The sequence below is a fragment of the Paenibacillus artemisiicola genome (assembly GCF_017652985.1).
In the GTDB taxonomy this organism is placed as follows: domain Bacteria; phylum Bacillota; class Bacilli; order Paenibacillales; family Paenibacillaceae; genus Paenibacillus_Z; species Paenibacillus_Z artemisiicola.
Genome location: NZ_JAGGDJ010000014.1, coordinates 1 through 56,599, shown reverse-complemented (window position 1 = coordinate 56,599; position 56,599 = coordinate 1). Strand labels below are relative to the sequence as shown.

Genomic DNA, 56,599 nt, shown 5'->3' with positions numbered 1-56,599 from the left:
GTCGTGAGAGACATGGACGCTGCACGCGAGGACGATTATTTCGCAAGGCTGCGCGAGCTTCGCTCGGCGGGAGAGACCGAGGCGTTCGGCGAAGCGCTGCGCGAGGCGGGCTTCACGCCGCTGCGGCGGTTTCTGGACGCGTTCCGGCATTATTTGCGGACCTACGGGGAGGCGGAATGCGCCCAGGCGTCCGAGCTGCTGAAGCGGGCGAAGCAGGCCGTTCCCGAGCCGGGCCGGATGAGCCCGTCCTGGACGTACGTCTGGCGCGAATACGACGGGATCGTCCGTACGAAGGCGCAGGTGTTCCGGGACGTGCCCGCGGCGGACCGGGACGGCGAATGGCAGGTGCTGCTCGACAATCCGCATTCCAATCAGAACATCGCGGTTTATCCGGGGCTCGATTTTCTCGAAGCGGCGTACATGTTCGCGTATTTCCGGACGGAGCTGGCGAACAACGAGTATATCCGGCTGCAGAAAATCGCGACCGTGATGACGTTCACCGGCGCGGATTCCGACGGCCTGCAGCCGATCGCGAGCCTGTGACGCGGCCGGCGGCCAAAAAAAGGGTTTGATTCCCGCAGCGATCCGGCTGCGGCGGAATCAAACCCTTTGCGTTTAGCGGCCGGCGCGAATTTTGCCGGTCCGGAGCAGGTGCGCGGCGATCTTGCGGCCGTGGAAGCGCCCGGATTCGATGAAAATCTCGTTCGCCTCGTGGCGAGAAGCAACGACGCCGGCCAGGTAGACGCCGGGCACGTTGCTCTCCATCGTCTCGTCGTCGAACGTCGGATAGCCTTCGTCCTCCATCGTGACGCCGATGCCGTTCAGGAACGCGCGGTCGGGGCGGAAGCCGGTGAGCGCGAGCACGAAGTCGTTCGGCAGCGATTCGCGGACGCCGTCGCGCTCGACCGTCACGGTCCGCGGTCCGATCTCGACGACCCGGGAGGCGAAGCGTATGCCGATGCGGCCTTTGTTCACCAATCCTTCGAAGCCGGGCCGGACCCACGGCTTGATGTGCGACGAATACGTCTCCCCGCGGTAGACGACGGTGACGTCCGCCCCGACGCGCTCCAGCTCGAGCGCCGCGTCGATCGCGGAGTTGCTGCCCCCGATGATCGCGACCTTCATGCCGGTGTACGGATGCGCCTCGCGGAAGAAGTGGGTGACCTTGTCCAGCTCTTCGCCGGGGATGCCGATGAGGTTCGGATGATCGAAGTAGCCCGTCGCGACGATGACGGCGTCCGCGCGGTACTGCCGGCCTTCGCCGTAGCGGTCATGGCTGCGCAGGACGAAGCCGCCGTTCGGCTGCGGCTCGACGGCCGTGACCGTTTCGTAGGCGTGCATCCGAACGTTCTTTCGGAGCGCGATGCTGCGGTAATAGTTGAGCGCTTCGAGCCGGGACGGCTTCTCGTTCGCCGTCGTGAAGGGGATGTCCGCGATCTCCAGGTTGGCCGGCGTGCTGAAGAAGTTCATGTACGTCGGGTACTGCGAGATGGAATGCACGACGTTCCGCTTCTCGATGACGAGCGGGGACAGGCCGACCGACTGAAGCTCGACGGCGGCGGCAAGGCCGCACGGCCCCGCGCCGATAATGATGATTTGTTCGTCAGGCATAAGCATGATTCTATCAACTCCATTATTCATTTCAAGCCATCTGCGGGAATACGTATTATTTTAACACATCCTCGGGCGAGCGGCGCCTTATCCGGCCGCGGGTCGCGTCTCGCGCCGCCGCGGGGAACGGCGATACAAGCATTTGGCTCTGTGTCGCAGGAACAAATTGTTGTATAATAAGCTAACGCTGCTTGAAGGGGGAGATAGAATGCGACGGCGATTCGTTATCGAAGCCGTAATGGTTGCTACGTATGGTCAATTGCTCGTGCCAAGCCGGCCGGTCGATTTTGTCTTGCCATATTCGACGATCATGGAGCTTTACGATATGAAGGACGGACCGGAGCCGGTCATGGACGATCCGGAAGACGATAAGCACGTGAAAGGCAAAATCCAAGAGCTGATCGGATTCTTCGAAGATCCGTTCAACCGCAAGAAGATCGAGCGGGCCTTGCAAATGCCGTGGCGCGAAAGCTCGCCGCTGCTTCTGAACGACACGGTGCAGTTCACCGTCGTGCACGCGGTGGACAACGCCCAGTACGGCGAATATTTCGATCCGATCGAGACCGAGCTGCTGCTCACGTCCATGAAGCTCGGCGTGCCGCTGCTGTCGGACCAGTTCGAATTCCAGGATAAGCTGCTGGAAGCCGAGGTGCCGGTTCAGGTGTACGATATCGAGGACTACGAATTCGCGGTCGAACAAGGGATCGAAGCGTCGGACTTCGAATCGACCCGCGATCTGTAAGGCGAAGAACGACGCGACGCGATAGAGGCTGCGCCGGGGGCGGGGGACGAACGTCATCCTCCTCCGGTCGCGGCTTTTTTTCGTTCGCCCCTCTTGCGCAATGCTGGAAGGGATGATAAGATTTGGATGTTTAAGGCGGGCAAACCCACGAATAAGGAGGGCGATGGCTATGATTTTCATGAAGAATGCGTCGCGCATTTCGCATGGCAATCCAGTCCATCGGCCCGATTTCCCGCGCATGAGATGAGACGGCCTTGAACGGCTGCCCCTGTTCCGTGCGCCAGGAGACTTTGAGCCATGAGGCTCGGAGTCTCCTTTTTTGTTGCCGCCCGCCGGAACGGCTTCGAATCGAGGGAGGAATGCAGGCGATGAACGTCATGGTACGCTTGTTGAAGTATTTGCGTCCGAGCCTGAAATGGGTCGTGGTCTCGGCTCTGCTGCTGGTGTTCGGCACGTTCGTCGACTTGGTGGCGCCTTGGCTGCTCAAGCAAGTGTTCGACGAGGGCATCGCGGAGCGGAGCGGGAACAAGATTCTCTTCTTCACGCTGGCGCTCGCCGGCATTCAAGTGGCGAAGAGCGTCGCGATGTTCGTGCAAGGGAGATCGCAGGAGCTCGTCGGCCAGAACGTCGTCTTCAAGCTGCGGGAACAGATGTACGACCACCTCCAGCGGCTGTCCTTCGGCTATTACGACAAAGCGCAGACGGGCCAGCTGATGTCCCGGATGACCGGCGACATCGAAGCGGTCAAGAACTTCATCGGCTTCGGCGCGATGGCGATGTTCACGGGCGCGCTCACCTTCGCGGGCACGATCGGGTTCATGCTCGCCATGCAGTGGCAGGTGACGCTGCTCAGCATGGCAACCGTTCCCCTGCTGATGCTCGCGCTGCACCGGTTCAACAAGAAAGTCGGCCCGGCTTGGGGCCAAGTCCGCGAACAGATGGGCAAACTCACGACGACGCTGCAGGAGAACATCTCGGGCATCCGGGTCGTGAAGGCGTTCGCGCGCGAGAAGGTCGAGCAGACGAAGTTCGAGGCGCGCAACGAGGATAACTTCGGGACGAACATGGAACGCGCGAAGCTCGAGGCGAAGGCGTTCCCGCTCATGAATTTCTACGGCGGCATCGTGTTCGTCACGATGGTCTGGTTCGGAGCCTTATACGTCGCGAACGGCGGCATGACGCTCGGCACGTTCATGGCGTTCCAATGGTATACCTGGGGCATCATCTGGCCGCTGAACATGCTCGGCTGGCAGATTAACGTCATGCAGCAGGCGATCAAAGCCGCGCCGCGCGTCTTCGAGGTGCTGGATACGCCGGCCGAGATCGCCGCGAACGCTTCGAGCGTCGGCGCGGACCGGATCGCGGGCAACGTCGTCTTCGACCGCGTCGCGTTCCATTTCGCGGACCAGGATCCGGAGAGCGAAGCCGGCGTGCTCGAGGACATCTCGCTCGACGTGAAGCAGGGCGAGGTGATCGCGGTGCTCGGCGCCACGGGCTCCGGCAAGAGCAGCCTGATCGCGCTGCTGTCGCGCTTCTACGACGTCAGCCGGGGCGCGCTGACGATCGACGGCGTGAACGTCAAGGATTACGAGCTCGACGGCTTGCGCCGGAAGATCGGCATCGTGCCGCAGGAGACGTTCCTCTTCTCGGCGACGATCCGCGAGAACATCGCGTACGGCGTCCCGGACGCCACGCAGGAGCAGATCGAGTGGGCCGCGCGCAAGGCGCAGATCCACGCCTTCATCGAAGGCATGCCGTTCGGCTACGATACGATCATCGGCGAGCGCGGCGTCGGGCTCTCCGGCGGGCAGCGACAGCGCGTCGCGCTCGCCCGGGCGGTCTTGATGGACCCGCCGATTCTCGTCCTCGACGAAGCGACGGCGAGCGTCGATACGGCGACGGAATCCGCGATTCACGAGGAACTGCTCGAAGTGATGAAGGGGCGCACGACGTTCATCATCGCCCAGCGCCTGTCGTCGGTGAAGCGGGCCGACCGCATCGTCGTGCTGGACCGGGGCCGGATCGCGCAGCAGGGCACCCACAAGGAGCTGTTCGCGCAGGAAGGCTTCTTCCGCAGCCTGTTCGACATGCAGGAGGCGGCGGCTTCGCGCTGAGGCCGGCATTCGCAAACGACGCAAGGCGGGCAGAACCAATAACGAGCACGTCCGACTCCGATCGGACCGAAGGAGGGCAACGCGCGTGAGCCAAGTCGAGTGGGATTCCGGCGAAGAGATCGAAGAAAAGCCGTTTAACCGCGTGTATGTAAAACGTTTGTTCCGCTACGTGCTTCCCTATCGCCGCGTCATGGCGGCCGTCATCGTCATCGTGCTCCTGAACATGGCCCTGAGCCTGGCGGAGCCGCTGCTCGTGCGGTACATCATCGACGACGGCATCCTGAATCGGGATTATCGGCTCATCAATCTTCTCGGCGCCATCCTGCTCGGCTCCAAGGCGGCGGGCTGGCTGCTCGGCTACCTGCATACGAAGATGATCAATTTCACGGGACAGCGCATCCTGTTCGATCTGCGCCAGCAGCTGTTCAACCATCTGCAGACGCTGTCGTTCCGGTTCTTCGACGGGCGGCCCGCGGGCAAGATCATGTCCCGGATCACGAACGACACGAACGCGATCGGGGAGCTGATCAACGGCGGCCTCATCACGATGGTGATGGAATTCACCCACCTCGCCGGCATCGTCGCCATCCTGCTGTGGATGGACTGGGAGCTGGCGCTGATGTCCTTCGTGACGCTGCCGCTCCTCTATCTCATCGTCGGCTTGATGCAGCCGAAGATCGAAGGCTCCTGGTCGCATTCCCGCAAGACGATGTCCGCCATCAACGGCAACCTGAACGAGACGATCCAGGGCATCCGCGTCATCCAGGCGTTCTCCCGGCAGAAGGAGAACAGCCGGCGGTTCGAGCGGCTGAACGCGCGCAACAAAAACGCCTTCATGCGGGCGATCACGCTGGAATCGACGGTGTGGCCGTCGGTCGAGATGATCGGCATGATCGGCACGTGCATCGTGCTTTGGTTCGGCGCGCAAGCGGTGCTGGACGGCGACTTGACGCTCGGCTTCATCATGGCGTTCATCAATTACCTCTGGCGGTTCTGGGGTCCGCTCAGCGCGCTGTCCAAGGTCTACAGCCAAGTGCTCTCCGCCATGGCGTCGGCCGAGCGGATCTTCGAAATTCTCGACACGGAGCCGGAGGTGAAGGACCGGCGGGACGCGAAGGACATGAAACGGATCCGCGGCGAGGTCGTGTTCGAGGACGTGTCGTTCCGGTACGGGGAAGAGAAGCCGGACGTCCTGCACGGCGTGAACCTGCGCATCCGGCCGGGGCAGCGCGTCGCGCTCGTCGGGCCGACGGGCGCCGGCAAGAGCACCATCGTCAACCTGCTCATGCGCTTCTACGACGCGACCGGCGGCCGGATTCTGATCGACGGCCAGGACGTGAAGGCGGTGACGCTGGAGTCGCTCCGCCGGCAGATGGGCATCGTGCTGCAGGATTCCTTCATCTTCTCCGGCACGATCGAGGACAACTTGCGCTACGGCAACGAGGACGCGTCCGACGAGGCGCTGCGGCTGGCCGCGGAGAGCGTCCGCATCGACAAATTCGCCGCGCAGTTCCCGGACGGCTTCGGGACGCAGGTCGAGGAGCGCGGCTCCAAGCTGTCCGTCGGCCAGCGCCAGCTGCTCGCGTTCGGCCGCGTGCTGCTGTCCGATCCGCGCATCCTTATTCTCGACGAAGCGACGTCGAGCGTCGACACCGAGACGGAGCAGCACATTCAGGCGGCGCTCCAGACGGTGCTCGAAGGACGCACCGCGTTCATCATCGCCCACCGGCTGTCGACCATCCGCGACGCGGACGTCATTCTCGTCGTGAAGGACGGCCGCATCGCCGAGCAGGGCTCGCACGAAGAGCTGCTGCAGCAGGGCGGGCTGTACAAGAAGCTGTACTTGACCCAATACGACATGCAGCAATCGCTCGCGATGCAGACGGGCGCTTGACCGTCAAAAGGCAAAAAGGCAGGCCGCTTCCGGCATGGAAGGGCCTGCCTTTTTCGCCTTTGGTTGGCAAGCCGGCGATCGGGGCACACTGGATAAATGAATTGACATTCAGGCCTAAATTATATAAGCTTACAAAGAATTTTCAATTTCACGGAACGGGAGATCGATGATGAAATTCAACGTTAAAATTAAAGATTTTGCGGCGGCTGATATGAATCCGGAAGCGGGTCTTTATCATTTCGTCGTGACGATGTCCGACAATACGCAGTGCCGATTGATCTTCACGAAGAAACCGGACTGGAAGCTGATCGGCGTCAACCGTCTGCTGACCGTGCCTTGTCCGATCTGCAGAAGGGACTACTACTGCAACTGCATGACGAGCTATGTGGAACAATTCGAGCGCGAAGTGCTGGATAACGAGCTGATTTCTTCCGTTCTTTAATTTATGTATTCCCGAGCAGCCGCCTCTTGCGCAAAGGCGGTTGTTTTTGCTATACTTCAACCCAATACAGGAAACAGGCCGATGATGAGATTCCAACTCGGAGGCGTTGCGTACGGAAGAGCGGCACCCGGAGCCGGCTTCCCCAAGCAGTCCGGCACCGCGCCGTTACCCGCGGAACCGAGAGAGTCGGTCGCAAGATCGGCTAATTTGGGTGGCACCGCGAACGCGTTCTTCGTCCCATGGCATGGGGACGGGAACGCGTTTTTTTTGATCCCCCTTTACCATAAACAGGGAGTGATGGACATGTTGGACATCGGATTTATTCGGGAACGGGCGGCGGACGTGCAGCGCGCGGCGGATCGGAAAGGGATCAAGCTGTCGGTGGGGGAGCTGCTCGCGGTCGACGAGCGCCGGCGGGCGCAGCTGCGCGAGACGGAGGCGCTTCGGGCGGAACGGAACCGCAGCTCGAAGGCGATCGAAGGCTTGCTGCGGGAAGGACGCAAGGCGGAGGCGGAGCGCGAGAAGGCGGCGTCGGCGGCGGCGCTGGCGAAGCTGAAGGCGCTCGAAGAGCAGCTCCGGCAGACGGAACGGCTGTACGAGGTGCTCATGCTGCAGGTGCCGAACATCATCTCGCCGGATACGCCGGACGGCGCCGACGACCGGGACAACGTCGAGATCCGGCGCGTCGGGGAGCCGCCCGCGTTCGGGTTCGGCCCGCGCAGCCACGTCGAGCTCGGCGAATCGCTCGGCATCGTCGACCTCGCCAGAGGCGTCAAGATCGGCGGCGCCCGCCAGTACGTGCTGAAGAACGGGGGGCTGCTGCTCCACCGCGCCGTGCAGCAGCTGGCGCTCGATCTGCTGCATCGCAAAGGCTTCGACCTGCTCGACGTGCCGGCGCTCGTCAAGGAAGGGACGATGCTCGCGACGGGCTTCTTCCCCGGGGGACGCGATCAGAGCTACGCGGTCCAAGGCGAGGACAAATGGCTGGCGGGCACGTCGGAAGTGCCGCTCGTCTCGTATTACGCCGGCGAAATCATCGACTTGGACCGGCCGAAGCTGCTCGGCGCGGCAAGCGCCTGTTACCGGAGCGAGGTCGGCTCGGCGGGCCGGGACGTGCACGGGCTGTACCGCGTCCACCAGTTCGCGAAGGTGGAGCAGGTCGTCCTGTGCCGCGCGGAGCAAGACGAAGGCTTGGCGTGGCTGGAGCGGCTGACGGCGAACAGCGAGGAGCTGCTGCGGTTGCTGGAGCTGCCGTACCGCGTCGTGGCCGTCTGCGGCGGCGATCTCTCGGCCAAAAACCACAAGCAGTACGATATCGACACTTGGATGCCGAGCCGGGACGACTACGGGGAGACGCATTCGGCGTCGCTGCTGCTCGATTATCAGGCGAGACGGTCGAACATCCGGTACCGGGACGAGGACGGCCGCCTGCGGCATCCGTATACGCTGAACAACACGATGGCCGCCACGCCGCGCATCCTCATCCCGCTGCTCGAGAATCATCAGCGGGAGGACGGCTCGGTCCGCGTGCCGGAGGCGCTTCGTCCGTACATGTACGGCCTCGAGGCGCTCCGGCCGGAGACCGAAGCGTAAAAGGATGGCCCCCGAAGGGAAATGCAGGTATACTACTGGTGTAAGCACTTCCATTCGATGGGTAACGAGAGGAGCACGGCGAGATGAATCCGGGAAACATCGCGCAAACGGCGCAAGCCATTCGGACCAACGTCAGCAAAGTCATCGTCGGGAAAGAAGATATCGTGGATCAACTGATCATCGCCATTTTGACTTCGGGCCATGTCCTGCTGGAGGATGTGCCGGGCACGGGCAAAACGCTGCTCGCGAAGGCGGTGGCGAGGTCGATCGACGGCGAATTCAAGCGGATTCAGTTCACGCCCGACCTGCTGCCGTCGGATTTGACGGGCATCCATTTCTATAACCAGAAGCTGGCGGAATTCGAATTCCGGCCGGGCCCGCTGTTCGCCAACATCGTGCTGGCGGACGAGATCAACCGCGCGACGCCGCGCACGCAGTCCAGCCTGCTGGAGAGCATGGAGGAGCGCCAGGTCAGCATCGACGGCACGACGCATCAGCTGGGCCGCCCGTTCCTGGTCATCGCGACGCAGAATCCGGTGGAGCAGCAGGGGACGTTTCCGCTGCCGGAGGCGCAGCTCGACCGGTTTCTGTTCAAGCTGAAAATGGGCTATCCGACGACGGAGGAAGGCATCGCGATCATGAAGCGGTTCATGGCGGACAGCCCGCTGGAGCAGCTGGCGCCGGTCGTCGGCACCGCCGAGATCGAGGACGCGAAGCGCCATTACACGGGCGTGAAGGCGACGGACGAGCTGCTCGGCTACATGCTCGCCATCGTCGAGGCCACGCGCAAGCATCCCGACGCCGTGCTCGGGGCGAGCCCGCGGAGCAGCCAAGCGCTGCTGCGCGCTTGCCAGGCCCGGGCGGCCATCCAGGGCCGGGATCACGTGCTGCCGGACGACGTTAAGGCGATGGCCGTGCCGGTCCTCGCGCACCGGATCTCGCTGCGCAGCGTGCAGCGGATGCGCGCGGATGCCGCCGAGCACGTCGTCGCCGGCATTCTGTCGACCGTCCCCGTGCCCGCGGACGCGCCGCTCGTCGGGCGGGCGTAACCCCGCCGCGGAAGGGAGAGGGGATCCATGGGCATACAATGGTACATTTTGAGCGCGGTGCTCGTGATCGTGCTTCAGCGCTACCTGTTCCGGTATTTCGGCATGCGCAAGGTGAGTTATTCGCGCGCGTTCAGCACGGCCGCCTGCTTCGAAGGGGACGACGTCGAGATGGTGGAGAAGCTCGCGAACGGCAAGCTCTTGCCGGTGCCTTGGCTGCGGGTAGAATCGATGCTGCACGCGGGGCTGCGGTTCCGGAGCGACGCCAACTTCGACGTCAGCAACGGGGAGTTTTTCCAGAACCATAAGAGCCTGTTCAGCCTGATGGGCAACAAGCAGCTGACGCGGCGGCATGCCGTGCATGCCGCGCATCGCGGCTGCTACCGGGTGACGAGCGCCTCGCTGACGTTCGGCGACCTGTTCGGCTTGTTCAGCGCTTGGAAGAAGGTGCCGCTGCAGGTGGAGCTGCTCGTCTATCCGCTTCCGGCCGACAGAAGCCTGATTCAGCTGCCGTCCCGCAGCTGGCAGGGGGACATCGCCGTGCGGCGCTGGATCGTCGAGGATCCGTTCGCGATCAGCGGCGTGCGGGAATACCGGCCGGGCGATTCGTTCAAGATGGTCAACTGGAGCGCGACGGCCCGGACCGGCGAGCTGCAAGTGCACCGCCGCGACTACACCGCGGACTTTCGCCTGATCGTGCTGCTGAACGTCGAAGACCATGCCGGCATGTGGGAGGCGGTCAACGATACGGCGCTGATCGAGCAGGGGATCCGGCTCGCCGCCGGCATCCTGCAGCTGGCGACGGAGCAGGGGCTGGAGACCGCCTTCGCGTGCAACGGCCATTCGATCGACGCGCCGGACGACGTGATGACGGTGGAGCGGGGCAGCGGCAGCGAGCATCTGACCCATTTGTTCGGCCAGCTGGCCAAACTCGCCATCGTCCGCCGGCTGCCGTTCCATACGATGGTGGAACAGCTCGCGCCGCAATGGGAAGAGCGCAGCGACATCGTCGTCGTGTCGGCCTTCATCAGCGATGACATCGCGGAGGCGATGGCGGGGCTTCGGCGGGACGGTCACGCGGTCGACTGGCTGCCGATCGCCGCGAGGGAGGCGGAAGCGGTATGACAAACAACATGCGTCTTCTCGGCGGCAGCTTGATCGTCGCCGGCGTGCTGGAGCTGCTGCTGTTCTTCCCCGTCACGCTCTTCGCCTATGTGTTGGCGCCGCCCGGTTCGGCCGGGCTTGCCGCCGTCGCGCTGCTGCTGCTCGCCGCGTACGCGGTCGGCTACGGGCTGAACGCGCTGCTGAAGTTCAAGCGCGCCTTCCCCCGGCTGCTGATCGCCGCCGTCATCGGAGCGGCCGCGGGTTACGCGCTGTTCGGCATCGCGAAAGGGAGCATCGTCCTCATGCTGCTGCTCGCCTGCGCCGTGTACCGGGGCTCCAGGCTGCCGGGCTGGCCGCTGCACGCCAGGCTGGCGACGCAGGATTACATCGTCGGCGTAGGCTTGTATTTCGTCGGAGCGCTCGCGGACGGCATCAAGGAGACGATCGACGGGTATCGGGGGCTCTATCTCGGCGCCGGCCTGTTTACGCTGTTCGCGGCGCTTTATTTGACGAACCGCGGCATGGTCGGCCGCGAGACGCTGTCCGGCGCGGCGAAGCCGACGGTCGAGCCGTCCGTGCGGCGCAACAACCGCATTTTCGTTGCCGTCGCGATCGCCGTCACCGTCCTCGTCGCCGCCAGCTACCAGCTGCAAGCGCTGCTGGGCTCGGCCTGGCAGTCGCTCAAGCAGTGGCTCGCGGGGCTGTTCAGCGGGGGCGGCGGCGACGTGAAGCCGCCGGACGAGCAGACCGCGCAGCAGTCGCCGGACATGCTGCCGCCGCTCGACAAGACGCGCACGATGCCCGCGTGGGTCGACCACTTGATGTACGCGATCGTCATCGCGTTCCTGCTCGTGCTGCTGGTGCTGCTGCTGCGGCGGGTCAACCGGCTGCCGGGCTGGCTGGGCGCGCTCGGCCGCAAATTCATGCAGCTGTTCGACCGCGACGGAAGCGTCGCGGAGCGCGGCTACGTCGACGAAGTCGAGCGAATCCGGAAGACGGAGCGCGGATTGTTCAAGTGGTTCGGCCGATCGAAGGACGAACGGCTGCGGTGGAAGGACCTCGCGGACAACGAGTCGCGCCTGCGTTATTTGTACAGACGCTGGGTCGGCGGCGCCGTCAAGCGCGGCTACGAGCACCGGGCCAACCTGACCCCGGAGGAAATCCGTCGCGCGCTGAGCGGCGACGGCCCGGCGGACGACGCGGCGGCGGAGACGCTCGTGCGGCACTATCAAGAGGTGCGGTACGGGAGCGGGAAATTAACCGACGACCAGCTGCAGGCGATCGCGTCCCGGTTGGGCCAATCGAAGCCGTAGCCCGGCAGCCGGCAGGCGGGCATACATATTTACCCATGGTCGGGGAAACCTAAGGCGGCACATTGATGCATTCCGAAGGAGGTTCGTCCATGAACTACAATATGCCCGGTCAGCCGGTCAACAGCCAGCAGCTGACGTACGAGCAGTTTCAGGAGCAGGTCAGGCAGCGGCAGGAACAAGAGCAGCAGCGCGCGAAGGATGCGCTTCGCAGCGCGGGGCTCGACCCGAAATCGCAGCATATACAGGCGATCGTCCAATCGCTGTACGGCGTGGAAAACGAGCTGAAACTCGCTGAAAACCAGCTGCAAATGCAGATGGATGCGCAGAAGCGCCAAATCCAGCAAATCCAGCAAAAAATCCAGCAGGCGATGGCGCAGGTGCAGGGCACGGTCCCGGGATCGATGCAAAGCGGCGCCAACACGCAAACCATGGCTCAAAACTACATGCAATAAACGGCGACGACCGCCGCGAAATCCTTCTTGCCGTCCGAACGGGGACGGCGGGAAGGATTTTTTGCGTCGCCCGGAGCTTTGTGTTAATAAATATAACACCAATGCTACATATGTGTTCACTAAGTGAATTTTATGTAATATAATATAACATAAATACGGCCATGGAGTACGCGGCCGCCGGTTAAGCGAGCGAGATTACCGGATGCATCGCGCCGTGCTTCACCGCCGCGAACGATGAAAGGAAGGTGCAACGTGAAAATCGGCGCGATTTATTTGGCGGCCGGCTTCAGCCGGCGAATGGGCGAGGCGAAGCTGCCGCTCGAGCTCGCGCCCGGCGTGACGCTCGGCAGCCGCGGATTGCTCGAGGTGCGGCGCGGCGGCTTTCAGCCGATCGTCGTCGTCGTCCGGCCGGAGGATCCGCTGCTGTGGCTGTACGACGGCGCGGCGGGCCGCGCCCGGCTGCCGAAGTTCCGCATCGCCCCGTGCAGGGATGCGCGCGAAGGCATGTCGCGCTCCATTCGCATCGGCATGCAGGCACTGCTGCCGGACGAACCGGACGCGGTGCTCGTCGCGCTGGCCGACCAGCCGTTCGTGTCGGTTTCGCTGCTCCGGCGGTTAGCGTCCGTCTTCCGCGAGGATCCGGCCGCGGATTTCGTCGCGAGCGGCTGCGACGGCGTATCGGCGTTTCCCGTGCTGTTCAACAAGACCATGTTCGACCGGCTATGCCGGCTGGAGGGAGACGCCGGCGTGCGGGCGCTGCTGCAATCGCCGGAGTATCGGGGGAGAGCCGTGCGCTGCGCCGCGGAGTGGGCGTTCGTCGACATCGACACGAAGGCGCAGCTGGAGAAGGCAAGGCTGATCTGGTCGCAGGTGCAGGCCAGAGCACGATAAGGCAGAGGGCCGGGATCGGGATTACGGAACCAAAGGAGGGAGCCGCATGAATGACGGGAAGCGCCATATCGGCTTATTGCGAAGCGACATCGAATTCCGAAGGACGGCGCGGACCGACGGCACGATGCCGTTCGGCGCGCTGCCGGCGGACGGCGAAGACCGGTTCCTGCCGGAACAGGGCATCGTCCTGATGACGACGGAAGGCTGTGCCGGCCGCGCGGAAGCGGCGCCGGCTCGCAAGGGAGGCCGGAGATGAGCATCCAATTGTGGCAGTTGAATACGCTGAGCCGCGAGCGATTCATCGGCGAGCTGGGCGCGATATTCGAGCATTCGCCGTGGGTGGCGGAGCGGATCTGGCCGTACCGGCCGTTCCGTTCGCTCCGCGAGCTGCACGAGGCGATGATGCACGCGGTGGGCGAGGCGACCGAGGAGCAGACGCTCGCGCTGCTGCGGGCGCATCCCGGCCTGGCGCCGCGCGCGGCCATGACGGACGAATCGGCGGCGGAGCGGCGTTCGGCGGGGTTGGATGCGCTGACGCCCGACGAATCCGGCCGGTTCGCCGACCTGAACGCCGCGTATGCGTCGAAGCACGGCTTCCCGTTCATCATCGCCGTGCGGGGGAAGACGAAGGCCGACATTCTGGCCGCGATGGCCCGCAGGCTGGAGAACGACGGCGGCATGGAGCGGAGGCAGGCGTTGGCCGAAGCGGGGCGCATCGCGGAGCTGAGGCTGCGCGACCGCGTGGAGGAGTAACGGCGAAGAGGATGGCGACATTCGCGATTGCGCATCGGACGCGCGTTATTCTATGGCAAGCGCGACGTGCTCCCTTATCGCACGGCACGCAAGGTCGTCGCTCGTTGTGCCCGCGATTCCGGAATCGGCGTACGCGGGGGACGGCAAGCGTCCTCCGCTGGATCATCGGGCTTCCGCGTCATCCGTCGGCCGCTTTACAGACCTTCTTCCGGATGATAGAGTGAGACGAACCGATGAACCGACGGAGGAGCGATGGAAAGTGAGCACCAACGATAAAGATGCCGTACCGCAAGCCGCGGATGCCGCGCATCCCTATTACCGGCACGCGGAGCAGGCGTTCCGGCTGCTGCCGGACGCGGTCGAGCGGCTGACGGCGCTGCGCGAGGCGTTCCGCGCCGCGGACGAGGATTTTTTGGCGGTCGAGCTGAAGACGATGATCGCCCGGCTGGAAGAGATCCGCGCGCTGCTGGCGGACGGGCCGCAGGGCTGACCGGCGCGGGCCGGATTCCGGCCGCGATGCGCGGCACGGAGGCGTTTCCCGACTCGCGGGAACGCCTCTTTTTGCGCTGCAATCTACCAGCCGGGCCTAGGAGGATGCCCCGCTCCATTCGATTCCCCGCGTCATAGAATAGAGGAATGGAAGAATAGAGGAGGCGTCACCTTTGCCGGTATTGGACACGGGACTTCTGTATAATCGGGAAAAGCGGCGTACGGCGAGCTTGAGCATCAGCGTCATGAATCGGGGCAGACAGGGGGCAAGGGCGGCCGTGCAGCTGTACACGGCATCGCCGGCGGGAAGCGCGCAGGGAACGGGCGGGCACGAGACGGGCTTCGGCCGGATGCAGACGGAATCGCTGGCGACCGTGCAGCTAAGTCCGGCGGGACGCGACCGGAGCATGTATTTCGTCTCGCGGGACGTGCTGCTGGAGGCCGTCTACGGCATTCGCGTAACCGTCAGCGGACTCGCGGCGGGGGAGGTCGCGGCGACGCTGGCGGAGCTGGACGAGAAGGGCGCCGTCATCGCGCAGCACCGTCTCAAGCTGCTGCCCGCCGGGACGGACGACATCCTGCACGCGTACATCGCGAATCACACCCAGCATTCGCTCACGGTCCTGCAGACCGACACGAACGCGCGGGTCGCCGCGATCCCGCTGCCGGCGGGCAGCAGTCCGCGCAAGCTGTCGTTCACGCCGGACGGCCGGGAGGTGTACGTCACCTGCCAAGGCGACAAAACGGTCCGCGTCGTCGACACGCTCACCCACGAGGTGTGCGGCGAGCTGACGTTTCCCCAGGAAGCCGTGCCGATCGCGGTCGCGGTTTCGCCCGTCGGCGCCCGGGCGTACGTCACGACGGTCATCCGCGATTACGTCGCCGTCTTCGATACCGACGCCAGGTCGCTGATCAAGCTTATCGCCATGCCAGCGGGCAGCGATCCCGCGTCGGTCGCCGTGTCGCCGGACGGGAAACGGGCGTACTGCTGCCTCATCAACCGCGGCACGATCGCGGTGATCGACGCGGAGACGCTGGGCGTCGGCGTGACGATCAAGCTGCCGTTCGGGGCGAAGCCGTCGGCGATCGCGCTCTCCCCGGACGGAACGCGCGCCTACGTGACCGACGTCTATCACGACCGGGTCTATTGCATCCAAACCGCGACGCATGCCGTCTCGGCCGTCATCCAGCTGGAGATCGACAGCGACCCGCAGCAGCTCGCCGTCACCCCCGACGGCGCGCTGGCGTACGTGGCCTGCCGGGGTTCGGACGAGATCGTCGCGGTCAACCTGTCGCGAAACGAGATTTTGACCAAGATCGAGCTGCCCCAGGGCAGCAACGCGAGCGACATCGCGGTGACCGCGGACGGACTCAAACTGTACGTGACGATTTTGACGTTCGGGTACGTAGCGGTCATCGAGGTGGCCAGCCAACTGCCGATCGCGATCCTGCCGACGGGCAGCTTTCCGTCCGGCGTGGCGGTATCCCCGATTCTGCTGCAGGGCTAGCAGGGGTCGAACGGCAAAAGCAAAAAACCGCAAGGACGAGGCAAGCGGCCTCTCCCTTGCGGTTTTTTGCGCGCGCCCGGCGAAGGGCTTCGAGCCTCGAAGCACGAGGAGCGGGCCTTGCCGAGCCTTGGCTAACCATGACAACCATGACTAACCATGCGTAACCATGACTAACCATGCGTAACCGTCGGTGCCTATTCCTCGCCGAGCGGCAGCCATTTCAGCACGTGCTGGATGTATTCGTCCCAATACTCCCAGCTGTGCTCGCCCGGCGCTTCCTCGTAGGTGAGCGGCAGTCCGAGCGCGTCCGCGTGCCGGCGGAACTTCACGTTGTCCTCGTAGAGGAAATCCTCGGTGCCGCAATATTGATAGAGCCGCGGAATCGGCCGGCCGGATGCCTTCAGCGTCTCGGCGGCCAGGAACAGGTTGTTCGGTAGCCCGTTCACGACGTCGGCCGTGCCGAAGATCCGCCCGAAATCGACCGGCGCGCGTTCCTCGAACGTCGACACGTCGAGCGCGCCGGACAGGCTGGCGGCCGCGGCGTACTGCTCCGGCTTATTGAGCGCGAGCTTGAACGCGCCGTAGCCGCCCATCGACAAGCCGGCGACGAAGTTGTCCTCGCGGCGGTCCGACAGCGGGAAGAAGGAGCGGGCCAGCGCCGGCAGCTCTTCGCTGACGAACGTCCAATAATCGCCGCCGCTCGCCATATCGGTGTAGAAGCTGCGGTGGACGGCCGGCATGACGACCGCGAGGCCGAGCGGCGCGACGTAGCGCTCGATCGACGTGCGGCGCAGCCAGATCGTATGGTCGTCGGACAAGCCGTGCAGCAGGAACAGCGTCTTATGCTTGCGCTGGGTTGCCTTCGATTCCATTCCGATTTGCGATTGCGCGTTTTGCGGCAGGATGACGTACATCGAGCTGGATAAGCCGAGCACGTCGGAGAAGAAGTCGCATTGAATCAATGCCATGGCGAATGAAGCCTCCCCTACAAGGATATGAATGCAATGGAACCGCTTGCAGGACAAGCCGGTCCGTTCTTCTCTATTGAAGCATTTCTCGCGCGCCGCGTATAGTCCAATTTTCGGTCTCCGGATTGCGCGCGCCGCGTGCCGGGACTGTTCATATTCCGTTCAAAATCGAACGTTATGCTGAATCGGCAAGCTAGCGAAGGGAACGCCGAAGAGGCGCGAAAGGAAGGAATGCCATGGAAGCTCGTCACGTCCAAGATCAACAGGCTGCAGGATCGACCGAAAATCACCGTCATCCCTCGGATGAGCATGATAGAAAAGCCGAAACCGCGCGTCATGCATCGGGCCGGGGCAAGGAACCCGCCGGCGGGGAAGCGGGAACGCCGAGTCGTAGCCGCTCCGGGAAAGGAGAAGGGGAAGGCGAACAAAAAGGCGAAGGAAAAGGCGAAGGAAAAGGGAACTGGCGGCTGTTCCTGAAGCTGCTCGCCCGCACGAAGCCGTCCAAGCGGCTCATCGCGGCGGCGATCGCGCTGAGCCTCGGCGGCACGCTGGTCTCGCTCGTCATCCCGCTCTTTACGAAGAAGCTGGTCGACGGCTTCGACGTCAGCAGTCTCGGCTTCGGCCAAATCGCCGCGTTCGCCGGCGTCTTCATTCTTCAAGCCGTCGTCAGCGGCGTGTCGATGTACATGCTGAACCTCGCGGGCCAGCGCGTCGTGGCGAATTTGCGCGACCAGCTGTGGCGGAAGCTGCTGAAGCTGCCGGTCGCCTACTACGACCGCAACCGGACGGGCGAGACGATCAGCCGGATGACGAACGACACCGGCATCGTCAAGCAGCTGATCGCGGAGAACTTCACCGGGTTCCTCAGCGGCATTATTTCCGTCGCCGGCTCGGTCGTCGTGCTGTTCTACATGGATTGGCGGATGACGGCGGTCATGCTGGGGGTGATCCCCGTCGCTGCGCTGTTCATGGTGCCGCTCGGCCGTCAAATGTACCTCGTGTCCAAAGGGATCCAGACCGAGACGGCTTCCTTCACGGCCACGCTGACCCAGGTGCTGTCGGAGATCCGGCTCGTCAAGTCGATGAACGCGGAGCCGCGGGAATACGCCGCCGGGGAGCGGGGCATCTCGAGCCTGTTCCGCTTCGGCCGCAGGGAGGCCAAGATTCAGGCCCTGATCGCGCCGCTCATGTTTTTCGTCATGATGATGCTGCTCGTCGTCATCGTGGGCTACGGCGGCATGCGGGTATCGTCCGGCGCCTTGTCGGCGGGCGAGCTGGTCGCGTTCATCCTGTATCTCATTCAGATCGTCATGCCGATGTCGCAAATCTCCACCTTCTTCACGCAATTCAAGAAGACGGTCGGCGCGACGGAACGCATCGTGCACATCCTGGACGCGGACGAAGAAGATCACGAGCGGGGCGGAGAGGTGGCGGACGCGAACCGGCCGATCCGGTTCGAAGGCGTGAGCTTCGGCTATGAAGGCGGCGAGCAGGTGCTGCGGGACGTCGCGTTCGACGTGGCGCCGGGCACGGTGGCGGCGGTCGTCGGTCCGAGCGGCGGCGGCAAAACGACGCTGTTCTCGCTGCTCGAGCGGTATTACGAGCCGACGGGAGGAACGATCAAGCTCGGCGGCGACGAGATCGGCAGCTTCGCCTTGTCGTCGTGGCGCCGGCAAATCGGCTACGTCTCGCAGGAAAGCCCGCTCATCGCGGGGACGATCCGCGAGAACATCTGCTACGGCATCGACCGCGCCGTAAGCGGGGAAGAACTTGCGCGCGCGGCGGAAATGGCGTATGCACACGTCTTCATCCGGGAGCTGCCGAACGGGTACGACACGGAAGTCGGCGAGCGCGGCATCAAGCTTTCGGGCGGCCAGCGCCAGCGGATCGCCATCGCGCGGGCGCTGCTGCGCGATCCGAAGATTCTGATGCTCGACGAAGCGACTTCGAGCCTCGACTCCAAGTCGGAGGTCGTCGTGCAGGAGGCGCTCAAGAACCTCATGGCCGGCCGGACGACGCTCGTCATCGCGCATCGCCTGTCCACCGTCGTGGACGCGGACCAGATCGTCTTCGTCGAGAAGGGGCGAATCACGGGACGGGGCACGCACGACGAGCTGCTGCGGGAGCATCCGATGTACCGCGAGTTCGCGACGCAGCAGCTCCGGCTGCAGGAGCGGGAAGCGGCGGCGCCGGACACCGCATAGGATTCTCGCCAGTGAGACGACATCCCGGCAAGGAACGGGCTCCATGGCGGGACGCTAGGCAAGGCAGGGCGGGACGCTAGCCAACGGTTGAAAAAATCATATCCGATTTCCATTCTCACTGATAATTATTATCAGCCTTGGCTATACTACTTCTAGACGAAGGCGGGCCGCCTTCTAGGCAAAGGCGGCCCGCATAACAGCTTTAGATTTTCGGTTCGAACGTTTTGCAGTCGGTTTCTTCGGAATTATGGGCCTGCTTGCCACGGTTGTTCACGACATAAATCGATGAGGCGTTGCATTGGTTGCCGGCTGCCCAATATTTGCAGGAATTCACTTCGCACAATACATCTTTCGCCATGAGCGTATTCACCTCCATCCTTCGTCTAGGATGGACGCTTTTGCATGCCTTTTATACCCGACCGACGCAATTTGATTGCCGTATGCCGCCGTCCGCTATATCATGGAGAAAAACGGAAGGGGCCTATCGTTCGTTCGGGCATCATAGGCAATAGGAACGGAATCATGCGCACGGTTATTCGTTGGCTCGCCTACGGCGCCGTCATGGGCGGCTTGACGGGAAGCGCCTCGGCGCTCTTCCTGTGGGGGCTGGACCGGGCGACGGACGTCCGGTTGTCGGCGCCCTGGCTCTTGTGGCTGCTTCCGCCGGCGGGCGCGCTCGTCAGCTTGCTGTATTCGCGTTACGGCGGCAGCGCCGGCAAAGGCAACAATCTCATCGTGGAACAAATCCGGTTGGGCGACGCGCCCGCGGAGCGCTTGGAACGGGTATCCGCGGTTATGGCGCCGTTCGTCCTGATCGGCACGTGGGCGACGCATCTATTCGGCGGCTCCGCCGGCCGGGAAGGGACCGCCGTGCAGATGGGCGGCAGCCTCGCGGAAGCGTTCGGCCGGCTGGTCCGGGCGGAAGGCGCCGACCGGCGCGCGCTGCTGATGAGCGGCGTCGCGGGCGGATTCGCTTCCGTCTTCGGCACGCCGCTGGCCGGCGCCGCATTCGCGCTCGAAGTCGTGACGCCGGGCCGCCGGATCTCGCCGAAGACGATCGTGCCGTGCGCGGTCGCGGCGTTCGCCGGCGACGCGGTCACCCGCGCGTGGGGCATTCGCCACCTGCAGTACGCGCTGGGGATCATCCCGGTCTTCTCGGCGGCGCTGCTCGCGAAAATCATCGCGGCGGCGGTGCTCTTCGGACTGATGAGCCTGCTGTTCACGCTCGCCGTCGGCTGGGTCAAGCGCGGGCTGGCCGCGCTTATCGCGCGCGCGTGGCTGCGGAGCGTCGCCGGGGGCTTGCTCGTCATCGGCCTGACGTATGCCGCGGGCACGCGGAATTACCTCGGGCTCAGCCTGCCGCTGCTCGTGCGGGCTTTTCACGAGCCGCTGTCCGCGCTCGCGTTTCTGTGGAAGACGGTATTCACCGCCGTCACGCTCGGCTCCGGATTCATGGGCGGCGAAGTGACGCCGCTGTTCGTGATCGGGGCGGCGCTCGGCAACGCGCTGGCGCCGCTGCTTCATCTCGGGGCCTCGTTTCTGGCCGGTCTCGGGCTGATCGGCGTATTCAGCGGCGCGGCCAACGCGCCCGCGGCCTGCTTCTTCCTCGGCCTCGAGCTGTTCGGCGCCGACGGCGCGGCGTACATGCTCGTCGTTTGCTTGGTCAGTTATATGTTTTCCGGACATGCGGGCATTTACGGGGCGCAGCTAGGCGGCGTGCCGAAGCCGCGGTATTTCGTTCGGTTTCCCGGCGCCGCGCTGCTGCGCGACCGGCTGAACCGGAGAAAATCCGCCCGGTCGCGATCTTCTTGAACGAAAAAGAGCACCGTTTCCGGCTTGCGGAAACGGTGCTCTTGTCTTCTCGATGCGTTAGGTGCTGCCAGGCTACACGCGGCGCGCGAACGCGTAGTGCGATTTCCACCAGCCGGAGTTGATCGTGGAGATCGTGACGCCCGGCTTGCCGTACGTGTGGATGACTTTGCCTCCGCCGATGTAGATGCCGACGTGGTGGACCGGGCTATAGAAGAACACGAGATCGCCCGGCTTCAGATTGCTCTTGCTGACGTACTTGCCGACCTTCGACTGGGCGTGCGACGAGCGCGGCAGCGTGACGCCGTGCATGCCGAAGACGCGCTTCGTGAACGACGAGCAATCGAACACCCGGGTCGTCGACGTGGACGCGTCGAATTTGTACGGCGTGCCCATGTATTTTTTAGCGGAAGCGATTACCGCAGACGCTTTCGAGGAAGAAATTGCCGCATGCGCCGGTTTGGCCTGAAGGACCGCCGTGCCGCCCATCAATAAAGAAAAGCTCACCGTTACGCTCATCATCAGTTTACCGAATTTGTTCTTCGTCATGAGTAAATTCCCCCTTGGGTGTAGGTTCTGGTTGTCGGTTCCGACTAGGAATAAAGTTCGGCGACAGTCCGCCTGGATAAGTGCGTCGGACGCAGCGTCTGCCGTCTGACCAAGGCCGTTTGACCTAGTCCAACTATACCACAAGTTTTTTTCCCAGCATTTGCATGCAACCTTTGCGTCACAAGCCCATCAAGGCTTTCACGCGAACTATGAGAAAACCATTAGAAATTCCTCATGATCGGTATCTTGACATATTGAAAGCGCTTATCCGAATACAATTAGTCATAATGGGGCAAAGGAGCCGGCGATCATGACGGTATTCTATCTGGCAAGCATGGCGGCGGTGACGGGCTTGTCCGGCAGGTCGATCTGGCACGCGTACCGGCGGCGCGCCTCCCTGAGCTGCATGGCCGGCATGATGATCGCCATGACGGTGGGCATGATGCAGAGCCTGGCCGCCGGGACGGTGGCGGGCATCCTGTTTCCGCAGGATTTGGCGGTTCCGACGGCGGGCGCCGTTCTCCTCGGCGTCGCCTGCGGCTATTTGGCGGGAAAGCCGGTCAGCACGATGGCGGCGCTCGACGGCATGCTGGCAGGCATCATGGGCGGCATGATGGGCGCGATGCTCGGCGTCATGCTGGGCGACCGCGCGGCGACGATGGTGCTGTTCGTCGACGTGCTGTTTCTATTTATACATATCGTGCTGCAGCAGCTGATCCGGGAAGAAGGCGGCGCGCCGGCCTCGGCCGGGGATCGGAACGCCGGCGCTTCGGGCGCCGGCACCGTGCTGCTGCATCCGTACGTGTTCGGGCTCGGCATCTTCGTGCTTGCGGCCGTATTCCTTTATCAAGCCTGAAGCGCGGGGCGGCCGACGGCGACGCTTGCGATCATTTCGGTTGAAGTGCGCGCATAGGCTGGTTACGGATGGCGAACCGGCCGTTCAAGACGAACCGAACGGGAGAGGATCGACATGACGAGCGTGATCGAAGTCCGGGGCATGTCCTGCCAGCACTGCGTCAGCAGCATCGAAGGCGCTTTGAAGAAGAGAGGCGTCGCCGCCAAGGTCGACCTTCCGCGCAACCGCGTGACGGTCGATTACGAAGCGAAGGCGATCACGATCGAGCAAATCAAATCGACGATCGAGGGCCAAGGCTTCGACGTCGTCTCCTGAGCCGGTCCCCCTCGGAAGGCGCAAGCGCAAAAAAAGCCGATCCCCTTGCCGGATCGGCCTTTTCTTGCGCCGCCGCGGCATGCTATGATTAAGGCTTGATTGGAGGCTCGCATGTCGTGAATACGTATCCTTTTGAATTCGATCCCAAAACGCCGTTCATCCAGCAGGCCAGCGACTGGATCGCGGACGTTTTTTACGAGCGGCTGCCCGAAGCGGGCTTCGAGCTGCGGGACGAGCAGATTTACATGGCGTTTCAGCTGGAACGCGCGTATCAGGAGAAACGGACGATTTTCGCGGAAGCCGGCGTCGGCACGGGGAAGACGCTCGTGTATTTGTTGTACGCCGTGCTGTACGCGCGCTACGCGCGCAAGCCGGCGATCATCGCCTGCGCGGACGAATCGCTGATCGAGCAGCTGGTCAAGCCGGAGGGCGACATCCCCAAGCTCGCACGCTACCTGGACCTGACGATCGACGCCCGGCTGGGCAAATCGATGGACCAGTACCTCTGCCTGAACAAGCTGGACGACGCGCGCGGGAACGCGGAGCATCTGGAAGCGATCGGGGAGGTGTACGCCTCGCTGCCGGACTTCGTGAACAGTCCCGGCACGATGCAGGCCTTCCGGCCGTACGGCAACCGGAAGGACTATCCGAATTTGTCGGACGAGCAATGGCGCGCGATCTCCTGGGATCCGTTCCAGGACTGCCTCGTCTGCAGCCGGCGCCACCGCTGCGGCCAGACGCTCTCGCGGGAGCATTACCGCAAGGCGGCGGACGTGATCGTCTGCTCGCACGACTTCTATATGGAGCATGTGTGGACGTACGAATCCCGGAAGCGGGAAGGCCAGCTGCCGCTTCTTCCGGAGCACAGCTCGGTCGTGTTCGACGAAGGCCATCTGCTGGAGACGGCGGCGCAAAGCGCGCTCACCTATAAGCTCAAGCACGCGGCGTTCGAGGCGATCGTCACGCGCCTCCTGCAGAGCGATATCCGCGAATCGCTGGCCATGGCCGTCGAGGACGCCATCGCGCAGAGCGAGAAGCTGTTCGGCCTGATCGACGGAACGAGCGTCGCCGTCGAGGCGTCGGACCGGCTGGAGGTGCCGCTGACCGGGCGGCTGCTCCGCGAGGTGGAGCGGTTCGCCGCGCTGCTGGACGCCATCGAGGAAGAGCTCGTCTTCGAGAGCGGCATGTTCACGATCGACGCGTACCAGCTGACGATCGTGGAGGAGCATCTCGACATGCTCCAGACGGCGCTGCGGCTGTTCAAGCAGCCCGAGATGCTGATCTCCTGGGCGGAGCGGGAGCCGGACGGCACGACGCTCGTCATCATGCCGAAGCTCGTGAAGGAGCTGCTCAAGGAGCGGGTGTTCTCGAGCGGCATGCCGGTCGTCTTCTCGTCGGCGACGCTTTCCGCGGGCGGCTCGTTCCGCTACATCGCCGACAGCCTCGGCATCGAGGACGCGCTGTCGTTCTCCGTCCCTTCGCCGTACGATTACGAGAACCGGATGGCGGTGGCGGTCTCGGGCGAGACGGACATCGCCGCGAAGCTGCGGCTGACGCTCGCGCGGCTGCGGCAGTCGGAAGGCCGGGCGCTGCTGTTGTTCCCGTCGCGGGAGGAGCTGGCGCGGTTCCGGGAAAGCATCGCCGGCATGCCCGCCTTCGGCGGGTTCCGCTTCCTGTACGAAGGGGACGCGGAGATCAGCCATCTGATCGCGGACTTCCAGCGCGACGAGGCAAGCGTCCTGTGCGCCGTCACGCTGTGGGAAGGACTGGACATTCCCGGACCTTCGCTGTCGCACGTGCTGCTCTGGGCGCTGCCGTTCCCGCCGCGCGATCCCGTGTTCGCGGCCAAGCGCCGGGAAGCGGCCGACCCGTTCCGGGACGTGGACATGCCCTACATGCTGCTCCGGCTGCGGCAGGGAATGGGCCGGCTGATCCGCAAGCGCGACGACGAGGGAATCGCGACGATCTTCGGCGGCGAATTGGCCGACGAAGCGGTGATGGGCCCGGTCCGGGACGTCCTTCCGGAAGGCGCGGCGCTGTCCGTCTTGGCTCCGTCCGCGAATTGACATCTACCAGCACGGCTCTTACAATTTGAGTAGACTGATAGAAAAGGAAGGGAACCGATGACGCAACCGATCAAAAAGTCCACCTACAAAAGCCAGCGCAAGGCCGAGCAGGAGCGGATGGAACGACAGCGCAAGACGATGAGGAAGCTGATCTGGGGGACCGCGATCGTCGTCGTGCTCGGCATCGTCGCGGCGCTGATCTTCACGCCGAGATCGAATCCGACCGACTTCGATTACGCCAACCTCCCCGTGCTCGGCAAGACCGACGCGCCGGTCAAGATCGTCGAGTTCGGCGACTACAAATGCCCGTCCTGCCAAATTTTCAGCCAACAGGTAAAGCCGGTGCTGGAGAAGGAATACGTCGAGACCGGCAAGGTTGCGCTCTACTTCATGGATTTCCCGTTCATCGGGCCGGACTCCACGACCGCCGCGCTGGCGGCGCATTCCGTCTTCCATCAAAGCAACGACGCGTTCTGGAAATACTACGACGCCTTGTACAAGAACCAACCCGACGAGAAGACGCTCTGGGCGACGCCCGACTATCTCGTGAAGCTCGCGAAGGATAACGGGATCGACGTCGATACGGATCTGCTGAAGAAGGACATCGACGGCCAGACGTACATCAAGGAAGTGAACGCGAACAATTCGGCCGCGATCAAGGCCAACGTGCAGTCGACGCCGACGCTGTTCATCAACGGCAAGGAATTCACCGGCAGCTTCGCCGACTACGGCGCGATCAAGACGGCCATCGAGGACGCGCTGAAGGACGCGTCCGAATGACGACGGCGCCGTTCCCGGGGTTCTTTCGCCGCTATGCGCTTTATTTCGCCTGGGTCGTCTCGATCGTCGCGGTCGGGAGCAGCCTCTATTTGAGCGAAATCATGAAATTCATCCCGTGCAACCTCTGCTGGTATCAGCGGATCTTCATGTATCCGATCGTCATTCTGCTCGGCATCGCCTGCTATAATCAAGACCGCAAAATCATCCGCTACGTGCTGCCCCTGTCCGTGATCGGGGGCTGCATCTCCCTGTATCACTACTTGGAGCAGCAGATTCCCGCGCTCGCCAAGGTGCTGCCGTGCACGGTCGGCGTGCCGTGCAGCGAGGATTACCTGGACTGGTTCGGCGGCTACGTCACGATTCCGTTCCTCGCGCTCATCGCGTTCATCCTGATCACCGCGCTCCTCGCGAACGGCCTGAAGCAAGGCGCGCCGGACGAAGAGGACGAGGCGGACGACGAAGAGCGGGTTCTGCCGGCTCGTCAAACGCAGGTCAAATAGCTAAAGGCTGCCGCAGCGTCTTGGACGCGGGCGGCCTTTTTTTACGGAATCTCCCAGCGCTGTCGAATCCTCGGGATGTAAATATGAAGATTATGAGGAGATTCGTCGCTTTATTTGTCCCTCCCAATTAGTTCTGGTATCATGTATGGATGAACGCTATGACGGGTTAATGTAATAAGAAGGACTTTTTGGTTCCCGTTGTACTTACTTTTGATGGAGGTAGCCGTTAATGACAGCAGACAGCAATGACCGCAAGTCGCCCTGGGAGCTCTATTACGGTCCGAACCTGGGGTACATTGAAGAAATGTACGAGCAATACCTGCGCAACCCTGACGACGTAGATCCCGCCGTTAGAGAATCTTTCGAGAAGTGGGGACCGCCGCCGTCCGTCTCGGCCGGCAGCAACGTGAACGTGTTCCCCCCTTTGAAGGTAACGACGGACGGTTCCAATAGCATCAAGACGGTCGACCCCGCTTATTTGAAAAAAATCGTCGACGCCGGGAAGCTGGTCCGGAACATCCGCACGTTCGGTCATTTGGCGGCCGACAACGATCCGCTCGGCCTGACGCCGGCGCCGGACACCCGCCTGATCGAGCCGGCCACGTTCAAGCTGACGGACGCCGATCTCGAGGGCATTCCCGCCTCGCTGATCTGGGAAGAAGCGCCGGAATCCATCAGCAACGGCAAGCAAGCGATTCAACACCTGAAGGACGTGTACACGAAGTCGTTCGGCTTCGAATTCGCCCATATCCACGAGCAAGACGAACGCCTCTGGCTTCGCCGCCAAGCCGAGATCGGCATGGCCTCCAAGCCGATGACCGCGAAGGAGCGCATCGCGCTGCTGCAGCGCCTCATCGACGTGGAACAATTCGAAACGTTCCTGCACCGTTCGTTCGTCGGGCAGAAGCGCTTTTCGATCGAAGGAACCGATAGCTTAGTGCCGATGCTGGACGAAGTCGTGAGAGAAGTGGCTCATGACGGCGCACGGCATATTCTGATGGGCATGGCGCACCGTGGGCGGCTGAACGTGCTGACGCACGTGCTCGGCAAGCCGTACGCGTCGATCTTCTCCGAGTTCCACCATTCGCCGAACAAGGACCAGGACCTGTTCCCGTCCGAAGGCGCGCTCGGCATCAACATCGGCTATACCGGCGACGTGAAGTACCATCTGGGCGCCCACCGTTCGGTGAAGGAAGGCGAGACGGTCGAGACGCGCATCACGCTGGCGAACAACCCGAGCCACCTGGAATACGTCAATCCGATCGTCGAGGGCTTCACGCGCGCGGCGCAGGACGACCGCTCCAAGCCGGGCTACCCGGTCGCGAACTTCGGCAGCGCCGCGGCCATCATCATTCACGGCGACGCGGCGTTCGCGGGCGAAGGCATCGTGGCGGAGACGCTCAACTTCAAGAAGCTGGCCGGTTACGAGAACGGCGGCACGATCCACATCATCGCGAACAACCGCCTCGGCTTCACGACGGAGAGCAAGGATTCGCGTTCCACGTACTACGCGAGCGACTTGGCGAAAGGGTATGAAATCCCGATCGTGCACGTCAGCGCGGACGATCCGGAGGCGTGCATCGCCGCGGTCCGGATGGCGTGCGAATACCGCCAGAAATTCGGCAAGGACTTCCTGATCGACATGATCGGCTACCGCCGCCACGGCCACAACGAGACGGACGACCCGGAAACGACCCAGCCGCTGCTGTACCAGAAGCTGCGCAAGCATCCGGTTGCCTCCGTCATTTACGCCGAGCGCCTGAAAGAGAGAGGCTTCGTGACCGAGGAGCAAGTTCAAGCGCTTCGCCGCGAAGGCCTCGCGAAATTGCAGGCGGCGTTGGATGAAGTCAAAGAAAATGATAAAGCCTATAAGCAGCCGAAGGCCGACGAAGTGGGCAGCAAGCGCCGCAAGAAGGACATCGTGACCGGCGTGCCGCTGAAGAAGCTGGCGCCGATCAACGAAGCGCTGCTGCAATGGCCCGACGGATTCAAGGTGTACGACAAGCTGGATCGCATCCTGAAGCGTCGCGCGAACACGTTGAACGAAGGCGGCAAGGTCGACTGGGGCCAAGCGGAAGCGCTGGCGTTCGCCACGATTCTGTCCGACGGCACGCCGATCCGTCTGAGCGGCCAGGATTCCGAGCGCGCCACGTTCGCGTTCCGGAACATCGTGCTGCACGACGTCGAGAACAACAAGACGTTCTCGCCGATGCACACGCTGCCGCAGGCGAAGGCGTCGTTCGCCGTCCATAACAGCCCGCTCGCCGAGGCGTCCGTGCTCGGCTTCGAATACGGCTACAACGTCTTCTCGCCGGAAACGCTCGTCATCTGGGAAGCGCAGTACGGGGACTTCGCGAACTGCGCCCAAGTCATCATCGATCAATTCGTGACGGCCGGCCGCGTGAAATGGCAGGAAAAATCCGGCCTCGTCATGCTGCTGCCGCACGGCTACGAAGGCAATGGGCCGGAGCACTCCAGCGCGAAGCTGGAACGGTTCCTGCTGCTCGCGGCGGAAGACAACCTGACGATCGTCAACATGACGTCCGCTTCGCAATACTTCCATCTGCTGCGCCGTCAGGCGTCGATCCTGGGCACTGACGAAGCGCGTCCGCTTATCGTCATGGCGCCGAAGAGCCTTATCCGGAACCCGAGCGTCGCTTCGGATCCGGCCGAGCTGAGCGACGGCTCCTTCAAGCTGGTGCTCGAGCAGCCGGGTCTCGGCAAGAAAGCGGACAAAGTGGAGCGTTTGATTTTCTGCACGGGCAAGATGGCGATCGATCTGGAAGCGGCGCTCGAGCTGAAGGACGGACAAGCCGCCGATGCTTGGGACTGGCTGCACATCGTGCGCGTCGAGCAGCTCTATCCGTTCCCGAAAACCGACGTCGAGCAAATCATCGCGCGGTATCCGAACGTGAAAGAAGTGCTTTGGGTACAAGAAGAACCGCAAAACATGGGCGCTTGGAACTACGTCGAGCCGCGGATTCGCGCGCGCGTCAAAGCCGGCACGACGGTCCGCTATATCGGCCGTCCGAAGCGCTCCAGCCCGGCGAGCGGCTTCCACTACATCCACACGATGGAACAGCAGCGGATCGTATCCGTCGCACTTAACCGCAGCAAGCAAAATTAAATCCAGCGAATCAGGCAAGGAGAGAACGAGCCATGAGTGATATCAAAGTACCCGAAATGGGCGAATCCATCGTAGAAGGCACAATTTCCAAATGGCATGTCAAAGCCGGCGACAGCGTCAACGTCGGCGACGTGCTGGCGGAGCTCGAAACGGATAAAGTCAACATCGAAATCAGCGCCGAGCAAGCGGGTACGATCGAGTCCCTGCTGCGCGCCGAAGGCGACACCGTCGCCGTCGGCGAAACGATCGGCACGATCGGCAGCGGGTCCGGCGCCGTCGCGCCTAGCCAGCCTGCGGCCGCTCCCGCGGCGCCGGCGGCGCCGGCAAGCCAGCCGGCTGCCGAGCAGCCGGAAATGAAGCCTGCCGTGCCGGCATCGCCGCCGGTCGCGGCATCCGCTCCCGCTCCGGCATCCGACGCCTCGGCGTCGGCGACGCCGGCCGCGCGCAAGCTGGCGCGCGAGCGCGGCATCGACCTGTCGCAAGTGCAGGCGGTCGATCCGCTCGGACGCATCCGCCAATCCGACATCGAAGCGCACGGCACGCGCCCGACGGCGCCTGCGGCTCCCGCCGCGCCTGCCGCACCGGCCCAGCCTGCCGCACCGGCCCAGCCTGCCGCGGAAGCCGGCAAGCCGGCCGAGCGCCGCAAGATGTCCCGCCGCCGCTTGACGATCGCGAAGCGCCTCGTCGAAGCGCAGCACACGGCCGCGATGCTGACGACGTTCAACGAAGTCGACATGACGGCGATCCTGGACGTGCGCAAGCGCCGCAAGCAAGCGTTCCAAGAGAAGCACGACGTGGGCCTCGGCTTCATGTCCTTCTTCACGAAGGCGGTAATCGGCGCGCTCAAGGCGTACCCGCTGCTGAACGCCGAAATCCAAGGCGAAGATATCCTCGTCAAGCAGTACTATGACATCGGCATCGCGGTATCCGCGAAGGAAGGCCTCGTCGTGCCGGTCGTGCGCGACGCGGACCGTCTGAGCTTCGCGCAGATCGAGAAGCAGATCGGCGAGCTCGCGTCCAAAGCCCGCGCCAACACGCTGTCGCTGAACGACCTGCAGGGCGGCACGTTCACGATCACGAACGGCGGCGTCTTCGGCTCGCTCCTCTCCACGCCGATCTTGAACGCGCCGCAGGTCGGCATCCTGGGCATGCACAAAATCCAGGTGCGTCCGGTCGCGATCAACGATACCGAGATGGAAAACCGTCCGATGATGTACATCGCGCTGTCCTACGATCACCGGATCGTCGACGGCGCGGAAGCGGTCCGCTTCCTCGTCACGGTCAAGCAGCTGCTGGAAGATCCGGAATCGCTCCTGCTGGAAGGCTAATTGCTGGAACAGCCTCCTATGCCTAACCGAAACCTCACAAGCCGACGTCAGGCCATCTGTCCTGGATCGTCAGCTTGCGAGGTTTTTTTATTGCTATTCACGAACGTTCTACATAAAATAAGAACAAACGAACAAGGGAGGCGGATGAGACATGAACGTACGCAAGATGCGGTTGTTTGACTCCGAAAACATCCACTCCAGCGAGGACAGGGACGAGTTCGAGAAGGATTACGCCCGCTTGATCCAATCGCCGGCGTTCCGCCGGCTGCAAGGAAAATCGCAGGTATTCGGCGCCGGCTCCGGCGACTATTACCGGACGCGGCTGACGCATTCGCTGGAGGTATCGCAGATTGCCCGCGAGGTGGCGCGCAAGCTGTGCAAAACGAATCCGTTTCTCGCGCGGCGCGAACATCCCGGACTGGTCATGGACCCCGAGGTCGTGGAGGTCGCTTCGCTGGCCCACGATCTGGGCCATCCGCCGTTCGGCCACAAGGGCGAAGAAGTGCTGAACGAGATTTTGACGGCGGAATGCGGGATGAAATACGAGGGCAACGCCCAAAATTTCCGCATCCTCATGTTCCTCGAGAAGCGCGCGGGGAGCGACAGCGGCCTCGATCTGACCGCCGCGGTGCTGCTCGCGATCAATAAATACCCGTTCTGCCTGGACCATCCCGGACGGCTCAAGGGCGTCTACGGCATGGAATGGGAGGGCATCGCCGGCCTCCGCAAAGCCTGGGGGATGCCGGACGGAGTCGCGACGCTGGAAGCCCAGCTGATGGACCTGTGCGACGACATCGCCTACTCGACGCACGATATCGAGGACGGGATTCGCGCCGGCAAGATTCAGATGAATCCCAGCCTGTTCGAAGACGACCGGCTCGTGGCGAGCGTCATGCAGGAGATCGTCGATGATCCCGGCAACGCGGTCATGCACTGGGAGGAAGTCGACATGATGCAGATGGTGCGCCAGGCGCTCCATCACTACCTGCAGCAGTGGGAGACGGTCTACGTCGAGTGCGGCCGGGAGCCGTCCCGGACGAGGCGCGAGATGAAGGCGCGCTGGGTGCGCAAGTTCGTCAGCGGCGTCGGCATCATCGACGATCCCGTCACCGGCTGGAAGCGCGTGACGTTCATCCGCGACGGCGTGCAGGACCTGGAGCTGCTGCGGACGATGGAGATTTTGAAGAAGCTCGCCTGGGTGACGCTGATCAAGGACTTCCGCGTGCAGCGGCTGCACAAGCGAAGCGAGATCATGATCCAGCGGCTGTGGGACAGCTTCCGGACGCCGGAGACGGGGAGGCTCATTATCCCGCCGGACTGGCTGGAGAGCTACGAGCGGCAGCGCAGCAAGTGGCCGTGGGAGCGCATGGTGGCGGATTACATCGCGGGCATGACCGACGCGTACGCCGAGAAAGTGTACGCGGAATTTTACGCGAGCCGGTCGGGTTCGATCTATGAGCGCGATTGATCGCGGACGTGAAGCGCGGGAAGCGATGCCGCGGCTCGGCACGGCTTAAAAGGACAGAGGAAGGACGATCGGCGCTTCGGCGCGGTCGTCCTTCTTGCGAAGGGAGCGGGCAAGCGGAATGCGGGAATCGGCGAACGAAGGCGAAGGCGCAAGCTGCGTCGTCCGGCGCGTCGGCATCGTGACCGAAGCCGGCGAGGACGGCGTGACGGCGGCGATCGGCGGCAAGACGCTGCGGCTGCCGCGCGACAAGGTGGCGGCGGAAGCCGCCGCGGGGGACGCCATCGTCTGGACTGGCAGCATTTGGACGGTTTCGGAGCGCTTCGGATCGCGCGAAACGGGGTACATCAAACATGAGAAAAGCTTAATGGCTCCGGCACCCTCTAACGGAGCCGACGATCCGAATCCTTCATAGAGACAAAAGGGAGGATGAACGCACTCATGGAAGTTTTGGATCAGAAACGATGCCTGTTCTGCGATTCGCTCGTACAGGTCAAACATAAAGGCGGCAGCGAATGGTACATGAACTGCCTATGCTCGCCGAGCGCGTCTTACGGTTTGAAGGACGGCAGCTACGAACCGTTCAGGCAGCTGTCTTACGGAGAGAAGAGGAGCATGTTCCCGATCATCTCCGCTTATATCCGCGAGAAGAGCGACTGCGAGGAGACGGTCATCGTCTCCTTCGACGGGAAGGACGAGATCCTGCAGTCGCCGCTCGTGCCGCTGACGACCGAGGACAAGGGGCTGCGCCTGCTGCGGTACTTGCACCGCCATGCGGGAGGGCCGGGCGAGCCGGTCGTGATCAATCAGTTCGCGCAGAGCTTCAACTTGACGTATTCGATGAATTTGCAGGAGCTCGTGTACATCGCCGAGAAGCTGAAGGAAGACGGCATGATCGAGCGGATCGGCTCGACGTTCCGGCTGACGGAGAAGGGCTGGCTGGAGGCGGAATCCAGCGCATCGGGCAAGGCGCTCAAGCCTTGCTTCGTGCTGCTTCCGGAACGCGAGGAGGACATGACGCGGGAGTGGATGAACACGGTGTTTCCGCGCTTGATCCAGCTCGGCTACTCGCCCAAGCTGGTGGAACGGGAAGAGGGGCGCCCGTCGGACGGCAAGTCCATGCAGGAGGCGCTGCAGCAGGTGCTTACCTGCAAGATGCTCATCGCCGACATCTCGGCGCCGGAGGCCGAGACGTGGATGTACGCCGGCTACGCGCTCGGCAACGAGATCCCGGTGACCTGGACCTGCAGCTCCGCCTCGGCGTCGGACAAGCCGGCGGGCGTGCGGCCGATCGTCTGGGAGGACGCGGAACAGCTCGCGGGCCAGCTGCAGGTCGCCATCGGACGGGAAAGCTGACCGGCACCCGTCCCGAAATCGGATTTGCTCCCGGATCGCGCGTTCGGCTATAATGATTTTATGCAATTTAATGAAATCAACGCGATTTCGGGAGGGACGAGCATGTCTATTTACGATTATGAAGTGACGACGATCGACGGCAAACCGACGACGTTGAAGCCGTACGAGGGCAAGATCCTGCTGATCGTCAACACGGCGAGCGCCTGCGGATTGACGCCGCACTACAAGGGGCTGCAGCACATCTATGAGACGTTCAAGGACGAAGGCGTCGTCGTGCTCGGGTTCCCGTGCAACCAATTCAAGAACCAAGAGCCGGGCACGAACGAAGAGATCGCGCAGTTTTGCGAGCTGAATTACAACGTGACGTTCCCGATGTTCGCGAAGATCGACGTGCGCGGCGAAGACGCGCATCCGCTCTACAAGTACCTGGTCGACGCGGTGCCGGCGCCGTACCATGCGGGCGACATCGATTGGAACTTCGCGAAGTTTCTCGTGGACCGGCAGGGCAACGTCCTGAAGCAGTATCCGGCTCCGACGGATCCTTCGGCCATCGAACCCGACCTGCGCAGCCTGATCGAGACGGGCGGCCTCGGCGCGGCTTCCAATACCGTCAACGATTGAGCGGCCGAATCGCGGATGAAGACGAAAAAGCACCTGGTTCAGGTGCTTTTTTTGCGTTTTCCGCCGTCGTACGCCGAGCCGCCTTACCGGCGCCCGGCGGCTTCCGCGCGGCCGATGCGCCTGCGGCCGAGCAGGCGCTTGACGAACGCGGCGTTCCGCGCGTTGTAAACGATGCCGGCGGCCAGCCAGACGAGGCCCATGATCAGCGCGTCCTTGCTGAGCAGCAGGAACAGCCAGGCGATGAAGCCGGCGCCGACGGCCGGCAGAACGAGGTACAGCAGCGTGCCGGTCAGGGAGCGGCGGCGCTCCTTGGCGAAATAATGGCAGACGACTGACGCGTTCACGAAGAAGAAGGCGGTCAGCGCGCCGAAATTGACGAATTTGACGGCCGTGTCCAGCCGGATGACGAGAGCGAGCAGCGACACGATCGCGACGATCAGAATGTTGGCGAGCGGCGTCTTCAGCTTCGGATGCACGTACGCGAAGGTGCGCGCCGGCAGGATCGATTCGCGGCCCATAACGTACATGAGCCGGGACGCGCTCGAGACGGACGAGACGCCTTGGGTGAAGATCGCGAGTAGCAGGACGCCGATGAACACGGTGCCGAGCGCGGCGCCGCCGACCATTTTCACGATCTCGAGGCCGGCCGAATCGAGGTTTGCGAACGAGAGGACGCCCGGAAAATCGAGCTGGGTCAAATAAGACGGTGTGACATATAGGACGCAGGCGATTATAATGATGAAGGCGATTGCGCGAGGGATCGTTTTCCGGGCGTTCTTCGTCTCTTCGGCCATCGTCGTGATGGAATCGAAGCCGAGGAACGAAAAGCAGATCACGGAGGCGCCGGACAAGACCCCTTCGAGAGGGACGCGCGTTTGCAGCAGCGGCGCGAGCGGATCGCCATGCGATGGCAGATGGCGGACGAGCAGCAGGCAAAAGAGGGCAATGAAGCCCATTTGAAGCAGGACGATCCATTTGCTCAAATTCGCGGAGAAGGAGGCGCCCTTCGCGTTCGCGAACGTAACCGCGAGGTTGATGCCGACGATCCATACCGCGGCGGGAACGGCGGGAAATTGCGCATGCATGTAAATGCCGAACGTAAGACAGGCGATGATGGGGGAGAATAGATAATCGAGCAGCAGCGCCCAGCCGACGAGGAAGCCGAGATACGGATGGACGGCTTTCTTGACGTAGGTGTAGGCGGAACCCGACGTCGGGTGGGCGACGGCCATCAAGCCGTAGCTGTACGCGGTGAACAGGATGGCGACGAACGCGAGCAGATAGGCCTGCGTCAGCATGCCGGACGAAGCATCGTACGCGATGCCGTAAATGGAGAAGTAAATCATGGGCGTCATCCAGGCGAGTCCGAGAAACGTGACCTGGAATAGCGACAGCGTCTGTTGAAGCTTCACTTGCTCTCTCATGCGCAGCAACCCTTTCCGATGGCGGCTAAAATAAAAAAGCTCGGGAGATATCGCGTCGACTGATATCCTCCCGGGCTTTTGTCCCTCCGTGCACACGGCGGCCGCCGTGCGTTTTCTCTCGGACCAGGCCGTCGGTCAGGTTAACTGCCGCCGCGGAACCCTAGAAAACGATTTTCGTATGCAATTCGGTTTTTCTTGTTAGATAATATAACACGAAGAACGCAAACGTCAAATGAAAAGTTATTAAACCTCAGATCATGCGCGATGAATGGAAAGGATGCTTACAAGTTGGCGACGACCGAAGAAGAGAAACCGAAATTGATTCCGACGAAGATTTGGAAATGCAAAAATCCGGAGTGCAAAGCGTGGGTGCGCGAGGAGTTCGCCGAGAGCGAGCAAAGCTGCCCGATCTGCAAAGGCCCCATGCATCGGAGCATGAGGCATTTGCCGGCCGTGCAAAACAAGATCAAACGACAACCGAAAAAACCGAAATCGGAATTCGATTTTTAAGCCGCCGCCCAGGCGGTTTTTTCGTTTAGTACAGGAGACGCCAGAGGTAGAACGTCGCGTACGCCTTCCATTCGCCCCATGGCGCGGCAAGCGCTTTGATCTCGGCGAGCGACGGCTTCTCCTCGCGGCCGAGCGCGGCCTTGAGCGCGTTGTGCAGGCCGACGTCCTCGAGCGGGAACGCGCCGGGATTGCGCAGGCAGCGCATCAGCACGTAATGCGCCGTCCACGGGCCGATGCCGCGTATGGCGGTGAGCGCCTTCTCCCGGGCCGTCCAATCGGGCAGCGCGAGCAGGCCTGCTTTGGACAAGGCGCCTTCGGCCATCAGCCGCGCGACGCCGACGACGTATTCGGCTTTCCGCTCCGTGAACTGCAGGTCGCGGAGCTCGGCAGGATCGATCGCCGCGATCCGCTCCGGCGCCGGGAACATCCGGTAGGCACGCCCGTCCCACCGGAAGGCCGCGCCGTACCGTTCCACGAAGCGGCGCTTGAGCGTGTACGCGAAGGCCAGGTTGATCTGCTGCCCCATGATGCCCCAGCACAGCGCCTCGAACAAATCGGCGATGCCGACGATGCGCAGGCCGCGGAACCGCCGGACCGCGGGAGCCAGTACTTCGTCGCCGGAAGCGAGCGCCAGGAAGCCGCTCAAATCCCGATCCATGTCGAACCATTCGCGGACGTACGCGGTGACGTCTCTCGCCGTCGCGTCGTCCGGCGGTCCGGTCAGGGCGGGGAATTCCGCCGCCAGCGCGCCGTCCGCGCGCGCCGACAGCCGGATCAGCGCGGGCGACCCGCCAGCGGGCACGAGCCGGGTTACGGACGCGGCATCCGCTTCGTACAGGCACTCGTTGGCGGACCGGTTCAAGTAATCGATGATAGGCGCGAAATCGAAGACGTCCGGCGTCTCGATGGTTATGATAGCTGTCATGCGTTCGAAGCCTCCCTCGTCGGGCGGAGCTTTGTTCTCCGCTCTCCGTACTAGTTGTACCATAAAACACGGCGACGGCGCCTTTCGCAATCTTGCTTTTCCATTCGGGCAGGCTTACATCCGGCCGGCAAAGCGGGTATACTTTGCGTTGTGGAGGTGAGGCGCGTGGCCGTTCAACCGAACGAGACGCCGTCGGACGCGCAGTGGACCGCGATCGTCGATTGCGATGCGTCGCATGACGGCAAGTATTATTACAGCGTCAGCACGACGCGCATTTTTTGCCGGCCGTCCTGCAAGTCGAGGGCGCCGAAGAGGGAGCACGTGCGCGTGTTCAAAACCGCGGCGGAGGCGGCGCAAGCGGGCTTTCGGCCGTGCAAGCGGTGCAAGCCGGACGGGCTGCGGCTTCCGGACGAGGAATGGGTCGACGCCATCGCGGAATCGATCCGCGCGCATTATCCGGAGCGGATCACGCTCGATGCGCTGGCCGAGCAGCAGCACGTCAGCCCGTACCACCTGCAGCGCACCTTCAAGCGGGTCCGCGGCCAGTCTCCCGCCGATTACCTGCTGCGCGTGCGCATCGAGGCGGCCAAGACGCTGCTGCGCGAATCCGCGGCCGCGATCGCCGCGGTCGGCGGCGAGGTCGGCATGCCGAACGCGGCGCATTTCGCGACCGCGTTCCAGAAGGCCGCCGGCTGCACGCCCACGCAATACCGACTGGCGCATCGCGCGCCGAACCCTTCGAAAGATGGTGACGTTCATGAGTAAATTCGACGGCAATTTGTATTGGTCGCTGCTCGACAGCGGCGATTGGCGCATGCATATCGCGGCCACCGACAAGGGACTGTGCTACATCGGCACCCCCGGGGCCGCCTACGCCGAACTGGCCGGCTGGGCCGCCCGGCAGCTGCCGGGAACCGAGCCGCGGCGCGACGACGCGGCGATGGCCCCCTACGGGGCGGCGATCCGCGCCTACCTGGAAGACGGCGCGCGGGACGCCGGCGTCGCGATGGATCTGCGGGGCACCGCGTTCCAGCAAGCCGTCTGGCAGGAGCTGCGGCTCATTCCGCCCGGCGAGGTGCGCGCCTACTCGGACGTCGCCGAACGGCTCGGCCGTCCTTCCGCGGCGCGGGCGGTCGCCGGCGCGATCGGGGCGAACCCCGTGCTGCTCTTCGTGCCCTGCCACCGGGTGCTCGGGAAGAACGGCACGCTGACCGGCTTCCGCGCCGGCATGGCGATGAAGGCGGAGCTGCTCCGGCGCGAAGGAGCGCTCCGGGCGACGTCGTGATTTTTTACTTCTTCGCGTTGTCGGCGGCGGCGGCGGTGCTGCTGCTGGCGAACCCGCGCGGCGGCGCGAACCGCTGGGCGGCGTTCTTCCTGGCGTGCGCTGCGGTCGGCGGCTTGGAGGGTACGCTGCGCGTGGCGGGCCTGCCGCGCGTCGCGGACGCGTCGGTGTACGTCAATCAGACGTGGACCCCGTACGGCATTCTCGCGTTCAGCCTGGCCTATGCCGAGAAGTGGCCGAAGCGCCGGAGGCATCGCGCGCTCCTGCAAGCCACGCTGCTGATTCCGGCCGCCGCGACGCTCGCCGTGACGCCGCTGGAGCCGGCGATCCGCGTCGACTTCGGCCTGCTGCTTTGCTGGGTGGGGCCGTATTACGCCGCTTCCTGCTGGGTGCTGCTGCGCGCGCTGCTGACGGAAGCGGACCCGCGGCGCAGGCGCGCCCGGCTCCTGACGACGCTGATCATCGTGCCCACCGTGCTCGCGGCCCTCGCGTTCATCAACGTGGCCCGGGCGATCGAGCCGGACTTCGACTTCTTCGCGTACATCTCCGTCTTCGTCATCTATTCGCTCGCCATGGCGCTTCTGTGCGTCTTCATGTACGGCTTTCTCGGCGTCAAACTGCGGCTCGAACGCGATCCGCTCGACGCGACGATGGAGGCCGTCAGCTCGGGCACGACGATGCTCAATCACACGATCAAGAACGAAATCGGCAAAATCTCGCTCAGCACGCTCAATCTCGGCCATCGGCTGCCGGACGCCGACGACGAAGCGCGGCAGCATCTCGCCATCATCTCGCAATCCTCCGCGCATTTATTGGATATGGTGACGCGCATTCACGGGCGGACGAAGGCGATCGTCCTGCGCGAGCAGCCGCACGCGCTGGAAGCCGTCGTCCGCGACTGCCTCGCCCGGTACGCCGACGAGCTCGAAGCGCGGGGGATCGCCGTCTCGTTCGGCGTGCTGGAACGCCCCGTGCTGACGCTGGACGCCGTCCACGTCCGGGAGGCGGTCGGCAACCTGATCGCGAACGCGGCCGAGGCGATGGAACGGGGCGGTCGTCTCCGGCTGACGCTCGAGGGGAACAAACGGCAGGTGCTGCTGACCGTGGCGGACGACGGGCCCGGCATTCCGAAGGAGCTGCAGCGGCGCGTCCTGGAGCCGTTCTTCAGCACGAAGAGCCGCGCCGACAATTACGGGCTCGGCTTGTCCTACGCGTACAACGTCATGCTGCTGAGCGGCGGGACGCTCGCCGTGAGCAGCGAGCCGGGACGCGGCGCGCGCGTGACGCTGGCGTTCCCGCGCAAGAAACAACTTCGGAAGGAATGAACGTACGGACATGAATGCGATCCGCGTAGTTCTGGTCGAGGACGATCCCGGCTGGATCAAGGCCATCACCGCTTTTCTGAACCGGGAGGAGGACCTGCTCGTCGTCGGCGCCGCGACCAACGCGGCGGAGGCGGCGTCGCTCGCCCGCACGCTGGAATTCGACGTCGTCCTCATGGACATCCAGCTGACCGACCGCAAGCTCGAAGGCATTTACGCGGCGATGGAGATTCACGGGCTCGCGCCGCAAGCCAAGATCATCATGCTGACGTCGATGAGCGAGGAGTCGGTCATGACGAAGGCGTTCACGGCCGGCGCCGTCAATTATATCGAGAAGACGAACTATCTTCATCTGCCGCACGCCATCCGCGCGGCTTACCATCACTCGGCGCCGATGGACGCGCTGCTGAAGGAGTTCGCCCGGCTGAAGCGGGAGGAGCAGCTGAAGCCGCTCACCGCGGCGGAGCGCGAGGTGTTCGACTTGATCGAGGCGGGCTACACGCAGCCGCAGATCGAGCGCAAGCTGTTCAAGGCGGAGAGCACGCTGAAGAACCAGGTCAACAAGATGCTGAAGAAGCTCGGCGTCCGCAGCAGCAAGGAAGCGGTGGAGAAGGTGAAGCGGATCGGACTCGCCCCGGAGAAGCCGGACGAGCCGGAGAATCCGAAGACGTGAAGCCGCGTTAAGCGGGCCGAAAAAACGCAACCGGGAACGGGGGTACTAGAGATTCTAGTACCCTTTTCGCCGCGCGTTCCATGAAAGTTGGTTCTGCCCGAGGTCCGGCGTACGCCGTTATACTTGGCCTTGAGAGGAGCTGACGAAGGACAATGCGGCGAAGCAAACCGATTTACGTCGAAACGACCATCCGCACCGACATGGAGACGCTGTGGAACCATACGCAGAAGCCGGAGCTCCACCGGCAGTGGGATCTCCGGTTTACCGACATCGCTTACCTGCCACGCCCGAATCCGGAAGCGCCGCAAAGGTTCACGTACGCCACGCGGATCGGCTTCGGCCTCGCGATCGCCGGCACGGGCGAGTCGCGGACGGCGCGGTTCCCGAAGAGCGGCGTGCGGCTGTCGGCGCTGGCTTTCGGCTCCGGCCAGCCGCTGTCGCTGATCAGCCGGGGAACGGGTTACTGGAAATACGTGCCGCCGAAGCGGGGCCGGGATGTCGGGGGAGGCGAAGAGCCCGAGGAGGGAAGCGAAGACGGCTGCCCTAACAGAAAGAATGACGGAAACGATGAAGGCATCCGGTTCATCACGCAATACGACTACCGGACGCGCTTCGGTCCGCTCGGCCGCGCGTTCGACCGCTTCGCGTTCCGCCCGCTGTTCGGTTATGCCACGGCATGGAGCTTCGACGCCCTCCGCCTGTGGCTCGAAGCGGGCATTCCGCCGCGGGTCGCGCTGCGTCAGGCGGTCGTCCATTACGCCTGCGCCGGGACGCTCGCCTGTCTGTGGCTCGCGCAGGGGCTGCTGCCGAAGCTGCTGTTCCCTCACGACGGCGAGCTAGCGATCCTGGCGGCGACGGGCTGGATCCCGGAGGGCCGCGAGACGCTCGCGGCGCTGCTGCTGGGCATTGGCGAAGCCGGCGTCGGCCTCGCCACGCTGCCGCTGCACCGCCGCAGGCGGTTCCTCGCCGCGCAGGCGCCGCTGCTCTTGCTGCTCGCGGCGCTGGGCGCGGCCGGCGATCCCGCGCTGCTGCGCTCGCCGTTCAATCCGGCGCTGCTCGGCGTCGGCATGGCCGCGCTCAGCCTGGCCGCCGCGCTGACGGCGCGGGAGCTTCCCGCTGCCGGACGCTGCCTGCGCGCGCCGCGGCCGAAGGGAGGGCGAGCGCGATGACGGCGGCGTCGATCTACGAGCGCGCGCTCGGGGCGGAGTTCGCGAAGCTGCACCCGCGCATCCGCCAGCGGTTCGGCTTCAGCAGCGGGGACGGGGTCGCCTCCATCGGCGAAGGCGTCATGGAGCGCATCTGGTACAACAAGTGGGCGGCGGCGCCGCTCTGGCTCGGAACGGCGCGCCATATCATGTTCCCGAAGGCGGGCGAGGGCGTTCCGTTCACGATCGCCAACTACGCCTACGAGGACGCCTTCGGACGCGAGACGGTCACGTGGAGCCGCCGGTTCCGCTTCCCGGAAGGCGTCCGCAAGTTCGACGCGACGATGATCTACAGCCGGCAGCGCCGGCGCATCGTCGATTATTTGGGCACGAAGCAGCATCTGGCGGTCGACCTCGAGATGGCGGCGTCGCCGCACGGCGGCATCCTGATCCGCTCGGGCGAGCAGCGCTTCTACGAAGGCCCGCTCGGGTTCCGCTTTCCCGATCGGCTGACGGGAAGGGCGGAGGTGCACGAATGGTACGACGACGAGGCGGGCCGCTTCCGGATAACGGTCGATGTCGTCAATCCGCTGCTCGGGCCGGTCTTCCGGTACGGCGGCTGGTTCCGGGCCGCGACGGTGCCGATGGCGGGACGGCGCGTTCCCGGCGAGGCGAAGCCGACGCGCGAGGAATATCGGGAGTAACGCCCGCCCGCGCGCCGTTAACGCTCCTGTCCGCTTCGTCGAGGCTTCGGCGATAGCCATGCGCCCGCGCCTCGGGGGCGCTCCCATCCTTCGCGTCCGGCGCCGATTCGTAACCCGGCGGAGAAAACGGTATAATGGAGCGACGAAGTCAGGAAGGATGAGGAAATTGATCGAGATCGAAGCCTATACCGTAGAGAAAATCAAGGATCCGTTCGGCATCTTGGCCGGGGAACGATACGAATTCAAGCTGGAAATCGACGTCGCGGAGGACGACGAGCTGTACGTTGAAGGAGGGCTGTTCATTCGGGCGATCTACCGCGTCGACGGAGATGCCGGGCGTCTCGTCAAGTACGAGCTGTACAAGCGGATCAACGACGCGTTCCACGATTTCGAGCTGGAGGACGAGGAAGAACGGATGCTCGAATCGTTTTGCGGGGCGCATTTCTCCGAGTCGGAGGCATAAAATAAAAGCGGAAGGCAGCCGGCGTTTCACGGGGGCGAGGCCCGTGTAATAAGGAGTACGGCAAGCGGATAAGCGGGCCGAAACCTAGTGAACAGGCGGTGAATGACATGACAGTCCATTATCTGTTGAACTGTTACAACAATCAAATTTTGGTGAAGCAGGTGGACGGCGAAGCCGAGGCCTTCCATGTCAACATTCAAAGCAACAGCAACCCGCTCAGTTTCGGCAACAAATTGTACGCGGCAGCGAGCAAGGAGCAGGCGGTGCGGATCGCGAACCAGCTTTGCGCGTTCTACTCGATGGCGAGAGCGAACGGCTACCGGCTCGAGGGCACGACGTTCCGCAACGAGAACAAGACCGACATTACCGTCGAGGACGTGCTCAAGGTCGAGCGGACGAAAGACGATATGCACGATTTGCTGCAGCGCGCGTAGCCTCCTTGAATGCGCTCCCAACCGACTTAAAACCCGAATACGCACGGGACCTTCGCCGAAGGTCCTGTTTTTTGCGTTTCGATTGCTGCCTATCCTGGCGATAACCGGAAGAACCGGGCCCGAAAGTGGACATCGCACGCGCCGGCGTCCTATAATGAAGGGTATGTTGTCGCCGGCCGGCGCCGGCCGAACGAAGGAAACGGGGCATCGCGCATGAAGAAATTCAAAAAGTTTTACATCGAAATCACGAGCGTTTGCAATTTGGCCTGCTCCTTCTGCCCGCCGACGGAACGGGCGAAAGGATTCATCTCCGTGGCGGATTTTACGCGGACGCTGGAGCAGATCAGGCCGCACGCGGACCATATTTATTTTCACGTCAAGGGCGAGCCGCTGCTTCATCCCAAGATCGATACGCTGCTCGACCTCGCCCACGAGCGCGGCTTCAAGGTGAACCTGACCTCGAACGGCACGCTGCTTCACAAAGCCGGGCCGAAAATTCTCGGCAAGCCCGCGCTGCGGCAGATCAACTTCTCGCTGCACAGCTTCGACGGCCACGAGGGCTCGGTCGACAAGGAAGGCTACGTCGGCAAGGTGCTCGCGTTCGCCAAGGAAGCCGTCGCGGCGTCGGACGTGCTCGTCTCGCTGCGGCTGTGGAATTTGACGGAGGATAACGCCACGAACGTCGCGCGCCAGCGCAACCAGGAGATTCTCGACCAGCTCGAGCGGACGTTCGGGCTCGATTTCCGGATCCGGGACCATTATACGCGGGGCAAGGGCATCAAGCTGGCCGACCGCATCTACCTGAACCACGATCACGAGTTCAAGTGGCCGGACCTGAAGGAGAAGGAAGACGAGAACCGCGGCTTCTGCTACGGCCTGCGCAATCAGGCGGGCGTGCTCGTGGACGGCACCGTCATTCCTTGCTGCCTGGACGGCGAAGGCGTCATCGATCTCGGCAACATCCATCAAACCGCGTTCTCGGACATCATCGAGGGCGAGCGGGCGAAGCGCCTGTACGACGGCTTTTCCCGCCGCGAGGTGGTCGAGGAGTTGTGCCGCAAATGCGGCTACCGGCAGCGGTTCAGCATGTGAAGGAAAGAAGGTTGTAACGATATATGGCCTATACGACATCACGTCCCAACGAAACGGTCGTGCGGCTGGGCGGCGAGCGGAAGCTCCGCGTCCCGCTGTTCTACGTCGCGATCGCGATCTTGCTCGCCAAGCTGGCGCTGCTGCGCTACTTCCTGTTCGGCGAGATTAAGTGGCCCCGGCTCTTCGCCGACGCTTCCGCGCTGCTCGTGCTCTTGTGCGCGCTGGAGCTCGCGACGCCGGCCCGGTTCAAAGCATGGGCATACGGCAGCTTGAACCTGCTCGTGTCGCTCCTGTTTTTTTCGTCGGCCGTTTATTTCGAGCATTTCGGCTCGGTGCCGACGTACACCGCTCTTTACGAGCTGCATCAGGTCACAAAAATCCAGGACAGCGTCGAATCGACGATCCGCTGGAGCCATTATTGGTTCTTCCCGGACGTGCTGATCGGGCTCGTCGTCTGGATCGCCGCCGCGGCGGCCGTCCGGCGGGGAAGCCGGGGCAAGGCGTTCTCCGCGGCGACTCCGATGTACCGCGTCGTGCTGAGCGCGCTGTTCATCCTCTGCGTCGCGATGTCCGCGCGGATCATCCACGTCGGCATGCCGATCGAGAACGAGCTCGTCGAAGCGGAGGACGAGGGTTTCCTGAATTACCAGGTGTCCGCGGCCATCAAGGACGCCAAGGACAACAGCATCGCCTCCGAAGGCAACACGGCTGATTTCGTCAAGCAGGCGAAGGACCTGCAGGCGACGTATCCGTACAAGGACAAGCCGGGCGGCGCGCCCGCTTACTTCGGCACGCAGAAGGGGAAGAACGTCATCGTCATCCAAATGGAGGCGTTCCAGAACTTCCCGATCCATCTGAAGCTGAACGGCAAGGAGATTACGCCCGTGCTGAACGGGCTGGCGGACGGCAGCTTGTATTTCCCGCATATTTTCCAACAAATCGGCCAAGGCAATACGTCGGACGCGGAATTCATGTCGAACACGTCGATCTATCCGACCGCCAAGATCGCCATGTCGACCGGCTACGGCGACCGGAACGTGCCGAGCCTGCCGCGGCTGCTGCAGCAGAACGGCTATGCCGCAGACACGTTCCACGTCAACGACGTGACGTTCTGGGACCGCAACAAGCTGTACGCGGCGCTCAACTTCAACCGGTACTACGACAAGCCGTATTACAAGAACGACCATTTCAACAGCTTCGGCGCCTCCGACGAGGAGCTGTACCGGGTAGCCGTCGAGAAGCTCGGCGAAATCGCCAAGACCCAGCAGCCGTTCTACGGGCAGATGATCACCGTATCGAGCCACTTCCCGTTCGACGTGCCGGCGGGCCGCGCCAAGATGACGCTGCCGGACGATTTGAAGGGGACGCAGCTCGGCAATTATTTGCTCGCCGTCAATTACACGGACTACGCGATCGGCACGCTGATCGACCGCCTGAAGGCAAGCGGCCTGTGGGACGACACCGTGCTCGTGCTGTACGGGGACCATTTCGGCCTGCAGCCGACCGACAACGACCCGAACGCGGTCACGAAGGCGCTCGGCGTGCCGTACGATCCGCAGGTATCGCGCTTCAACATTCCGCTCATCATCCATCTGCCGGGCGAGCGGCAGGGCAAGGTGGTCGATCGGGTCGGCGGCCAGGTCGACATCATGCCGACGATCGCCAACCTGCTCGGCATCTCGCTCGAGCAGGCGAACTACACGGCGTTCGGGCACGATCTGCTCAACATCGACCATAACGTCGTCGGGTCGCGTTATTATTTGCCGACCGGCTCGTTCTTCAACGACAAGATCCTGTTCGTGCCGGGCAAAAGCTTCGACGACGGCACCGCCGTCGACCTGCGGACGCTGAAGCCGGTGACGGACTTGGCGCCTTACCGCAAGGACTACGACTATATCCTGAAGCTGATGGACGTGTCGGACAAGTATGTCCGTTCGCTGCCGAAGCGTTGAACCGAGCGTCGAACAAACCATATGTAATAAAAGCTGACATAGCGATTGACAGACCGGGAAGGCCGCGGCTATAATGAGCAGCAACGGCAGGTACTGACAATCGCATATCGGTTCTCATGTTAGCTATTGAGAACGAAAAAGCTGTCTAGGGTTCCGTTGGCGTTCGCTTTCTTGACGTCAAGCCTGGTCCGAGAGACGGTGTGCGGCACGCGGATGCTTCGGCTTCCGGCGGCTGCATAACACGGAAGGATAAAAGCCTGGGAGATCATGCTCCCGGGCTTTTTTGTTTTCACGACAAAAGGAGGAATTATCCATGACGAGCTCAACCTTGTGGAGCAAGACGTTCGCGCCGGGGGACAAATGGTCCGGCGTCGTCGCGCAGGGCCGCCTGCTGACCTTTACGGCGCTGCAGCCGGACGCCAACCTGGCGCTGACGCTGTTTCACGCGAACGATTTGACGGAGCGCTACAACATGCCCGATACGCTGAAAGCTCAGTACACGGCCCGCCTGACGCGCGGCAATGTCCTGATGAGCGACAACGGGCGCGTGCTGGCGAGCATCGTCGAAGACGGTCTCGGCTGGCACGATCCCATCGGCGGCCTCACGACGCGCGAATCGACGGACGCCAAGTACGGGGCGACGGACTACCAGACGCAGCGCAACGGCTGGCATCGCAGCGGCTACGAGAACTTCGCGGTCGAGCTCGTGCGGTGCGGCCTCGGCGTCCGCGACCTCGGTCCCGTCGTGAACCTGTTCGCCAAGGTGTCCTGCGATTCGGCCGGGCGCCTGATCTACGACGCGGACCACTGCCGGGAAGGCGCGGCCGTGACGCTGCGCACCGACATGGACGTGCTCGTCGTGCTGTCGAACACGCCGAATCCGCTCAACCCGGGGACGACTTATCCTGCGGCCTCCGTCAAGCTGGACGTCTCCGCGGCGCCGCCGTTCGATCCGGCGACGGATTATTGCTTCCAATACCGCGCCGAGAACCGGCGCGCGTTCGAGAATACCGCGGAATACCGGCTGCTGGCCGTCCGCTAACCTACAAGGAGGTTGAACCGATGACCGCATTTATTCGAACCGAAAGCAGCTTGCTCGAGGAGCAGGCGATTCACGACGAGACCGTCTTGGCCGGCGACGGCTGGATGAACGTGCTGGAGCCGGGGCAGACGCTCCGGATCGTCGACCTGGCCGGCAATCAGGCGGCGGATACGCTCTTCTTCGACGCCGACAACCCGGACGATCATTACAGCGCCGTCAATACGATCGCGGCCCAGGGCAATCTGTACTTGACGACCGGCTCCGTCCTGCGGGCGGAATCCGGCAAGCCGCTCGCGCGGATCGTCGCCGACACGTGCGGCCGTCACGATACGGTCGGCGGCTCCTGCTCCGCGCAGAGCAACACGGTCCGGTACGCGCACGAGAAGCTGCAGATGCACAACTGCCGCGATACGTTCATGCTGCAGCTGGCGAGGCACGACGGACGCTATACGAAGCGGGACCTCGCGCCGAACGTCAACTTCTTCATGAACGTGCCGGTTACGCCCGAAGGCGGGCTGACGTTCGCGGACGGCGTCTCGGCGCCGGGCTGCTATGTGGAGCTCAAGGCGATCGCCCGCACGACGGTGCTGATCAGCAACTGCCCGCAGCTGAACAACCCGTGCAACGCGTACGATCCGACGCCGATTCGCGTCCTGATTTGGAACCCCTGATTCGGAGCTCCTGGTTCGAGACCGGTCGACGGCTCGGACGCGTTCCAATGGTTAGCTAGAGAAGATACGGATATTCGGGAGGGAACGACCATGTTCACCAAAGTGCTTATCGCCAACCGCGGCGCCATCGCCGTACGCATCGAACGAACGCTGCGCAAGCTCGGCATCGCGTCCGTCGCCGTATACACGACCGCCGATCAAGACAGCTTGCATGTCGACCGCGCCGACGAAGCGGTGCCGATCGGCGCGGGACCGGCCAAGGACAGCTACCTCGACGCCGAACGGATTCTTCGGGTCGCCGTGGAGACGGGCGCGCAAGCGATCCATCCGGGCTACGGCTTCCTGAGCGAAAACGCGGCCTTCGCCCGCGCCTGCCGCGAGCGCGGCATCGCCTTCATCGGTCCGACGCCGGAGCAGATGGAGCTGTTCGGCCTGAAGCATACCGCGCGCGGCATCGCCGAACGCGCCGGCGTGCCGCTGCTGCCGGGCACGGGGCTGATCGCCGACCCGGATGAGGCGCTGGCGCAGGCGGACGCGATCGGCTATCCCGTCATCCTGAAGAGCACGGCGGGCGGCGGCGGCATCGGGATGCGCGTCTGCGCCGACGCCGCCGCGCTCCGCGAAGCGTTCGACGGCGTGCGCCATCTGGCGGAGACGAACTTCAAGAACGGCGGCATCTTCCTCGAGAAATACATCGCGAAGGCCCGCCACGTCGAGGTGCAGATTTTCGGCAACCGGTTCGGCGAAGTCGCGGCGCTCGGCGAGCGGGACTGCTCGATCCAGCGGCGCAATCAGAAGGTCATCGAGGAAAGCCCGGCGCCGAATCTGCCGGACGACGTCCGCCAAGCGATGTTCGCGTCGGCGAAGCGGCTCGCGGCCGAAGCCGGCTACCGCAGCGCGGGCACGGTGGAATATTTGTACGACCCCGAGACGTGCCGGTTCTACTTCCTCGAGGTCAACACGCGGCTGCAGGTCGAACATGGCGTCACCGAGGAAGTGCTCGGCGTCGATCTCGTCGAATGGATGGTGCTCGAGGCGGCGGACGAGCTGCGCGGCATCGAGGCGCGGGTGCCCCGTCCCGAAGGGCACAGCATTCAAGCGCGCATTTACGCGGAGGATTGCCTGCGGCAATTCCGGCCGAGCGCCGGCAAGCTCGACCGCGCGGCATTCGCGGCGGACGCCCGCGTGGAGACGTGGGTGCGCGACGGGCTGACGGTGACGACGCTCTACGATCCGATGCTGGCGAAAATCATCGTCCGCGGCGAGAACCGCGCGGACGCGTTCGCGAAGCTGGCCGCGGCGCTCGACGGCACGCGCCTCTACGGCGTTACGACGAATCTGTCGTACGTGCGGGCGCTGCTGGACGATCCGGATTGCCGGAGCGGGAACGTCTACACGCAGCTGCTGAACGGCTTCGCCCCGACCGAAGCGGCGATCGAGGTGCTCGACGGCGGCGTGCAGAGCACGGTGCAGGATTGGCCCGGCCGGACCGGTTACTGGGACGTCGGCGTGCCGCCTTGCGGACCGATGGATCCGCTGTCGTTCCGGATCGGCAACAAGCTGCTCGGCAATCCGGACGACGCGCCCGGCCTCGAGCTGACGCTGCGCGGCGGCGCCTATGCGTTCCGCGGCGACCTGACGGTGTGCCTCGCGGGCGCGGACATGGAGGCGGAGCTGGACGGCGAGCCGGTGCCGTACTACCGGCCGGTCCGCGTCCGCCGAGGCCAGGAGCTTCGGTTCGGCGAAGCGAAGGCGGGGATGCGCGCGTACCTGCTCGTCGCCGGCGGCTTCGACGTGGCGAAGACGCTCGGCAGCGCCGCGACGTTCACGCTCGGCGGCTTCGGCGGCCACGGCGGCCGGGCTTTGCGGGCGGGCGACGTGCTCGCCGTCGGCGGCGCGGGACGGACGCCAGCTCGGGCGGCGGAGCCGGCCGGGTTGGCGGCGCCGCGGGAGCTGCCGGAACGCTTCCGTCCGGCCATGGCGCGGGAGTGGACGATCGGCGTCATTCCGGGGCCGCACTGCACGGAAGAATATTTGAAGCCGAGCTACTTGCGGGAGCTGGCGAACACCGAATTCGAAGTGCATTTCAACAGCTCGCGCACCGGCGTCCGGCTGATCGGCCCGGCCCCGCATTGGGCGCGCGAGGACGGCGGCCAGGCCGGCCTCCATCCGTCCAACATTCACGACAACGCGTACGCGGTCGGCACGCTCGACTTGACGGGCGACATGCCGATCCTGCTCGGCCCCGACGGCCCGAGCCTCGGCGGCTTCGTCTGCCCGGTGACGACGGCGTCGGCGGAGTTCTGGAAGCTCGGCCAGCTGCATCCCGGCGACCGCGTGCGGTTCCGGCTGCTGACGCTCGAGGAAGCGGACGCCATGCGGCGCCTGCACGACGATAATCTCGACGCGATCGGCGAAGGCGCGTTCGACCGGCTGCGGCCGGCCGTGCTGCCGGCGCCGGGCATCGAGCTCGCGCCGTCCTATCCGCTGCTGCACCGCGAGACCGAGCATCGCCGTTTCCCGATTACGATCCGCTGCAGCGGCGACGAGAACCTGCTCGTGGAATACGGGGAGATGGTGCTCGACTTGACGCTGCGCTTCCAGGTTCACGCCCTGATGGAGGCGATCCGGGCGAGCGGCGCGATTCCCGTGCGGGATTTGACGCCGGGCATCCGATCCCTGCAGGTGCATATCGATCCGAAGGCGACGACGGTGCAGGACGCGTGCGCGCGCATCCTCGAGCTGGACCGCGGGCTGCCGCCGCTGGAAACGATCGAGGTGCCGTCGCGCGTCGTGCGGCTGCCGCTGTCGTGGGACGATCCCGCGACGCAGCTGGCGATCGAGCGTTATCAGCGCAACGTCCGGCCGGACGCGCCGTGGTGCCCGAGCAACCTCGAGTTCATCCGCCGGATCAACGGGCTGGAGGGCCTTGACGACGTGCAGCGGATTGTGTATGAAGCCAACTACCTCGTGCTGGGGCTCGGCGACGTTTACTTGGGCGCGCCGGTCGCGACGCCGCTCGACCCCCGCCACCGGCTCGTGACGACGAAGTACAATCCGGCCCGCACGTGGACGCCGGAGAACGCCGTCGGCATCGGCGGCGCCTACATGTGCGTATACGGCATGGAAGGCCCGGGGGGCTATCAGTTCGTCGGCCGCACGATCCAAATGTGGAACCGTCTGAACCGCGAGACGGCGAGCTTCCAAGCCGGCAAGCCGTGGCTGCTGCGGTTCTTCGATCAAATCCGGTTCTACCCCGTCGGCGCCGACGAGCTGCTTCGGCTGCGGGAAGACTTCGCGCGCGGCCGGTTCGAGGCCGATATCGTCGAAACGACGTTCAAGCTCGGCGATTATCTGGCGTTCCTCGCCTCGATCGAGGACGGCGCGGTAGCGTTTGCCGGGACGCAGCAGGCCGCGTTCCGGGCGGAGCGCGAGCGGTGGAAGGCGCTCGGACTCGCCGAATACGTCTCCGAGAGCGAAGCGGCGAAGCCGGCCGAAGAAGACGAACTGCCGGACGGCGCGGTCGGCGTCCGCTGCTCCATGCCGGGCAGCGTCTGGAAGGTGCTGGTGAACCCGGGGCAGGCGGTGAAGAAAGGCGAGACGCTGATCATCGAGGAAAGCATGAAGATGGAGTTCAATCAGACGGCGCCGTGCGACGGGTACGTCGCCGCCGTATTCGTCAAGCCGGGGGACGAAGTGCATGCCGGCCAGCTGATCGTCAGCCTCGTCCAAGAAAGCGAAAGAGAGGTGTCCATCGCATGAGACGCGCAAACGAGAAATGGCCCGAACACTTGACCGTCTCCTGGCTGAAGGAGCGGTATGCGGACGGAACGATCACGCCGGTGGAAGTCGCGGAAGAAATCGTCCGGCGCGCCGAACGCGACGCGGACATGCGGATCTGGATCACGCCGCCCGCCATGGAGCGGATCGCGCCGCATTTGAAGCGCTTGGAGGGGACCGATCCCGGCAGCCTGCCGCTCTGGGGCGTCCCGTTCGCGGTGAAGGACAACATCGACGTCGCCGGCCTGCCGACGACCGCCGCTTGCCCGGATTTCGCGTTCGAGCCGGACGCGAGCGCCGTCGTCGTCCGGCGGCTGATCGACGCCGGGGCCATTCCGGTCGGCAAAACGAACCTGGACCAATTCGCCACCGGCCTCGTCGGCACGCGCAGCCCTTACGGCGAGACGCATAACGCGCTGCGGCCGGAGCTCATCAGCGGCGGCTCGAGCTCCGGCTCCGCCGTCGCGGTGGCGCGCGGGCAGGCCGCGTTCGCGCTCGGCACGGATACCGCGGGCTCGGGCCGCGTGCCGGCGGCGCTGAACGGGCTCGTCGGCTACAAGCCGAGCCTCGGCGCCTGGCCGACGAAGGGCGTGCTGCCGGCCTGCGCGAGCCTCGACTGCGTCACGGTGTTCGCGCACGGCCTGGACGACGCGCTCGCCGTCGACGCCGCGGCGCGCGGACCGGAAGCGGCGGACCCGTGGTCGAAGGCGATCCCGGCTCCGCGGCGGGGACGATTGCCGTCGGCGGTCTGCCTGCCGGAGGAGACGCCGGCGTTCTACGGGCCGTTCGCGGCGGAATACCGGGCGGCGTGGGCGGACGCGGTCTCGGCCGCCCAAGCGATGAACCTGCCGATCGTCAAGGCGGATCTAGCGTTGTTCGCGGAAGCGGCGGCGATCTTGTACGACGGCCCGCTGGTCGCCGAACGCTGGGCGGATCTCGGCGATTTCGTGACATCGCATCCGGGCGCGGCGCATCCCGTGACGGAGCGGGTGCTGCGCACCGGCGCGTCGCCGGCGTATACGGCAGCCGCGGCGTTCCGGGCGGCGCACCGGCTGCAGGCGCTCAAGCTGGAGGCGCGCGGGCTGCTCGCGGACGCCGTGCTGCTGCTGCCTACATGCGGCGGCACCTGGACGCGCGACGAGGTGCGGCGGGATCCGATTTCGACGAACGGCGACATGGGGCGGTACACAAACCATTGCAACCTGCTCGACCTGTGCGCGGTCGCGGTGCCGGCGGGCGAGGTGCGCGAACGGACGCCGTTCGGCGTCACCTTCTTCGCGACGGCGGACAACGAGTCGCTGATCGTCGGCGCGGCTGCGGCGTTCGAAGCCGCGCGCGGCGCGTTGGCGGAGTCTGCGGGGAGGATCGAAGCCGTGGCGAGCCGGGAAGCGGCGGCGCCGCGCGCGGTCGAGACGATCGCGCCGCCGGAAGCGGCGAAGCCCGCCACGACGCTCGTCGCCGTGTGCGGCCTTCACATGCGCGGCTTCCCGTTGGAGCCGCAGATGCGCGCCTGCGGCGCCGTATTCGTCCGAGAGGCGAAGAGCGCGCCGAAGTATCGGCTCGTGAAGCTGCCGACCGTGCCGGCGAAGCCGGGGATGATCAAGGTGGAGACGGGCGGCGCGGCCGTCGCGCTGGAGGTATGGGAGATGCCGCTCGCGGCGTTCGGCGGCTTCGTCGCGTCCATACCGGCGCCGCTCGGCATCGGCAAGGTGGAGCTGAGCGACGGCGCCGAGGTGCCGGGCTTCGTCTGCGAGGCGTATGCCGAAGCCGGCGCCGAGGACATCACGGCGGCGGGTTCTTGGCGCAAAGCCTTGCTTTCGCGAAGCTGAATCCCGCGGCATGCCGACGGTCGCGCCGGCTGCTCGCGCGCCGCAAGGCCGCGTCCCGATGAGGCGCGGCTTTTTGCCGTTCGCGCCCCGAATTCCCCCGGACTAGAAGGCGCTCGCGGTTGAAGCGTATAATAGAAGCGTCGGGGGTGAACGCGATATGGTGAAGAAAGGCTTGCTGGCGCTCGGCGTCCTGCTGCTGCTGATCGCCGCTCTGGCGGGCGCGGGGCTGTGGTACGTCAAGCCGCAGGAGAAGCTCGATCTGGCGTACCGGACCGTGCCGCTGGAGCAGCGGGCGATCGGGATGGCGAAGAATTTGAGCACGACGCTGGCGCTCTCGGAATCGGACGTCGACAACATCGCCAAGGCGTACATCGCGTCCGATCCGCGTTACGGCCCGGACGTGACGGTAACGGGGGCGCGCTTCGACATCGAGGACGGGCGCATCGCGGCGCATTATAATTTGAAGGTGAAAAACCGGATTCCGGTCGGCGTCGTCGTCTATTACCGCGTCCAGTGGCGCGATCCGAATCTCGTGGCTGTCGTCGACGAAGCAAAGCTGAGAAGCCGGACGCTGCCGAAGCGCTATTTCGACGACATCGTCATTCCGCTCGGAAGCAGCGTGCCGAAGCCGATTCGCATCCGTTCCGCGGCGCTTCAAGGCGACAAGCTGGTCATTACGATCAAAAAGCCCACCTTGGCCGAGCTGACCCGGCTGCTGCGCCGGGAGCTCGGATTATAGGCGGGCTGGACGATAGGGGCGCGAGGCGCCTCCTTGCATTTAACGCAGTCTCGCGAGCAGCGGGCGGAGCGTGCCGATCATGAACGCGCCGATGGCGGCTTTAATGAAGTCGCCGACCAGGAACGGGTAGCAGCCGCTCTTCATCGCGGCGCCGAAGCTCAGCTTCGCTTTGAAGGCCAGCCACGGCACGCCGCCGGCATAGGCGAGCAGGACGCTGAACAGCACGAGGCTGAGGAATAGCAGCGCGTAGCCGCCGCGGTTCAGCTTCTTCGCGCGGGCGAACAGCCGGTCGCTGGCGAGCCCGATGAGCAGCGCGGACAACGGGAACATCCAGATGTAGCCGCCGGTCAAGCCGAACAGGACGGAGATGCCGCCGCTGCCGCCGAGAAGCGGCAGCCCGGCCGCCGACAGCAGGACGACGATGAAGATGCTGAGGAAGCCGTAGCCGGCGCCGAGCAGCCCGCCCGCGAGCATGACGGCGAGCGTCTGCAGCGTGATCGGCACGGCCGTGAACCACAGCGGCACTTTCACGAAGCTGAAGGCGACGAAGAGCGCGGCGAACAAGGCGGTGAAGACGGCGCTGCGGATCCAGACGGCGGAATCGGCGCGCTTGGCGTCCGCGATGGCGGTTTGAGCGGTTTCGGTCGGTAGAGTAGTCATTGTCATTTCTCCTCCTGAATGTTAACCTTGTTATCTGGTGATGGTTAACAATTAGCATCATAGCATGGGAGTAAACTTTTGGGAAGAGGGAAATCGGGTTGGAAGATCGCGAAGAGAGCAAGTTGGTTTTGAAGCATGTGACGATCCCGCGCGCGCCGGAATCGGGCGAGACGGCGCCGCGGCTGGCGGATATACATATGGAGCTCGGTCCCGGGGAATGGCTCAATCTCGTCGGCTTGAACGGCAGCGGCAAATCGTCGCTCGCCCGGCTGCTCGCCGGCCTTGTCATCGACGGCGTGCAGGGCACGTGGAACCGCGGCTTCGCCGGCGGGCTGCCGTCGCCGTACGTCATGCAGCAGCCCGACGCGCAGCTGTTCGCGGAAACGCCGCGCGAGGAGATCCGGTTCGCGCTGGAATGGCGCGGACTGCCGCCGGAGCGGATTCTGGCGGAATCCGAAGCGATTTTGCTCGAGACCGGCTTGGGGGCCGTCGCGGACCTGACGTGGGACAAGCTGTCCGGCGGGCAGCGCCAGCTGGCGGCCGTCGCCGCGGCTTCGGCGACGCGGACGCCGCTCATCGTCTTCGACGAAGCGACCTCGATGCTCGACGAGCAGTCGCGCCGCGGCGTGCGCGCGATCGCAGCGAAGCTGCACCGCGGAGGGACGGCGGTCGTGTGGGTGACGCAGCGGCTGCAGGAGCTGGGCGCCGGGGACCGGGTCGTCGCGATGGCGGAGGGCCGCGTCGCGTTCGACGGGAGCGGCGGGCAATTCTTGTACGGCGCCGGGTATCCGCGCGAAGTCGGCGCGGAGGAACCGCCGTGCGCGGCTTGCGGCCTGCGTCTGCCGTACGTCGCGCGGCTTGCGCTCGAGCTGGGCCGCGCCGGCAGGCTGCGGCCGCCGTTCCCGGAAGCCGGCGATGCGGAAGCTTGGGACGAGGCGCTGAGGCAGGTGAGCGCGCGATGAACGGCATGCACGGGAATTCGCTGCGCTTGCATGGGATAAGGCTCGTCGGCGAGACTGCAGGGGGGAGGACGAGGAGCGATTCCGACGCGGACGCGGACGTGCTGGAGCTGGCGGCCGGGACGATTACCGTGCTCGCCGGCGCGAACGGCGCGGGCAAAACCCGCCTCCTCGAGACGATTGCGGGGCTGCGCGAGCCCGACCGACTGACCATTGCCTTCGGCGGCGAAGCGATGTGGCTTCGCAAACGGACGCTCTGGCGGACGCGGCTCGCGCCGAATCCGCGCGCGCTGCTCGCGTACGCGTACGCTTGCCAGTCGCCCGAGGAGCAGCTCTTTCTTCGGACCGTGCGCGAAGAGCTGCGTTACTCGCTCCGCCCGTACGCGCTATCGGAAGCCGAGCTCGAGCGGCGGACGGACGACGCCTTGCGGACGGTCGATTGGGATCGGCAATGGCTGGCGCGCGATCCGTACGCGATGAGCGGCGGAGAGCGGAGGCGCACGGCGCTGGCTTGCTTGTTCGCGCCCCCGGCGGCGTGGCTGCTGCTGGACGAGCCGACGGCCGGGCTCGACGCGGACGGCCACGAGCGGCTCGCGGCACAGCTGCGCCGCCGCGCCTCGGAAGGGCAGGGCGTGCTGCTGATTTCGCACGAAAGCGATTGGGCGTTCGCGCTCGCGGACCGCGTGCTGCTGCTGCATGCGGACGGCGCCGTCCGCGCCTGCGGCCGAAGCGAGCTGCTCGCCAATCCGCATTGGCTCGCCGAAGCGGGCATGGACGTGCCGGATTGGTTCGCGGTCGCGCGAATCGGGCTGGCGCTCGGCGCGCCCGAAGACGCGGTCTGGGATCCGCGCGGGCTGGCCGGCGCGCTTGCGGCGCTCCGGCCGGACGACGTCTTCGCCCGCGAGCACGGACAAGCGGGGTATGCGGTCAGAACCGGCGCGCCGCCGGAAAAGGGCTCGCCAGGCGCAACGTCTTCGCCTCCCGCCGTGAAGTCCGCGAACCAGCAGCCGACCGTGGCCGGCGCGTCCGGCGCGCCGCCGGGAACGACCGCGGCTGCCGCAACGCCGACCCTCGTCGCCGATGCGAGCTCGCCGTCT

At 64.3% G+C, this 56,599-nt stretch carries 53 protein-coding genes and 2 riboswitches; of the genes, 46 read left to right on the top strand and 7 right to left on the bottom strand.

The window, feature by feature from the left end; all coding sequences use genetic code 11:
- Positions 1-3: 3 nt before the first annotated feature.
- A complete protein-coding gene (locus tag I8J29_RS17450) occupies positions 4-543 on the top strand; it encodes a hypothetical protein (RefSeq protein ID WP_420831132.1) in 540 nt (179 codons plus the stop codon).
- Positions 544-615: 72 nt separating this feature from the next.
- On the opposite strand, the gene I8J29_RS17445 is transcribed toward I8J29_RS17450, so the two are convergent.
- Positions 616-1,611: a YpdA family putative bacillithiol disulfide reductase gene (locus tag I8J29_RS17445; protein ID WP_208848867.1), complete on the bottom strand. Its 996-nt coding sequence runs from the start codon at positions 1,609-1,611 to the stop codon at positions 616-618.
- A gap of 208 nt (positions 1,612-1,819) precedes the next feature.
- Here I8J29_RS17445 and I8J29_RS17440 point away from each other — a divergent pair, with 208 nt between their 5' ends.
- The 14 genes from I8J29_RS17440 to I8J29_RS17375 all read left to right on the top strand — a co-directional run bounded on the left by I8J29_RS17440 (position 1,820) and on the right by I8J29_RS17375 (position 15,952).
- Entirely contained in the window at positions 1,820-2,353 is a 534-nt protein-coding gene (locus I8J29_RS17440; protein ID WP_090636093.1) for an ADP-heptose synthase, read from the top strand.
- Between the two features lie 368 nt (positions 2,354-2,721).
- A complete protein-coding gene (locus I8J29_RS17435) occupies positions 2,722-4,467 on the top strand; it encodes an ABC transporter ATP-binding protein (RefSeq protein ID WP_208848812.1) in 1,746 nt (581 codons plus the stop codon).
- 85 nt (positions 4,468-4,552) lie between these two features.
- On the top strand, positions 4,553-6,361 hold the full coding sequence (locus tag I8J29_RS17430) for an ABC transporter ATP-binding protein (protein ID WP_208848811.1): 1,809 nt from the start codon (positions 4,553-4,555) through the stop codon (positions 6,359-6,361).
- Positions 6,362-6,572: 211 nt separating this feature from the next.
- Positions 6,573-6,803: a hypothetical protein gene (locus tag I8J29_RS17425; RefSeq protein WP_240546274.1), complete on the top strand. Its 231-nt coding sequence runs from the start codon at positions 6,573-6,575 to the stop codon at positions 6,801-6,803.
- 303 nt (positions 6,804-7,106) lie between these two features.
- Complete coding sequence (gene serS / locus I8J29_RS17420; protein WP_208848810.1) at positions 7,107-8,396, top strand: serine--tRNA ligase; 1,290 nt, start codon at positions 7,107-7,109, stop codon at positions 8,394-8,396.
- A gap of 83 nt (positions 8,397-8,479) precedes the next feature.
- Positions 8,480-9,445, top strand: coding sequence for an AAA family ATPase (locus I8J29_RS17415; protein ID WP_208848809.1), 966 nt, complete (start codon positions 8,480-8,482; stop codon positions 9,443-9,445).
- A 27-nt stretch (positions 9,446-9,472) separates the two neighbouring features.
- Positions 9,473-10,567: a DUF58 domain-containing protein gene (locus I8J29_RS17410; protein WP_208848808.1), complete on the top strand. Its 1,095-nt coding sequence runs from the start codon at positions 9,473-9,475 to the stop codon at positions 10,565-10,567.
- Positions 10,564-11,859 (top strand): DUF4129 domain-containing protein, encoded by a 1,296-nt coding sequence (locus tag I8J29_RS17405; RefSeq protein ID WP_208848807.1) that lies wholly within the window; start codon positions 10,564-10,566, stop codon positions 11,857-11,859. Before I8J29_RS17410 ends, I8J29_RS17405 begins: the two co-directional genes overlap by 4 nt.
- Positions 11,860-11,948: 89 nt before the next feature.
- On the top strand, positions 11,949-12,311 hold the full coding sequence (locus I8J29_RS17400; protein WP_208848806.1) for a hypothetical protein: 363 nt from the start codon (positions 11,949-11,951) through the stop codon (positions 12,309-12,311).
- Between the two features lie 252 nt (positions 12,312-12,563).
- Positions 12,564-13,202 (top strand): nucleotidyltransferase family protein, encoded by a 639-nt coding sequence (locus I8J29_RS17395; protein WP_208848805.1) that lies wholly within the window; start codon positions 12,564-12,566, stop codon positions 13,200-13,202.
- Between the two features lie 46 nt (positions 13,203-13,248).
- Complete coding sequence (locus I8J29_RS17390) at positions 13,249-13,458, top strand: hypothetical protein (protein ID WP_208848804.1); 210 nt, start codon at positions 13,249-13,251, stop codon at positions 13,456-13,458.
- Complete coding sequence (gene uraD / locus I8J29_RS17385) at positions 13,455-13,955, top strand: 2-oxo-4-hydroxy-4-carboxy-5-ureidoimidazoline decarboxylase (protein ID WP_208848803.1); 501 nt, start codon at positions 13,455-13,457, stop codon at positions 13,953-13,955. The genes I8J29_RS17390 and uraD overlap by 4 nt, the downstream gene beginning before the upstream one ends.
- Before the next feature lie 259 nt (positions 13,956-14,214).
- Positions 14,215-14,445, top strand: a complete 231-nt coding sequence (locus I8J29_RS17380; protein ID WP_208848802.1) for a hypothetical protein — start codon at positions 14,215-14,217, stop codon at positions 14,443-14,445.
- A 172-nt stretch (positions 14,446-14,617) separates the two neighbouring features.
- A complete protein-coding gene (locus I8J29_RS17375; RefSeq protein WP_208848801.1) occupies positions 14,618-15,952 on the top strand; it encodes a beta-propeller fold lactonase family protein in 1,335 nt (444 codons plus the stop codon).
- A 194-nt stretch (positions 15,953-16,146) separates the two neighbouring features.
- Here I8J29_RS17375 and I8J29_RS17370 read toward each other — a convergent pair whose 3' ends face one another.
- A complete protein-coding gene (locus I8J29_RS17370; RefSeq protein WP_208848800.1) occupies positions 16,147-16,920 on the bottom strand; it encodes an alpha/beta hydrolase in 774 nt (257 codons plus the stop codon).
- A 236-nt stretch (positions 16,921-17,156) separates the two neighbouring features.
- Here I8J29_RS17370 and I8J29_RS17365 point away from each other — a divergent pair, with 236 nt between their 5' ends.
- Positions 17,157-19,124 (top strand): ABC transporter ATP-binding protein, encoded by a 1,968-nt coding sequence (locus tag I8J29_RS17365; RefSeq protein WP_208848799.1) that lies wholly within the window; start codon positions 17,157-17,159, stop codon positions 19,122-19,124.
- A 202-nt stretch (positions 19,125-19,326) separates the two neighbouring features.
- Here I8J29_RS17365 and I8J29_RS17360 read toward each other — a convergent pair whose 3' ends face one another.
- Complete coding sequence (locus I8J29_RS17360; protein ID WP_208848798.1) at positions 19,327-19,482, bottom strand: DUF1540 domain-containing protein; 156 nt, start codon at positions 19,480-19,482, stop codon at positions 19,327-19,329.
- Between the two features lie 164 nt (positions 19,483-19,646).
- On the opposite strand from I8J29_RS17360, the gene I8J29_RS17355 reads away from it, so the two are divergent.
- Positions 19,647-20,936, top strand: coding sequence for a chloride channel protein (locus tag I8J29_RS17355; RefSeq protein WP_208848797.1), 1,290 nt, complete (start codon positions 19,647-19,649; stop codon positions 20,934-20,936).
- Between the two features lie 72 nt (positions 20,937-21,008).
- On the opposite strand, the gene I8J29_RS17350 is transcribed toward I8J29_RS17355, so the two are convergent.
- Positions 21,009-21,482 (bottom strand): C40 family peptidase, encoded by a 474-nt coding sequence (locus I8J29_RS17350; RefSeq protein ID WP_208848796.1) that lies wholly within the window; start codon positions 21,480-21,482, stop codon positions 21,009-21,011.
- Positions 21,483-21,792: 310 nt separating this feature from the next.
- Here I8J29_RS17350 and I8J29_RS17345 point away from each other — a divergent pair, with 310 nt between their 5' ends.
- The 11 genes from I8J29_RS17345 (at position 21,793) to I8J29_RS17295 (ending at position 33,896) form a co-directional block, all read left to right on the top strand.
- A complete protein-coding gene (locus I8J29_RS17345; RefSeq protein ID WP_208848795.1) occupies positions 21,793-22,338 on the top strand; it encodes a hypothetical protein in 546 nt (181 codons plus the stop codon).
- Positions 22,339-22,452: 114 nt separating this feature from the next.
- On the top strand, positions 22,453-22,653 hold the full coding sequence (locus tag I8J29_RS17340; RefSeq protein ID WP_208848794.1) for a cation transporter: 201 nt from the start codon (positions 22,453-22,455) through the stop codon (positions 22,651-22,653).
- 116 nt (positions 22,654-22,769) lie between these two features.
- Positions 22,770-24,719, top strand: a complete 1,950-nt coding sequence (locus I8J29_RS17335) for an ATP-dependent DNA helicase (RefSeq protein ID WP_208848793.1) — start codon at positions 22,770-22,772, stop codon at positions 24,717-24,719.
- Positions 24,720-24,776: 57 nt separating this feature from the next.
- Complete coding sequence (locus tag I8J29_RS17330) at positions 24,777-25,499, top strand: DsbA family protein (RefSeq protein WP_208848792.1); 723 nt, start codon at positions 24,777-24,779, stop codon at positions 25,497-25,499.
- Positions 25,496-25,999, top strand: coding sequence for a disulfide oxidoreductase (locus I8J29_RS17325; protein ID WP_208848791.1), 504 nt, complete (start codon positions 25,496-25,498; stop codon positions 25,997-25,999). Before I8J29_RS17330 ends, I8J29_RS17325 begins: the two co-directional genes overlap by 4 nt.
- Before the next feature lie 229 nt (positions 26,000-26,228).
- On the top strand, positions 26,229-29,126 hold the full coding sequence (locus tag I8J29_RS17320; protein ID WP_208848790.1) for a 2-oxoglutarate dehydrogenase E1 component: 2,898 nt from the start codon (positions 26,229-26,231) through the stop codon (positions 29,124-29,126).
- A 32-nt stretch (positions 29,127-29,158) separates the two neighbouring features.
- Positions 29,159-30,454 carry a 2-oxoglutarate dehydrogenase complex dihydrolipoyllysine-residue succinyltransferase gene (gene odhB, locus I8J29_RS17315; RefSeq protein WP_208848789.1) on the top strand — a complete coding sequence of 432 codons (1,296 nt, stop codon included), beginning with the start codon at positions 29,159-29,161 and terminating at the stop codon, positions 30,452-30,454.
- Positions 30,455-30,605: 151 nt separating this feature from the next.
- Positions 30,606-31,922 (top strand): deoxyguanosinetriphosphate triphosphohydrolase family protein, encoded by a 1,317-nt coding sequence (locus I8J29_RS17310; RefSeq protein ID WP_208848788.1) that lies wholly within the window; start codon positions 30,606-30,608, stop codon positions 31,920-31,922.
- Positions 31,923-32,040: 118 nt separating this feature from the next.
- Positions 32,041-32,334: a hypothetical protein gene (locus I8J29_RS17305; protein ID WP_208848787.1), complete on the top strand. Its 294-nt coding sequence runs from the start codon at positions 32,041-32,043 to the stop codon at positions 32,332-32,334.
- A gap of 26 nt (positions 32,335-32,360) precedes the next feature.
- Positions 32,361-33,275, top strand: a complete 915-nt coding sequence (locus I8J29_RS17300; protein WP_240546272.1) for a hypothetical protein — start codon at positions 32,361-32,363, stop codon at positions 33,273-33,275.
- A 102-nt stretch (positions 33,276-33,377) separates the two neighbouring features.
- The gene (locus I8J29_RS17295) at positions 33,378-33,896 is read left to right on the top strand and encodes a glutathione peroxidase (protein WP_208848786.1); all 519 of its coding nucleotides are present in this window, start codon (positions 33,378-33,380) and stop codon (positions 33,894-33,896) included.
- Positions 33,897-33,979: 83 nt separating this feature from the next.
- Here the strand turns inward: I8J29_RS17295 and I8J29_RS17290 are convergent, their stop codons facing one another.
- A complete protein-coding gene (locus I8J29_RS17290) occupies positions 33,980-35,320 on the bottom strand; it encodes an APC family permease (RefSeq protein ID WP_208848785.1) in 1,341 nt (446 codons plus the stop codon).
- A 65-nt stretch (positions 35,321-35,385) separates the two neighbouring features.
- Positions 35,386-35,495: riboswitch (guanidine-I (ykkC/yxkD leader) on the bottom strand.
- 89 nt (positions 35,496-35,584) lie between these two features.
- Here I8J29_RS17290 and I8J29_RS17285 point away from each other — a divergent pair.
- Positions 35,585-35,830 (top strand): cold-inducible protein YdjO-related protein, encoded by a 246-nt coding sequence (locus I8J29_RS17285; RefSeq protein WP_090636140.1) that lies wholly within the window; start codon positions 35,585-35,587, stop codon positions 35,828-35,830.
- Between the two features lie 25 nt (positions 35,831-35,855).
- Here I8J29_RS17285 and I8J29_RS17280 read toward each other — a convergent pair whose 3' ends face one another.
- On the bottom strand, positions 35,856-36,755 hold the full coding sequence (locus tag I8J29_RS17280) for a DNA-3-methyladenine glycosylase family protein (RefSeq protein WP_208848784.1): 900 nt from the start codon (positions 36,753-36,755) through the stop codon (positions 35,856-35,858).
- 165 nt (positions 36,756-36,920) lie between these two features.
- Here I8J29_RS17280 and I8J29_RS17275 point away from each other — a divergent pair, with 165 nt between their 5' ends.
- The 15 genes from I8J29_RS17275 to I8J29_RS17205 all read left to right on the top strand — a co-directional run bounded on the left by I8J29_RS17275 (position 36,921) and on the right by I8J29_RS17205 (position 53,883).
- Positions 36,921-37,520 carry a bifunctional transcriptional activator/DNA repair enzyme AdaA gene (locus I8J29_RS17275; RefSeq protein ID WP_208848783.1) on the top strand — a complete coding sequence of 200 codons (600 nt, stop codon included), beginning with the start codon at positions 36,921-36,923 and terminating at the stop codon, positions 37,518-37,520.
- The gene (locus I8J29_RS17270; RefSeq protein ID WP_208848782.1) at positions 37,513-38,040 is read left to right on the top strand and encodes a methylated-DNA--[protein]-cysteine S-methyltransferase; all 528 of its coding nucleotides are present in this window, start codon (positions 37,513-37,515) and stop codon (positions 38,038-38,040) included. The genes I8J29_RS17275 and I8J29_RS17270 overlap by 8 nt, the downstream gene beginning before the upstream one ends.
- A complete protein-coding gene (locus I8J29_RS17265) occupies positions 38,037-39,362 on the top strand; it encodes a sensor histidine kinase (RefSeq protein WP_208848781.1) in 1,326 nt (441 codons plus the stop codon). Before I8J29_RS17270 ends, I8J29_RS17265 begins: the two co-directional genes overlap by 4 nt.
- Before the next feature lie 10 nt (positions 39,363-39,372).
- Positions 39,373-40,032 (top strand): response regulator transcription factor, encoded by a 660-nt coding sequence (locus I8J29_RS17260; RefSeq protein WP_208848780.1) that lies wholly within the window; start codon positions 39,373-39,375, stop codon positions 40,030-40,032.
- Between the two features lie 152 nt (positions 40,033-40,184).
- Positions 40,185-41,201 carry a DoxX-like family protein gene (locus I8J29_RS17255; protein ID WP_208848779.1) on the top strand — a complete coding sequence of 339 codons (1,017 nt, stop codon included), beginning with the start codon at positions 40,185-40,187 and terminating at the stop codon, positions 41,199-41,201.
- Positions 41,198-41,881, top strand: coding sequence for a DUF4166 domain-containing protein (locus I8J29_RS17250; RefSeq protein ID WP_208848778.1), 684 nt, complete (start codon positions 41,198-41,200; stop codon positions 41,879-41,881). The genes I8J29_RS17255 and I8J29_RS17250 overlap by 4 nt, the downstream gene beginning before the upstream one ends.
- A 157-nt stretch (positions 41,882-42,038) precedes the next feature.
- On the top strand, positions 42,039-42,344 hold the full coding sequence (locus I8J29_RS17245; RefSeq protein ID WP_338113199.1) for a DUF6509 family protein: 306 nt from the start codon (positions 42,039-42,041) through the stop codon (positions 42,342-42,344).
- A 107-nt stretch (positions 42,345-42,451) separates the two neighbouring features.
- A complete protein-coding gene (locus I8J29_RS17240; protein WP_090636155.1) occupies positions 42,452-42,778 on the top strand; it encodes a hypothetical protein in 327 nt (108 codons plus the stop codon).
- Between the two features lie 213 nt (positions 42,779-42,991).
- Positions 42,992-43,870: a radical SAM/SPASM domain-containing protein gene (locus I8J29_RS17235; RefSeq protein WP_208848777.1), complete on the top strand. Its 879-nt coding sequence runs from the start codon at positions 42,992-42,994 to the stop codon at positions 43,868-43,870.
- A gap of 23 nt (positions 43,871-43,893) precedes the next feature.
- Entirely contained in the window at positions 43,894-45,822 is a 1,929-nt protein-coding gene (locus I8J29_RS17230) for an LTA synthase family protein (RefSeq protein WP_208848776.1), read from the top strand.
- 134 nt (positions 45,823-45,956) lie between these two features.
- Positions 45,957-46,088, top strand: a riboswitch (guanidine-I (ykkC/yxkD leader).
- A gap of 47 nt (positions 46,089-46,135) precedes the next feature.
- Positions 46,136-46,864 (top strand): urea amidolyase associated protein UAAP1, encoded by a 729-nt coding sequence (locus tag I8J29_RS17225; RefSeq protein ID WP_208848775.1) that lies wholly within the window; start codon positions 46,136-46,138, stop codon positions 46,862-46,864.
- A gap of 20 nt (positions 46,865-46,884) precedes the next feature.
- Complete coding sequence (locus I8J29_RS17220) at positions 46,885-47,535, top strand: urea amidolyase associated protein UAAP2 (protein WP_208848774.1); 651 nt, start codon at positions 46,885-46,887, stop codon at positions 47,533-47,535.
- A 90-nt stretch (positions 47,536-47,625) separates the two neighbouring features.
- Positions 47,626-51,297 carry an urea carboxylase gene (gene uca, locus I8J29_RS17215; protein WP_208848773.1) on the top strand — a complete coding sequence of 1,224 codons (3,672 nt, stop codon included), beginning with the start codon at positions 47,626-47,628 and terminating at the stop codon, positions 51,295-51,297.
- The gene (gene atzF, locus I8J29_RS17210; RefSeq protein ID WP_208848772.1) at positions 51,294-53,144 is read left to right on the top strand and encodes an allophanate hydrolase; all 1,851 of its coding nucleotides are present in this window, start codon (positions 51,294-51,296) and stop codon (positions 53,142-53,144) included. Before uca ends, atzF begins: the two co-directional genes overlap by 4 nt.
- Positions 53,145-53,301: 157 nt before the next feature.
- Positions 53,302-53,883 carry a hypothetical protein gene (locus I8J29_RS17205; RefSeq protein ID WP_208848771.1) on the top strand — a complete coding sequence of 194 codons (582 nt, stop codon included), beginning with the start codon at positions 53,302-53,304 and terminating at the stop codon, positions 53,881-53,883.
- A 39-nt stretch (positions 53,884-53,922) separates the two neighbouring features.
- Here I8J29_RS17205 and I8J29_RS17200 read toward each other — a convergent pair whose 3' ends face one another.
- Entirely contained in the window at positions 53,923-54,543 is a 621-nt protein-coding gene (locus tag I8J29_RS17200; RefSeq protein WP_208848770.1) for a biotin transporter BioY, read from the bottom strand.
- 98 nt (positions 54,544-54,641) lie between these two features.
- Between I8J29_RS17200 and I8J29_RS17195 the strand changes: the two genes are divergently transcribed.
- Together I8J29_RS17195 and I8J29_RS17190 are read left to right on the top strand one after the other, a co-directional pair.
- Complete coding sequence (locus I8J29_RS17195; RefSeq protein WP_208848769.1) at positions 54,642-55,505, top strand: energy-coupling factor ABC transporter ATP-binding protein; 864 nt, start codon at positions 54,642-54,644, stop codon at positions 55,503-55,505.
- The coding region (locus I8J29_RS17190; protein WP_208848768.1) for an energy-coupling factor ABC transporter ATP-binding protein at positions 55,502-56,599 on the top strand (1,098 nt) is incomplete at its 3' end. The genes I8J29_RS17195 and I8J29_RS17190, both read left to right, overlap by 4 nt.

Excerpts from the sequence above, each read along its gene's own strand:
- I8J29_RS17445 (WP_208848867.1), bottom strand. The coding sequence starts at position 1,611 with ATGCCTGACGAACAAATCATCATTATCGGCGCGGGGCCGTGCGGCCTT.
- I8J29_RS17440 (WP_090636093.1), top strand. The coding sequence starts at position 1,820 with ATGCGACGGCGATTCGTTATCGAAGCCGTAATGGTTGCTACGTATGGT.
- I8J29_RS17435 (WP_208848812.1), top strand. The coding sequence starts at position 2,722 with ATGAACGTCATGGTACGCTTGTTGAAGTATTTGCGTCCGAGCCTGAAA.
- I8J29_RS17425 (WP_240546274.1), top strand. The coding sequence starts at position 6,573 with ATGAATCCGGAAGCGGGTCTTTATCATTTCGTCGTGACGATGTCCGAC.
- serS (WP_208848810.1), top strand. The coding sequence starts at position 7,107 with ATGTTGGACATCGGATTTATTCGGGAACGGGCGGCGGACGTGCAGCGC.
- I8J29_RS17415 (WP_208848809.1), top strand. The coding sequence starts at position 8,480 with ATGAATCCGGGAAACATCGCGCAAACGGCGCAAGCCATTCGGACCAAC.
- I8J29_RS17410 (WP_208848808.1), top strand. The coding sequence starts at position 9,473 with ATGGGCATACAATGGTACATTTTGAGCGCGGTGCTCGTGATCGTGCTT.
- I8J29_RS17405 (WP_208848807.1), top strand. The coding sequence starts at position 10,564 with ATGACAAACAACATGCGTCTTCTCGGCGGCAGCTTGATCGTCGCCGGC.
- I8J29_RS17400 (WP_208848806.1), top strand. The coding sequence starts at position 11,949 with ATGAACTACAATATGCCCGGTCAGCCGGTCAACAGCCAGCAGCTGACG.
- I8J29_RS17390 (WP_208848804.1), top strand. The coding sequence starts at position 13,249 with ATGAATGACGGGAAGCGCCATATCGGCTTATTGCGAAGCGACATCGAA.
- uraD (WP_208848803.1), top strand. The coding sequence starts at position 13,455 with ATGAGCATCCAATTGTGGCAGTTGAATACGCTGAGCCGCGAGCGATTC.
- I8J29_RS17370 (WP_208848800.1), bottom strand. The coding sequence starts at position 16,920 with ATGGCATTGATTCAATGCGACTTCTTCTCCGACGTGCTCGGCTTATCC.
- I8J29_RS17365 (WP_208848799.1), top strand. The coding sequence starts at position 17,157 with ATGGAAGCTCGTCACGTCCAAGATCAACAGGCTGCAGGATCGACCGAA.
- I8J29_RS17360 (WP_208848798.1), bottom strand. The coding sequence starts at position 19,482 with ATGGCGAAAGATGTATTGTGCGAAGTGAATTCCTGCAAATATTGGGCA.
- I8J29_RS17355 (WP_208848797.1), top strand. The coding sequence starts at position 19,647 with ATGCGCACGGTTATTCGTTGGCTCGCCTACGGCGCCGTCATGGGCGGC.
- I8J29_RS17350 (WP_208848796.1), bottom strand. The coding sequence starts at position 21,482 with ATGACGAAGAACAAATTCGGTAAACTGATGATGAGCGTAACGGTGAGC.
- I8J29_RS17345 (WP_208848795.1), top strand. The coding sequence starts at position 21,793 with ATGACGGTATTCTATCTGGCAAGCATGGCGGCGGTGACGGGCTTGTCC.
- I8J29_RS17340 (WP_208848794.1), top strand. The coding sequence starts at position 22,453 with ATGACGAGCGTGATCGAAGTCCGGGGCATGTCCTGCCAGCACTGCGTC.
- I8J29_RS17330 (WP_208848792.1), top strand. The coding sequence starts at position 24,777 with ATGACGCAACCGATCAAAAAGTCCACCTACAAAAGCCAGCGCAAGGCC.
- I8J29_RS17325 (WP_208848791.1), top strand. The coding sequence starts at position 25,496 with ATGACGACGGCGCCGTTCCCGGGGTTCTTTCGCCGCTATGCGCTTTAT.
- I8J29_RS17320 (WP_208848790.1), top strand. The coding sequence starts at position 26,229 with ATGACAGCAGACAGCAATGACCGCAAGTCGCCCTGGGAGCTCTATTAC.
- odhB (WP_208848789.1), top strand. The coding sequence starts at position 29,159 with ATGAGTGATATCAAAGTACCCGAAATGGGCGAATCCATCGTAGAAGGC.
- I8J29_RS17310 (WP_208848788.1), top strand. The coding sequence starts at position 30,606 with ATGAACGTACGCAAGATGCGGTTGTTTGACTCCGAAAACATCCACTCC.
- I8J29_RS17305 (WP_208848787.1), top strand. The coding sequence starts at position 32,041 with ATGCGGGAATCGGCGAACGAAGGCGAAGGCGCAAGCTGCGTCGTCCGG.
- I8J29_RS17300 (WP_240546272.1), top strand. The coding sequence starts at position 32,361 with ATGGAAGTTTTGGATCAGAAACGATGCCTGTTCTGCGATTCGCTCGTA.
- I8J29_RS17295 (WP_208848786.1), top strand. The coding sequence starts at position 33,378 with ATGTCTATTTACGATTATGAAGTGACGACGATCGACGGCAAACCGACG.
- I8J29_RS17290 (WP_208848785.1), bottom strand. The coding sequence starts at position 35,320 with ATGAGAGAGCAAGTGAAGCTTCAACAGACGCTGTCGCTATTCCAGGTC.
- I8J29_RS17285 (WP_090636140.1), top strand. The coding sequence starts at position 35,585 with ATGAATGGAAAGGATGCTTACAAGTTGGCGACGACCGAAGAAGAGAAA.
- I8J29_RS17280 (WP_208848784.1), bottom strand. The coding sequence starts at position 36,755 with ATGACAGCTATCATAACCATCGAGACGCCGGACGTCTTCGATTTCGCG.
- I8J29_RS17270 (WP_208848782.1), top strand. The coding sequence starts at position 37,513 with ATGAGTAAATTCGACGGCAATTTGTATTGGTCGCTGCTCGACAGCGGC.
- I8J29_RS17260 (WP_208848780.1), top strand. The coding sequence starts at position 39,373 with ATGAATGCGATCCGCGTAGTTCTGGTCGAGGACGATCCCGGCTGGATC.
- I8J29_RS17255 (WP_208848779.1), top strand. The coding sequence starts at position 40,185 with ATGCGGCGAAGCAAACCGATTTACGTCGAAACGACCATCCGCACCGAC.
- I8J29_RS17250 (WP_208848778.1), top strand. The coding sequence starts at position 41,198 with ATGACGGCGGCGTCGATCTACGAGCGCGCGCTCGGGGCGGAGTTCGCG.
- I8J29_RS17245 (WP_338113199.1), top strand. The coding sequence starts at position 42,039 with ATGAGGAAATTGATCGAGATCGAAGCCTATACCGTAGAGAAAATCAAG.
- I8J29_RS17240 (WP_090636155.1), top strand. The coding sequence starts at position 42,452 with ATGACAGTCCATTATCTGTTGAACTGTTACAACAATCAAATTTTGGTG.
- I8J29_RS17235 (WP_208848777.1), top strand. The coding sequence starts at position 42,992 with ATGAAGAAATTCAAAAAGTTTTACATCGAAATCACGAGCGTTTGCAAT.
- I8J29_RS17230 (WP_208848776.1), top strand. The coding sequence starts at position 43,894 with ATGGCCTATACGACATCACGTCCCAACGAAACGGTCGTGCGGCTGGGC.
- I8J29_RS17225 (WP_208848775.1), top strand. The coding sequence starts at position 46,136 with ATGACGAGCTCAACCTTGTGGAGCAAGACGTTCGCGCCGGGGGACAAA.
- I8J29_RS17220 (WP_208848774.1), top strand. The coding sequence starts at position 46,885 with ATGACCGCATTTATTCGAACCGAAAGCAGCTTGCTCGAGGAGCAGGCG.
- uca (WP_208848773.1), top strand. The coding sequence starts at position 47,626 with ATGTTCACCAAAGTGCTTATCGCCAACCGCGGCGCCATCGCCGTACGC.
- atzF (WP_208848772.1), top strand. The coding sequence starts at position 51,294 with ATGAGACGCGCAAACGAGAAATGGCCCGAACACTTGACCGTCTCCTGG.
- I8J29_RS17205 (WP_208848771.1), top strand. The coding sequence starts at position 53,302 with ATGGTGAAGAAAGGCTTGCTGGCGCTCGGCGTCCTGCTGCTGCTGATC.
- I8J29_RS17200 (WP_208848770.1), bottom strand. The coding sequence starts at position 54,543 with ATGACTACTCTACCGACCGAAACCGCTCAAACCGCCATCGCGGACGCC.